The 57,671-nt window shown below is 49.4% G+C and carries 54 protein-coding genes and 1 pseudogene (1 of these 55 running past the window's edge); 37 read left to right on the top strand and 18 right to left on the bottom strand.

Annotated elements, in window-relative coordinates:
- The 5 genes from LVQ79_RS17095 to LVQ79_RS17075 all read left to right on the top strand — a co-directional run.
- Positions 1-70 carry the end of a glutamine amidotransferase gene (locus tag LVQ79_RS17095; RefSeq protein ID WP_232865846.1) on the top strand. 644 nt of this gene lie to the left of the window's left edge, so 70 of the gene's 714 nt are visible here — the last part of the coding sequence; its start codon lies beyond the left edge, outside the window; its stop codon occupies positions 68-70.
- Between the two features lie 172 nt (positions 71-242).
- Complete coding sequence (locus LVQ79_RS17090) at positions 243-1,841, top strand: ABC transporter substrate-binding protein (protein WP_232865845.1); 1,599 nt, start codon at positions 243-245, stop codon at positions 1,839-1,841.
- Positions 1,842-1,913: 72 nt separating this feature from the next.
- The gene (locus LVQ79_RS17085; RefSeq protein WP_232865844.1) at positions 1,914-2,414 is read left to right on the top strand and encodes a GNAT family N-acetyltransferase; all 501 of its coding nucleotides are present in this window, start codon (positions 1,914-1,916) and stop codon (positions 2,412-2,414) included.
- 4 nt (positions 2,415-2,418) lie between these two features.
- Complete coding sequence (locus LVQ79_RS17080) at positions 2,419-3,174, top strand: alpha/beta fold hydrolase (protein WP_232865843.1); 756 nt, start codon at positions 2,419-2,421, stop codon at positions 3,172-3,174.
- 123 nt (positions 3,175-3,297) lie between these two features.
- A complete protein-coding gene (locus tag LVQ79_RS17075; RefSeq protein WP_232865842.1) occupies positions 3,298-3,531 on the top strand; it encodes a DUF2526 family protein in 234 nt (77 codons plus the stop codon).
- A 68-nt stretch (positions 3,532-3,599) separates the two neighbouring features.
- Here the strand turns inward: LVQ79_RS17075 and dtpB are convergent, their stop codons facing one another.
- Positions 3,600-5,078: a dipeptide/tripeptide permease DtpB gene (dtpB, locus tag LVQ79_RS17070; RefSeq protein WP_232865841.1), complete on the bottom strand. Its 1,479-nt coding sequence runs from the start codon at positions 5,076-5,078 to the stop codon at positions 3,600-3,602.
- A gap of 449 nt (positions 5,079-5,527) precedes the next feature.
- On the opposite strand from dtpB, the gene atzF reads away from it, so the two are divergent.
- From atzF to LVQ79_RS17025, 9 genes are all read left to right on the top strand, one after another.
- On the top strand, positions 5,528-7,324 hold the full coding sequence (gene atzF / locus LVQ79_RS17065) for an allophanate hydrolase (RefSeq protein WP_232865840.1): 1,797 nt from the start codon (positions 5,528-5,530) through the stop codon (positions 7,322-7,324).
- A 10-nt stretch (positions 7,325-7,334) separates the two neighbouring features.
- Positions 7,335-10,955, top strand: coding sequence for an urea carboxylase (gene uca / locus LVQ79_RS17060; RefSeq protein WP_232865839.1), 3,621 nt, complete (start codon positions 7,335-7,337; stop codon positions 10,953-10,955).
- Positions 10,952-11,632: a GntR family transcriptional regulator gene (locus tag LVQ79_RS17055; RefSeq protein ID WP_232865838.1), complete on the top strand. Its 681-nt coding sequence runs from the start codon at positions 10,952-10,954 to the stop codon at positions 11,630-11,632. The genes uca and LVQ79_RS17055 overlap by 4 nt, the downstream gene beginning before the upstream one ends.
- Positions 11,633-11,653: 21 nt before the next feature.
- Positions 11,654-12,925 (top strand): urea ABC transporter substrate-binding protein, encoded by a 1,272-nt coding sequence (urtA, locus tag LVQ79_RS17050; RefSeq protein ID WP_232865837.1) that lies wholly within the window; start codon positions 11,654-11,656, stop codon positions 12,923-12,925.
- Between the two features lie 90 nt (positions 12,926-13,015).
- Positions 13,016-14,506: an urea ABC transporter permease subunit UrtB gene (gene urtB, locus LVQ79_RS17045; protein ID WP_232865836.1), complete on the top strand. Its 1,491-nt coding sequence runs from the start codon at positions 13,016-13,018 to the stop codon at positions 14,504-14,506.
- Positions 14,506-15,579 (top strand): urea ABC transporter permease subunit UrtC, encoded by a 1,074-nt coding sequence (gene urtC / locus LVQ79_RS17040; RefSeq protein WP_232865835.1) that lies wholly within the window; start codon positions 14,506-14,508, stop codon positions 15,577-15,579. The genes urtB and urtC overlap by 1 nt, the downstream gene beginning before the upstream one ends.
- The gene (urtD, locus tag LVQ79_RS17035; RefSeq protein WP_232865834.1) at positions 15,579-16,376 is read left to right on the top strand and encodes an urea ABC transporter ATP-binding protein UrtD; all 798 of its coding nucleotides are present in this window, start codon (positions 15,579-15,581) and stop codon (positions 16,374-16,376) included. The genes urtC and urtD overlap by 1 nt, the downstream gene beginning before the upstream one ends.
- A 1-nt stretch (position 16,377) precedes the next feature.
- On the top strand, positions 16,378-17,076 hold the full coding sequence (gene urtE, locus LVQ79_RS17030; protein WP_064518788.1) for an urea ABC transporter ATP-binding subunit UrtE: 699 nt from the start codon (positions 16,378-16,380) through the stop codon (positions 17,074-17,076).
- A gap of 103 nt (positions 17,077-17,179) precedes the next feature.
- On the top strand, positions 17,180-18,349 hold the full coding sequence (locus LVQ79_RS17025; protein ID WP_232865833.1) for a GNAT family N-acetyltransferase: 1,170 nt from the start codon (positions 17,180-17,182) through the stop codon (positions 18,347-18,349).
- A gap of 40 nt (positions 18,350-18,389) precedes the next feature.
- On the opposite strand, the gene ydeE is transcribed toward LVQ79_RS17025, so the two are convergent.
- Positions 18,390-19,592, bottom strand: coding sequence for an efflux MFS transporter YdeE (gene ydeE / locus LVQ79_RS17020; protein WP_232865900.1), 1,203 nt, complete (start codon positions 19,590-19,592; stop codon positions 18,390-18,392).
- A 188-nt stretch (positions 19,593-19,780) separates the two neighbouring features.
- Here ydeE and eamA point away from each other — a divergent pair, with 188 nt between their 5' ends.
- The gene (gene eamA / locus LVQ79_RS17015) at positions 19,781-20,674 is read left to right on the top strand and encodes an O-acetylserine/cysteine exporter (RefSeq protein WP_232865832.1); all 894 of its coding nucleotides are present in this window, start codon (positions 19,781-19,783) and stop codon (positions 20,672-20,674) included.
- Positions 20,675-20,719: 45 nt separating this feature from the next.
- Here the strand turns inward: eamA and marB are convergent, their stop codons facing one another.
- The 3 genes from marB to marR are packed head-to-tail and all read right to left on the bottom strand — an operon-like array spanning position 20,720 to position 21,818.
- Entirely contained in the window at positions 20,720-20,935 is a 216-nt protein-coding gene (marB, locus tag LVQ79_RS17010) for a multiple antibiotic resistance regulatory protein MarB (RefSeq protein WP_034455622.1), read from the bottom strand.
- 52 nt (positions 20,936-20,987) lie between these two features.
- Positions 20,988-21,362 (bottom strand): MDR efflux pump AcrAB transcriptional activator MarA, encoded by a 375-nt coding sequence (gene marA, locus LVQ79_RS17005; protein ID WP_064518792.1) that lies wholly within the window; start codon positions 21,360-21,362, stop codon positions 20,988-20,990.
- A 21-nt stretch (positions 21,363-21,383) separates the two neighbouring features.
- Complete coding sequence (gene marR / locus LVQ79_RS17000; protein WP_064518793.1) at positions 21,384-21,818, bottom strand: multiple antibiotic resistance transcriptional regulator MarR; 435 nt, start codon at positions 21,816-21,818, stop codon at positions 21,384-21,386.
- A gap of 200 nt (positions 21,819-22,018) precedes the next feature.
- Here marR and LVQ79_RS16995 point away from each other — a divergent pair, with 200 nt between their 5' ends.
- Positions 22,019-22,690, top strand: a complete 672-nt coding sequence (locus LVQ79_RS16995) for a MarC family NAAT transporter (protein ID WP_232865831.1) — start codon at positions 22,019-22,021, stop codon at positions 22,688-22,690.
- 43 nt (positions 22,691-22,733) lie between these two features.
- Here LVQ79_RS16995 and LVQ79_RS16990 read toward each other — a convergent pair whose 3' ends face one another.
- Positions 22,734-23,927, bottom strand: a complete 1,194-nt coding sequence (locus tag LVQ79_RS16990) for a sugar transporter (RefSeq protein ID WP_064518830.1) — start codon at positions 23,925-23,927, stop codon at positions 22,734-22,736.
- A 166-nt stretch (positions 23,928-24,093) separates the two neighbouring features.
- On the opposite strand from LVQ79_RS16990, the gene LVQ79_RS16985 reads away from it, so the two are divergent.
- From LVQ79_RS16985 to LVQ79_RS16965, 5 genes are all read left to right on the top strand, one after another.
- Positions 24,094-24,891 (top strand): PhzF family phenazine biosynthesis protein, encoded by a 798-nt coding sequence (locus LVQ79_RS16985; RefSeq protein ID WP_232865830.1) that lies wholly within the window; start codon positions 24,094-24,096, stop codon positions 24,889-24,891.
- A gap of 131 nt (positions 24,892-25,022) precedes the next feature.
- Entirely contained in the window at positions 25,023-25,949 is a 927-nt protein-coding gene (glsB, locus tag LVQ79_RS16980) for a glutaminase B (protein WP_232865829.1), read from the top strand.
- 171 nt (positions 25,950-26,120) lie between these two features.
- The gene (locus LVQ79_RS16975) at positions 26,121-27,560 is read left to right on the top strand and encodes a GGDEF domain-containing protein (RefSeq protein WP_232865828.1); all 1,440 of its coding nucleotides are present in this window, start codon (positions 26,121-26,123) and stop codon (positions 27,558-27,560) included.
- Positions 27,561-27,715: 155 nt separating this feature from the next.
- Positions 27,716-29,167: a tagaturonate reductase gene (locus LVQ79_RS16970; RefSeq protein ID WP_232865827.1), complete on the top strand. Its 1,452-nt coding sequence runs from the start codon at positions 27,716-27,718 to the stop codon at positions 29,165-29,167.
- Positions 29,168-29,230: 63 nt separating this feature from the next.
- On the top strand, positions 29,231-30,166 hold the full coding sequence (locus LVQ79_RS16965) for a zinc-dependent alcohol dehydrogenase family protein (protein WP_232865826.1): 936 nt from the start codon (positions 29,231-29,233) through the stop codon (positions 30,164-30,166).
- 24 nt (positions 30,167-30,190) lie between these two features.
- On the opposite strand, the gene dsbG is transcribed toward LVQ79_RS16965, so the two are convergent.
- A complete protein-coding gene (dsbG, locus tag LVQ79_RS16960) occupies positions 30,191-30,955 on the bottom strand; it encodes a thiol:disulfide interchange protein DsbG (protein WP_232865825.1) in 765 nt (254 codons plus the stop codon).
- Between the two features lie 145 nt (positions 30,956-31,100).
- Here dsbG and LVQ79_RS16955 point away from each other — a divergent pair, with 145 nt between their 5' ends.
- Together LVQ79_RS16955 and LVQ79_RS16950 are read left to right on the top strand one after the other, a co-directional pair.
- Complete coding sequence (locus LVQ79_RS16955) at positions 31,101-31,391, top strand: VF530 family protein (RefSeq protein ID WP_232865824.1); 291 nt, start codon at positions 31,101-31,103, stop codon at positions 31,389-31,391.
- 22 nt (positions 31,392-31,413) lie between these two features.
- The gene (locus LVQ79_RS16950; RefSeq protein ID WP_232865823.1) at positions 31,414-31,962 is read left to right on the top strand and encodes a phosphotransferase; all 549 of its coding nucleotides are present in this window, start codon (positions 31,414-31,416) and stop codon (positions 31,960-31,962) included.
- 265 nt (positions 31,963-32,227) lie between these two features.
- Here the strand turns inward: LVQ79_RS16950 and LVQ79_RS16945 are convergent, their stop codons facing one another.
- From LVQ79_RS16945 to LVQ79_RS16935, 3 genes are all read right to left on the bottom strand, one after another.
- Positions 32,228-33,232 (bottom strand): FecCD family ABC transporter permease, encoded by a 1,005-nt coding sequence (locus LVQ79_RS16945; protein WP_232865822.1) that lies wholly within the window; start codon positions 33,230-33,232, stop codon positions 32,228-32,230.
- Positions 33,232-34,188 (bottom strand): ABC transporter substrate-binding protein, encoded by a 957-nt coding sequence (locus LVQ79_RS16940; RefSeq protein WP_232865821.1) that lies wholly within the window; start codon positions 34,186-34,188, stop codon positions 33,232-33,234. Before LVQ79_RS16940 ends, LVQ79_RS16945 begins: the two co-directional genes overlap by 1 nt.
- A gap of 231 nt (positions 34,189-34,419) precedes the next feature.
- Positions 34,420-35,211, bottom strand: a complete 792-nt coding sequence (locus tag LVQ79_RS16935) for an ABC transporter ATP-binding protein (RefSeq protein WP_232865820.1) — start codon at positions 35,209-35,211, stop codon at positions 34,420-34,422.
- Positions 35,212-35,354: 143 nt separating this feature from the next.
- Between LVQ79_RS16935 and LVQ79_RS16930 the strand changes: the two genes are divergently transcribed.
- Genes LVQ79_RS16930 through LVQ79_RS16920 form a run of 3 tightly spaced genes read left to right on the top strand, consistent with a single transcriptional unit; the run spans position 35,355 to position 38,150 of the window.
- Positions 35,355-36,410, top strand: a complete 1,056-nt coding sequence (locus tag LVQ79_RS16930) for an ABC transporter substrate-binding protein (RefSeq protein ID WP_232865819.1) — start codon at positions 35,355-35,357, stop codon at positions 36,408-36,410.
- Positions 36,397-37,401 carry a FecCD family ABC transporter permease gene (locus tag LVQ79_RS16925; RefSeq protein ID WP_232865818.1) on the top strand — a complete coding sequence of 335 codons (1,005 nt, stop codon included), beginning with the start codon at positions 36,397-36,399 and terminating at the stop codon, positions 37,399-37,401. The genes LVQ79_RS16930 and LVQ79_RS16925 overlap by 14 nt, the downstream gene beginning before the upstream one ends.
- A complete protein-coding gene (locus LVQ79_RS16920) occupies positions 37,398-38,150 on the top strand; it encodes an ABC transporter ATP-binding protein (RefSeq protein WP_232865817.1) in 753 nt (250 codons plus the stop codon). The genes LVQ79_RS16925 and LVQ79_RS16920 overlap by 4 nt, the downstream gene beginning before the upstream one ends.
- On the opposite strand, the gene LVQ79_RS16915 is transcribed toward LVQ79_RS16920, so the two are convergent.
- The gene (locus tag LVQ79_RS16915; RefSeq protein WP_232865816.1) at positions 38,134-38,859 is read right to left on the bottom strand and encodes a substrate-binding domain-containing protein; all 726 of its coding nucleotides are present in this window, start codon (positions 38,857-38,859) and stop codon (positions 38,134-38,136) included. The two genes, LVQ79_RS16920 and LVQ79_RS16915, sit on opposite strands and share 17 nt — an antisense overlap.
- A gap of 620 nt (positions 38,860-39,479) precedes the next feature.
- On the opposite strand from LVQ79_RS16915, the gene LVQ79_RS16910 reads away from it, so the two are divergent.
- The 6 genes and pseudogenes from LVQ79_RS16910 (at position 39,480) to LVQ79_RS16885 (ending at position 43,451) form a co-directional block, all read left to right on the top strand.
- Positions 39,480-40,070 (top strand): lipid-binding SYLF domain-containing protein, encoded by a 591-nt coding sequence (locus LVQ79_RS16910; RefSeq protein WP_232865815.1) that lies wholly within the window; start codon positions 39,480-39,482, stop codon positions 40,068-40,070.
- Between the two features lie 198 nt (positions 40,071-40,268).
- Entirely contained in the window at positions 40,269-41,435 is a 1,167-nt protein-coding gene (locus LVQ79_RS16905; RefSeq protein WP_232865814.1) for a methyl-accepting chemotaxis protein, read from the top strand.
- A gap of 201 nt (positions 41,436-41,636) precedes the next feature.
- On the top strand, positions 41,637-41,801 hold the full coding sequence (locus LVQ79_RS16900; protein WP_226812007.1) for a YnfU family zinc-binding protein: 165 nt from the start codon (positions 41,637-41,639) through the stop codon (positions 41,799-41,801).
- A 232-nt stretch (positions 41,802-42,033) separates the two neighbouring features.
- The gene (locus LVQ79_RS16895) at positions 42,034-42,357 is read left to right on the top strand and encodes an antibiotic biosynthesis monooxygenase family protein (RefSeq protein ID WP_232865813.1); all 324 of its coding nucleotides are present in this window, start codon (positions 42,034-42,036) and stop codon (positions 42,355-42,357) included.
- The gene (locus LVQ79_RS16890) at positions 42,350-42,742 is read left to right on the top strand and encodes an amino acid-binding protein (protein ID WP_232865812.1); all 393 of its coding nucleotides are present in this window, start codon (positions 42,350-42,352) and stop codon (positions 42,740-42,742) included. The genes LVQ79_RS16895 and LVQ79_RS16890 overlap by 8 nt, the downstream gene beginning before the upstream one ends.
- Positions 42,739-43,451, top strand: a pseudogene (locus LVQ79_RS16885) (ArsR/SmtB family transcription factor). Before LVQ79_RS16890 ends, LVQ79_RS16885 begins: the two are co-directional and overlap by 4 nt.
- Before the next feature lie 58 nt (positions 43,452-43,509).
- On the opposite strand, the gene LVQ79_RS16880 reads toward LVQ79_RS16885, so the two are convergent.
- On the bottom strand, positions 43,510-44,352 hold the full coding sequence (locus tag LVQ79_RS16880) for an MBL fold metallo-hydrolase (protein ID WP_232865898.1): 843 nt from the start codon (positions 44,350-44,352) through the stop codon (positions 43,510-43,512).
- Positions 44,353-44,522: 170 nt separating this feature from the next.
- Here LVQ79_RS16880 and LVQ79_RS16875 point away from each other — a divergent pair, with 170 nt between their 5' ends.
- Entirely contained in the window at positions 44,523-45,416 is an 894-nt protein-coding gene (locus tag LVQ79_RS16875) for a LysR substrate-binding domain-containing protein (protein ID WP_232865811.1), read from the top strand.
- A 61-nt stretch (positions 45,417-45,477) separates the two neighbouring features.
- Here LVQ79_RS16875 and LVQ79_RS16870 read toward each other — a convergent pair whose 3' ends face one another.
- Together LVQ79_RS16870 and LVQ79_RS16865 are read right to left on the bottom strand one after the other, a co-directional pair.
- Positions 45,478-46,179: a GNAT family N-acetyltransferase gene (locus tag LVQ79_RS16870; protein WP_232865810.1), complete on the bottom strand. Its 702-nt coding sequence runs from the start codon at positions 46,177-46,179 to the stop codon at positions 45,478-45,480.
- A 138-nt stretch (positions 46,180-46,317) separates the two neighbouring features.
- On the bottom strand, positions 46,318-47,931 hold the full coding sequence (locus tag LVQ79_RS16865; RefSeq protein WP_232865809.1) for an ABC-F family ATP-binding cassette domain-containing protein: 1,614 nt from the start codon (positions 47,929-47,931) through the stop codon (positions 46,318-46,320).
- A 206-nt stretch (positions 47,932-48,137) separates the two neighbouring features.
- Between LVQ79_RS16865 and LVQ79_RS16860 the strand changes: the two genes are divergently transcribed.
- Together LVQ79_RS16860 and LVQ79_RS16855 are read left to right on the top strand one after the other, a co-directional pair.
- Positions 48,138-48,608: a GNAT family N-acetyltransferase gene (locus tag LVQ79_RS16860; RefSeq protein ID WP_232865808.1), complete on the top strand. Its 471-nt coding sequence runs from the start codon at positions 48,138-48,140 to the stop codon at positions 48,606-48,608.
- A gap of 118 nt (positions 48,609-48,726) precedes the next feature.
- On the top strand, positions 48,727-49,089 hold the full coding sequence (locus LVQ79_RS16855; RefSeq protein WP_232865807.1) for a VOC family protein: 363 nt from the start codon (positions 48,727-48,729) through the stop codon (positions 49,087-49,089).
- An 87-nt stretch (positions 49,090-49,176) separates the two neighbouring features.
- On the opposite strand, the gene arsC is transcribed toward LVQ79_RS16855, so the two are convergent.
- The 3 genes from arsC to LVQ79_RS16840 form a co-directional block, all read right to left on the bottom strand.
- Entirely contained in the window at positions 49,177-49,605 is a 429-nt protein-coding gene (gene arsC / locus LVQ79_RS16850; RefSeq protein ID WP_232865806.1) for a glutaredoxin-dependent arsenate reductase, read from the bottom strand.
- Positions 49,606-49,667: 62 nt separating this feature from the next.
- A complete protein-coding gene (locus tag LVQ79_RS16845) occupies positions 49,668-50,957 on the bottom strand; it encodes an arsenic transporter (RefSeq protein WP_232865805.1) in 1,290 nt (429 codons plus the stop codon).
- Positions 50,958-51,003: 46 nt separating this feature from the next.
- Positions 51,004-51,324 (bottom strand): metalloregulator ArsR/SmtB family transcription factor, encoded by a 321-nt coding sequence (locus tag LVQ79_RS16840; RefSeq protein ID WP_232865804.1) that lies wholly within the window; start codon positions 51,322-51,324, stop codon positions 51,004-51,006.
- Positions 51,325-51,410: 86 nt separating this feature from the next.
- Between LVQ79_RS16840 and arsH the strand changes: the two genes are divergently transcribed.
- Positions 51,411-52,115, top strand: coding sequence for an arsenical resistance protein ArsH (gene arsH / locus LVQ79_RS16835; RefSeq protein WP_232865803.1), 705 nt, complete (start codon positions 51,411-51,413; stop codon positions 52,113-52,115).
- 180 nt (positions 52,116-52,295) lie between these two features.
- Here the strand turns inward: arsH and brnQ are convergent, their stop codons facing one another.
- Complete coding sequence (brnQ, locus tag LVQ79_RS16830; protein WP_232865802.1) at positions 52,296-53,465, bottom strand: branched-chain amino acid transport system II carrier protein; 1,170 nt, start codon at positions 53,463-53,465, stop codon at positions 52,296-52,298.
- A 697-nt stretch (positions 53,466-54,162) separates the two neighbouring features.
- Between brnQ and LVQ79_RS16825 the strand changes: the two genes are divergently transcribed.
- Positions 54,163-57,671: retention module-containing protein (locus LVQ79_RS16825; protein WP_232865801.1), on the top strand; the 3,509-nt coding region annotated here is incomplete at its 3' end.

Here is a 57,671-nt window from a genome sequence, read left to right as displayed (position 1 = left end):
GTTATTAGCCGCAGTGAGCGATACGTCTTTTTCGCGTGCGATCTTACAGAGGTTTGTTGCGTCATTGTAAATGAATATAGTGGTGTATTGTGCTGCTGGTGGCGTAAAAATGCACGAATATCACTATTAATGAATAACCTGAGAGCCTTTTGTTATTTGTCAGAATTTAAGAGCTATGGTGTTATTGACGCTCAAAATTATAAGTTCACTTTTCATTTGGCAAGCATACAAAAGGCAAAACTATGTCGACAGGGAAAACACTTCTCGCACTGTTGCTCAGCAGTTTCTTACCCGCAACGGCTGCATTGGCTGCAGCGAATAACACGCTAGTTTATTGTTCAGAGGCTTCACCAGAATCCTTCAACCCACAAATTGCCAGCTCCGGCCCTACGTTTGTTGCCAGTTCGCAAACGCTCTATAACCGCCTGGTTGAATTTCGCCCAAGCGACAACTTACCGGTTCCGTCACTGGCGACCGAATGGAAAATCAGCCCGGATGGTAAAACGTATACTTTTACCCTGCGCAAAGGCGTGAAGTTCAATAGCAATAAAGAGTTTAAGCCGACCCGCGATTTCAATGCTGACGATGTCGTTTTCTCAGTCATGCGCCAGAAGGACCCGAAAAACCCGTACCACAATGTGTCGCAGGCGACTTACGAATACTTCAATGATGTCGGACTCGATAAGCTGATAACCGAAGTTAAAAAGCTTGATGATAATCACGTTCAGTTCACCCTGAGTGAACCTAATGCGGCATTCCTCGCAGACTGGGGGATGGATTTCGCTTCAATTCTTTCAGCAGAATATGCTGATGCGATGCTAAAAGCGGGCACGCCTGAAAAAGTGGATACTGCGCCAATCGGCACAGGGCCGTTTGCGTTGCAGGAATATAAAGTAGATTCGTTGATTCGCTATGTCGCGAACCCGAACTACTGGAATGGTGAAGTGCCGACTAAACATCTGATCTTCTCCATTACACCAAACGTCCAGACGCGTATGGCAAAATTGCAGAAGAACGAATGCCAGATTATTCCAGCCCCGGCTCCGGTGCAGTTTGACGCTATTAAAGCTGACAAAGATCTGACTTTACACACGGTAGATGGCCTGAACGTCGGTTATCTGGCGTTTAACACCACCAAAAAGCCATTTGATAACGTGCTGGTACGCCAGGCGTTGAACTACGCCGTGGATAAACAAGCTATTATCAATGCGGTATTTATGGGGTCAGGTACGATTGCGAAATCCCCAATCCCGCCAACAATGTTGGGTTTCAATAAAGATCTCTACGATCGCACCTACAATCCTGAAAAGGCCAAAGCACTGTTAAAACAAGCAGGGCTTGAGAAGGGCTTCGATACGGATTTATGGTCAATGCCGGTGCAGCGTCCATATAACCCGAACTCACGTCGTATCGCCGAGATGATTCAGCATGACTGGGCAAAAGTGGGTGTGAACGCGAAAATCGTCACCTTTGAGTGGGGCGAATACCTTTCAGGCATGCGTAAGGGCGAACACTCCTCCGCACTGTTTGGCTGGATGAGCGATAACGGCGATCCGGATAACTTCGCAGATACGCTGCTTGGTTGCGGCAGTATCAAGAGCGGCTCTAACGCAGCACGTTGGTGCGACAAAGATTACGATGCGTTAACCCAAAAAGCGAAACTGACCAGCGACCCAGCTGCGCGCGCTAAACTCTATGAGCAGGCGCAAGAAGTGTTCTACCAACAAGCCCCGTGGATACCACTGGCTAACGGTAAAACTTTCTACGCAACACGCAGTAATGTGACAGGTTATAGCGTTAGCCTGAATGGCAGTGATTTCTCGAAAGCGAAATTGAATTAATCTCAACTGACGCTTCCTGCTTTGGGAGGCGTCATATTTTGGACTCGGCAAAAACACAAACAAGGATGAAAAATGGTTACGTTCAAACCTATGTTAAGCCATGATTTTCTGGCATTTGTTGATTACTTCGTTGTGGATTATGCAAGTGAGATAGCCAGTAGTTATCGGCTGTCGGAAGCGGATGCTTTGTTACAGGCACGACGTGAGACAGAGGCAAGTTTCCCGGACGGTGAAAAGAGTGCCGGGCAGGTCGTGTTATGTATTACACAAACTCACTTGGGTGAAGAACAGCATATTGGCTATCTATGGTATAAGCCGGACTCAGAACTAAAATCTATTTACATCAACGACTTTTATCTCTTTCCTCAGTTTCGTGGCCTGGGGCTGGGTAGTGAGGCGATGAAATGTCTGGAAGAGCAGCTAATTCAGCAAGGTTATAACCAGATCAAACTTCGGGTGGCTGCTGATAACCGCAGAGCCAGACAGGTCTATGAAACTAACGGTTTTGCTGTCACCGGTATCAATATGAACAAAATATTGGGTGTTTCTTCCCATCCTGCTTCTGAAGATTAATGGTATGGAATCATTTTTCTCCTCTATCGCAAACTGCCGCGTTCGCTGGCTGGATCTGCCCGGAACAGGAACGCCATTGGTGTTTGTTCACGGTCTTGGATGTGCTGCCTCTTATGAATACCCTCGAGTGGTTGCCGATAAAAACTTTTCCGGCAGAAGAGCGATTCTTATCGACCTTCCGGGTTACGGCTACAGCGAGAAACCTAAAGATTTCAGTTATTCCATTGCCGAGCAAGCTGCAGTCGTTGCCGAACTGATTTCCCATCTCAATCTGAAAAAGTTCTTTCTCTATGGCCACAGTATGGGAGGCAGTATCTGTATTGAGGCTTCTCAACGATTAGCCGAGGGTCTGTGCGCGTTGATTGTTTCTGAACCCAACTTCCATCCAGGAGGCGGATTTTTCAGCAAACAAATATGCAGCTATACAGAAGATAATTATGTCGCTTGCATCCATGCGTCTTTGGTTGCAGAAGAAAAGGGCCCCTGGGCAGGAAGTTTATCAGTTGCCGCACCCTGGGCTGTTTGGCGAGGGGCCGATAGCCTGATAACCGGGAATAACTGGTTTGAAATGTTCGCTCATCTGAAGATACCCAAAAACCTAATATTCGGCGAAAGCTCCTTGCCCGATAGCGATTTCACTAAAGTTCAAACCCTGAAAATCACGACTACAGTACTACCAGACTGCGGGCATTCAATGTCGTGGGAAAATCCGGCTGCGTTGTCCCATGCTCTGGACGCGTTCTGCAAAATGTATGCGTGAGCGGGCAGGACGGTGATGCTTACCCTTGTAAAAATTGCTGCCAAGTCATAGCGATAGAGATAAATTTATTGATTCCTCACCTGAAAAGGTTAGGGTGTCGGTACAAAAATTAAGGAGATTGTTATGGCGCACCTTGAAGACGTAATTACCCGCGTAGACGCAGCGGTAACTGAAAATGTGATTGAGCATATGAATGAGTTGCTGATAGAACTGAGCGACGATGCTGAGTTAACCCGCGAAGATCGTTATGCGCAGCAACAGCGCTTGCGTATCGCCATTGCGCAGAAAGGTCATCATCACAAAGCGGAAGTGGAACAGCGCCGTGATGATTTAACTAAAGGCGGCACCATTATTTAAGTTTCAGAAAGTGTTATCACAAACCGCCTTCGTTGAAGGCGGCGTGATAAGAAACAAAGACGAAGAAGTTAAGCGGTTTTCACTTCCGGTTGCATATTCATCATACGGTTTAGCCACGGCACCATTGCGGCCATAATCAGCGCGATAACAAAGGTCGTGATGCCAATTTTGCTGAACACACCAGTATAAATCGGCAGCGTTTGCAGCGGATCGTTAAGGGATTCTGGCACTGCCGTGAAGGTGGCAACGTAGCCGCCAAGCAGGAAGGCCGCGGCCTGGGTCAGGAACCACATCCCGAGAATAAAGCCCATCATAGTTTGCGGCACCAGCGCTGCGACCATTGCTAAACCTAACGCGCTTATCATCAGTTCACCCAAACTCTGGAACAAATACACCAGCACGATAAACCATGGTGAGGTCAGCCCTTGCGCGTCAGCAAACCACATACCAGCGGCGGCGGCAGTTAAAAAGCCTAACGAACACAGGAACATGCCGAGAGTGAATTTGGCAGGCATCGTCAGATCTTTGCCTTTGGCACCAAAACGGGTATACAGCGAAGCCAGAATAGGGCTGGCGACCACCACCCAGAATGGGTTCAGAGCCTGAAAACTGACGGGGTTGATAGTAAAACCGAGAATATCATGGCGCACGTTATTGATAGCAAAGAAGTTCAGCGATGTCGGCATCTGGGCATACAGAATGTAAAACAGTACCGCTTCAATCATCAGCACAAAAGCGACGTACATGCGGTTGCGATCGCTTTTGTTTTGCTTCGCGGCCTCACGGAAGAAGAGGAAAATCACGATAATGGACAGCACAATTAACACAATATTGGCCACTTTTACGTTATGCATCAGCCAGGCACAAACGTAAATCATCAGCACAGTTCCCGCTAAAACCAGCAGTAAGTTTTTGTAGCTCATCGGCTTGCTATCTGGTTCCGAGCCGATGTCGCGCACCATGCCACGGCAGCAGAAATAAACCAGCAATGCGAAGACTAAGCCAATGCCGCACAGGTTGTAGGTAACGGCGTAGCCATATTTGTTGGCAATGACGGGAGCAAGAGACAAAGACAACAAAGAACCGATGTTGATAGACATGTAAAAGAGGGTGAATGCGCCGTCCAGACGGGGATCTTTTGGCGGATAACATTTCGAAAGCAGACTGGCCGGGTTGGCTTTAAATAGCCCGTTGCCCACCGCAATGGTGCCCAGGGCAATAAAGATCATATCAGGATTATGCAGCGACAAACCGGTCATAAAGTAGCCCAGCGCTAGTACCACGGCACCAAGAACCATCGTGCGTTTTGTTCCTAATAAATGATCGCCAACGTAACCACCGATTGAGATCAGCCCGTAAACCAGAGCGGCAAAGGCACCAAAGGTAACAAAGGCCTGTTCCTGTGAAAAACCGAGCTCTTTAACGAAGAAAACGGCCAGAATACCTTGCACGCCGTAGTATCCAAAACGCTCCCATAACTCAACAAAAAAAATCATAAAAAACGGTTTAGGTTGCTGCAATAAACCGGTAGAGGCGGGCTTATTCATGTTCGTTGGCCTTTAGACATTTTAAGGAAGTATAAGCAGCTATTGGCGCTATACCTAAGTTCGATCTGTGATGGAATCGTATTCTATTTTGCGCATCCGAATTCGGTGTTAATGCCGTATTTAAGACAATAATAAGGGTATTGTATGGTTAATTTGCTTTCCTGGTGGTTGATCACACTATCAAATCATGAGTATGGCATTTTTTATGTGAGCCGCGGTTATCCGCTCTACAAAACGACCGATTTATTAATAAACATAAGAAAATAATATGACATTGTTTATTTGCACCTTTCTGGATAAATAACTTAATCCTTCGCTCTATAAGAGTGCGAAAAATGAATGATGCGTTGTTAGGTATATTTAAATCTCTTGATTATCAGCGCCGTAAATACCTGGCACGCTAAATGCTTTATTGATCTCATCTTGTATACCAGATGGGATTCCAGTTTATGTCAGTAGCGACTTTGTCTGAATGGGTAGCCAGTTACCGCCAGCATCCGCAACAACTTGTAGCGGCATATCAGCAATTAGATGCAGATTTATCCCGTGATGATAACGCCTGGATATATATTGCGACGCATGACGAAATCTATGCGCAATTAACCACGGTTTTTCAGGCGATTAATTCTGGTGAAAAACAAGCGACCGATTTTCCTTTATTAGGCGTTCCTTTCGCGGCGAAAGATAATATTGATGTCGCCGGAATGCCCACCAGCGCCGCATGTCCCGCTTTTACCTACACACCAGAAAAAGATGCGACGGTAATCGCACACCTGAAAGCGGCTGGTGCAATTGTGGTAGGTAAAACTAACCTCGACCAGTTCGCGACCGGGTTAGTCGGCACACGTTCACCGTTTGGTGCGGTGAAAAATACCTTTAACCCGGAATATGTCAGCGGTGGTTCGAGTTCGGGCTCGGCGTCTGTGGTTGCACGCGGCCTGGTGTGTTTCTCGCTGGGAACCGACACCGCAGGTTCCGGGCGCGTCCCGGCTGGTTTTAACAATATCGTCGGCCTGAAACCGACCAAAGGTTGGATTTCTACCTCAGGCGTTGTCCCCGCGTGTCGCCTGAATGACTGTGTTTCGGTGTTCGCGTTAACCGTTGAAGATGCACAAACCGTTGCCGCCGTTGCTGGTGGCTACGATCCACAAGATCCGTACTCTCGAAACAACCCGCAAACTGCTCCGGCACGCTTTAGTGAAAAACTCCGTTTTGCCATTCCCGACCGTCTTGAATTTTTCGGCGACACCTTAAGCGAAAACGCATTCGCCAAAACCCTGGCGCGTCTGCAACAGCAAGGTGCGGAACTGGTGCCGATTGATTTCAGCGCCTTTAACCAGTTAGCCGAGCAACTGTATTACGGCGCGTGGGTGGCTGAGCGCACCGTGGCGGTTGGCGAAATTTTAAAAAACATGCCTGAAGCCATGGACCCAACCGTGCGCGGCATTGTGGCAAATGGTCTGAATTACACGGCCTGCGATGCCTGGCAGGCGGAATACACCCGTGCTGAGCTGGCGCAGAAAATTAACGCACAGCTCAGCGAGTTTGACGCGCTGGTGGTGCCAACGTCTCCGACCATTCATACCCTCGCTGAAATGGCGCAGGAACCGGTGCGCTACAACTCTCAGTTTGGGACTTATACCAACTTCACTAACCTGGCTGACCTTTGTGCTTTGGCACTGCCGGGTGATTTCCGCGCAGATGGAATCCCTGCCGGGATAACGCTTATCGCACCCGCATGGCATGACCAGGCGCTTAGCCACTTCGGGAAAAGCTGGCAGCAGGCGCTGAATTTGCCATTGGGCGCGACCGATAAAACGCTGCCTGCGAGTAATGCCGAAAAACCATCAGCCAATCACGTTCGCGTTGCTGTGGTGGGCGCACATCTGCGCGGAATGCCGCTTAACCACCAGCTCACCACGCGTAATGCGGTGTTTATCGAAGAATCGCACACCGCTGCCAATTACCGCCTCTACGCGCTTGCCAACACTCAGCCGCCGAAACCGGGCCTTGCACGTAGTTCCGAAGGGCAGCCGATTGCCGTGGAGCTTTGGGATATCCCGCTGGCGCGCTTTGGTGAGTTTGTGGCGGAAATCCCGGCCCCTCTGGGGATTGGCACATTGGCGCTTGAAGATGGTCGCAACGTGAAAGGGTTTATCTGCGAACCTGCAGCACTCTCTGATGCCACGGATATCACCGCGTGGGGCGGCTGGAAAGCCTGGCTTGCCCGCCACCATAGCGCTTAAGGAGACGACAATGTTTAGCTCTGTGTTGATAGCTAACCGCGGTGAAATTGCCGTTCGGGCAATTAAAACGCTTAAAAAAATGGGTATTGGCAGCGTTGCTGTTTACTCCGACCCTGATGCTAACGCGCAGCATGTAATTGATGCCGATGTGGCGATTGCGCTGGGTGGCGAAAAAGCAGCGGACAGTTACCTCGATATTGAGAAGATCGTTGCCGCTGCTAAAGCGAGCGGTGCGCAGGCGATATTCCCTGGCTACGGATTTTTGTCGGAACGCGCGGAGTTTGCCCAAGCCTGTGCTGATAACGGGCTGGTGTTCATCGGCCCAACCGCCGAACAAATTCGTGACTTTGGCCTGAAACACCGTGCGCGTGAACTGGCCTTTAAAGCTGACGTACCGATGACGCCCGGAACGGGCTTGTTGCTGACCCTGAAAGAGGCACAACTTGCGGCGGCTGAAATTGGCTACCCGGTGATGCTGAAAACCACCGCAGGCGGCGGGGGGATTGGGCTGACGCGCTGTGAAGATGACGCGAGCCTGGTTGAAGCCTGGTCGAGCGTAAAACGCATGGGTCAGCAGTTTTTCAGCGACGATGGCGTATTTATTGAGCGTTTTGTTGACCGCGCACGTCACCTGGAAGTACAGATTTTTGGCGATGGCAAAGGCAAAGTCGTGGCACTCGGTGAGCGTGATTGCTCATTGCAACGCCGTAACCAGAAAGTGGTGGAAGAAACTCCAGCACCCAATTTGCCGCAAGCCACCCGAGAAGCTATTCATGCAGCAGCCGTGGCTCTGGGGGAATCGGTGAATTACCGCAGCGCAGGCACCGTGGAATTTATCTATGACGCCGCCCGTGATGCGTTCTATTTCCTCGAAGTGAATACCCGCTTGCAGGTCGAGCATCCGGTCACCGAAATGGTCACCGGGCTGGATCTTATCGAGTGCATGATCAACGTGGCAGCAGGCGTCACGCTTGACTGGCAACGCATGGCGCAGCCGCCAAAAGGGGCCGCCATTGAAGTACGTATTTACGCCGAAGATGCGCTGAAAAACTTCCAGCCAAGTCCGGGCGTGCTGACTGATGTTTTCTTCCCGGAAGATGTGCGCGTTGATGGTTGGGTAAGTACCGGAAGCGAAGTCAGCGCGTTCTACGATCCAATGATCGCTAAAGTGATCGTTTATGGCGACGATCGTCAGCAGGCGTTAAGTAAACTGAACACGGCTTTAGCCGCTACACGTTTGCACGGTATTGCGACCAATCTCGATTACCTGCGTCAAATTGTCCAAATGGCGGAATTTAAAGCCGGGGTGATGTGGACGCGTCTGCTGGATGATGTGGTTTATCAGGCTCATGCCATTGAAGTGCTGGAGCCCGGCACCTGGAGCAGCGTGCAGGATAGCCCTGGGCGTCTTGGTTACTGGGATATCGGTGTGCCACCGTCTGGGCCAATGGACGATTTTGCGTTCCGTCTCGCAAACCGCATTGTGGGGAATCATCCGTCTGCCGCAGGGCTCGAATTTACGCTACAGGGGCCGACGCTCCGCTTTCATAGCGCGGCGACCATCGCATTAACCGGTGCTGATTGCCCGGCAACGCTGGATGATGAAGCGATCCCATACTGGCAACCGGTGATTGTCAAAGCGGGGCAGACGCTGAAACTCGGGCGGGCGACTTCCGGTTGCCGAACTTATCTGGCGGTACGCAATGGTTTCGACGTGCCTGTTTATCTCGGTAGCCGTTCGACCTTTGCCCTTGGGCAATTCGGCGGCCACGCCGGACGTACTTTGCGCGTGGCAGATGTGCTGGCGATTTCCCAACCGTGTTTACCTGCGTGCACCACACCGGCACCAATTTCACTGCCACAAACCCCGGAACCGGCAGTTATCCCGCAATACAGCGATGTGTGGGAAATCGGAGTGTTATACGGGCCGCATGGTGCACCTGATTTCTTCACCCCTGAATCCATGCAAACTTTCTTTGAAAGCGAGTGGCAGGTTCACTACAACTCGAACCGCCTTGGCGTGCGTTTAGTCGGCCCTAAACCTCAATGGACGCGGGCTGACGGTGGCGAAGCGGGGCTGCATCCTTCCAACGTTCATGATTGTGAATACGCGATTGGCGCGGTGAACTTTACCGGTGACTTCCCGGTGATCCTGACGCGTGACGGCCCAAGCCTGGGCGGGTTTGTATGCCCGGTTACCATCGCGAAAGCGGAACTGTGGAAAGTCGGGCAGGTGAAACCTGGTGACCGAATTCGCTTCCACGCGATTACCTTTGAACATGCGCAGTCGTTGGAAATAGCCCAGGACGTGGCGGTTACCAATTTGCTGCATGTGCTAAATCTGCCGGATTTGCATCCGTCGATTACACCGACTACTACCTCAAGTGCGGCGATTCTCGCAGAACTGGATGCGCAGAGTGATTTACCCGCCGTGGTTTATCGCCAGGCGGGTGACAACTACGTGCTTATCGAATACGGCGACAACGTGCTGGATCTGGCGCTGCGCCTGCGTATTTATCTGCTGATGAAAGCCATCAAGCAGGCCAGTGTTTCCGGTATTGAAGAGCTTTCGCCGGGCGTGCGTTCGCTGCAAGTGCGTTACGACAGCCAGCATATTTCCCAGTCGCAATTACTGACGCTGTTATTAAGCCTGGAAAAACAGCTGGGCGATGTCACGAAACTTAAGATCCCGTCGCGCATTGTGCACCTGCCGATGGCCTTTGAAGACAGCGCCACGCTCGCCGCTGTTGAGCGTTACAAAGAAACCGTGCGTGCCGATGCACCGTGGCTGCCCAATAACGTCGATTTTATTCAGCGCACCAATGGGCTGGCGCACCGCGACGAAGTGAAGCAGATCCTCGTTGATGCAAGCTACCTGATTCTCGGCCTTGGGGATGTGTACCTGGGTGCACCGTGCGCGGTGCCGCTCGACCCACGCCACCGCCTGCTTAGCTCGAAATATAACCCGGCCCGCACCTGGACTGCCGAAGGCACCGTGGGTATCGGTGGCATGTATATGTGCATCTACGGCATGGATTCACCGGGTGGATACCAGTTGGTAGGGCGCACGTTGCCTATCTGGAACAAATTCCTCAAGAACGAACAGTTTGGCGACGAACCATGGCTGCTGAAGTTCTTCGACCAGGTGCGTTTCTATCCGGTCAGCGAAGACGAACTGAGCGAATTTCGCACCACCTTCCGTGAAGGACGTGCCCAGGTGCGTGTTGAAGAGGTCGAGTTTGATTTTGCCGCTTACAACACCTTCCTTGCCGACAACGCCGACGACATTGCTGATTTCCGCTCACGCCAACAGCGAGCGTTTGTCAGTGAAGTCGCGCACTGGAAGGAGCAGGAAAGTGCCGCCGTCGAGAGCGCAATGTCAGTGGCACAAGAGGTGGTTGAAGACCAGCCAGGTCAGCTGGTGAGCGCGGATCTCAACGGTAATATCTGGAAGATCCTTGTGGAACCAGGACAAGTTGTTAAGCAGGGAGAGCCGCTGATCGTGGTGGAAGCCATGAAGATGGAGTTGATGGTGAGCGCACCTTGCGATGGCACCGTTATTCGTATCAGTTGCCAGCAGGGTCGCCAGGTAGGGCCCGGTGATGCGTTGCTGTGGCTGGATGCGGTGTGAATAAGAAACCCGAAGGCATCGCCGAGCGTATCTACCGCTTATTGAAACAGGAAATCTTCGATTTCCAGCTTCTGCCAGGGGATCGCTTTAGCGAAAACGACATTGCGGTGCGTATGGCGGCGAGCCGTACGCCGGTGCGACAGGCGCTGTATGCGCTGGAGCAAGAAGGATATGTCGAAGTGCAGCCGCGTAGTGGTTGGCAAATTAAAGCGGTGGATTTCGACCATCTGGAGTCGCTCTACGATCTGCGCATTGTGCTGGAGCTCGAAGCCGTAAAACGGCTGTGTATGTTGCCCGCCGAAGTGCGCCCGCTACCGTTACAGGCGTTAAAGCAGTTCTGGATTGATGCACCGCAACTGGCCGATGGCGCTGAAGTTGCCAGCCATGACGAGGTGTTCCATATGACGATGGTTGAGGCCACAGGAAACCCGGAAATGGCGCGGGTACATCGCGAAATCACCGAAAAAATTCGTATTGTGCGGCGGCTGGATTTCACCAAGCGACCGCGCGTAAGTGCCACATATCTCGAGCATGGACAGATTTTGCTCGCCATTTTGAACCGTCAACTTCAGGAGGCGCAGACCCGTTTACACGACCATATAGCCGCAAGTCAGAAAGAGGTCCGTCAAATTACTCTCCATATGCTTCATCAGGCGAAGCATGGGGTTATTCGTTAATACACTTTGGGAGTGAAGACTATGCACCGTCGTACATTTGTTAAAGCTTTTGCGCTTTCTGCGTCCGTTATCAGCATGGGTCTGGCGTTTAGCGCTCAGGCCGCCGACACCATCAAAGTGGGCATCATGCACTCGCTGTCCGGCACGATGGCGATTTCTGAAACGCCGCTCAAAGATGTGGCGCTGATGACCATTGCTGACATTAACGCCAAAGGCGGCGTGCTCGGTAAACAGCTCGAACCGGTGGTGGTTGACCCGGCCTCCAACTGGCCGCTGTTCGCTGAAAAAGCACGCCAGTTACTGAGCCAGGACAAAGCGGCGGTGGTGTTCGGCTGTTGGACATCGGTATCGCGCAAGTCTGTGTTGCCGGTATTTGAAGAGCTGAACGGGCTGCTGTTCTACCCTGTGCAGTACGAAGGTGAAGAGATGTCGCCAAACGTGTTCTACACGGGCGCTGCACCTAACCAGCAGGCAATTCCAGCGGTGGAATACCTTATGAGCGAGGATGGTGGGGCGGCGAAACGCTACTTCCTGTTGGGCACCGATTACGTTTATCCGCGCACCACCAACAAGATTCTGCGCGCGTTCCTGCATTCCAAAGGCGTGCAGGATAAAGACATCGAAGAAGTTTATACCCCGTTTGGCTATAGCGATTACCAGACCATTGTTTCCAACATTAAGAAATTCTCCGCAGGCGGCAAAACCGCGGTTATCTCCACCATTAACGGCGACTCCAACGTACCGTTCTACAAAGAACTCGCCAACCAGGGCCTGAAAGCCACCGATGTGCCGGTAGTGGCGTTCTCGGTCGGTGAGGAAGAGTTGCGCGGTATCGACACCAAACCGTTGGTCGGCAACCTGGCGGCGTGGAACTACTTCGAATCCGTGGATAACCCAACCAACAAGGCGTTTGTCGCCGAATGGAAGGCCTACGCCAAAGCCCATAAATTGCCGAACGCCGACACGGTAGTGACCAACGACCCGATGGAAGCGACATATGTCGGCATTCATATGTGGGCGCAGGCGGTGGAGAAAGCCGGAACCACGGATGTCGACAAAGTACGCGCGGCGATGGCGGGGCAAACCTACAAAGCGCCATCTGGTTTTACGCTCACTATGGACGCCACCAACCACCATCTGCATAAGCCGGTGATGATTGGTGAAATCGAAGGCAACGGGCAGTTCAACGTAGTGTGGCAGACCGATGCACCGGTACGCGCACAGCCGTGGAGTCCGTTCATTGCTGGCAACGACAAGAAGTCTGACGAGCCGGTGAAAATGGCGAGCAACTAAAGTAAAACCCGCGTCGGATGACGCTACGGCTTACCCGAGTTTGTAGGGGATAAGCGCAGCGTCATCCACCAAAAATTCCAGGAGACGCCCATGAAATATGTACGCTGGCTGTTAATCATGGCCTGGCTGCTGCCGTGTTTCGCCCAGGCCGGAGATGCCGAAGATTTTGCCGCGGCGAACCGCACGCAACAGGCGAAACTGCTGCAAACCTGGGCGGCGGCACCGGATGCAAAACGCTTACCGTTACTCAACGCTCTGGCGCAAGAAAATCTGGTGATTAATGATAAAAAAGTGCGCCTGACTAATCGGTTACGCGTTCTTGTAGGCAGTGCGCTTGCCAGCCATCAATTGTTGAGTGACAACGTCACTCAACGTTTGCAGTCAGCGATAGTTTTACAACGCGAGGCGCAACCAGACCAGCTTCCCTTGTTGGAACAGCGGCTCAAAATCGAGACTGACGACAATGTTCGCACCGCTCTTGAAGGCGCGATTGCCCAACTTCAGCTGGCCAGCACTGATGCCAAAGTGCGCTTAAATGCGGTCGAACTCCTGAGCCATTCTGCCGATCCCGATACGCAAGCATTGCTCAAACCGCTGACTGACGCACAGACCGAACCCGATGCGCAGGTTCGCAAAGCCGCCAGTGAAGGACTGCAAAAAATTCAGCATCGTTTAATGCTCGGCGACATTCTCGGTCAGGCGTTTATGGGGATTTCGTTAGGTTCTATTTTGCTGTTGGCTGCACTCGGGCTTGCGATTACCTACGGTTTGCTGGGCGTGATTAATATGGCGCACGGCGAAATGCTGATGTTGGGAGCTTACTCCGCATGGCTGGTGCAAAGCGTCTTTCAGCACTACGCCCCGGCATGGCTGACGTTTTACCCGATTGTCGCGTTGCCCGTCGCGTTTGCGATTACTGCCGGAATCGGTATGGCGCTGGAACGCACGGTGATTCGCCATTTGTACGGTCGCCCACTGGAAACACTGCTTGCGACATGGGGCATCAGCCTGATGCTGATTCAGATTGTGCGCATGGTGTTTGGTGCGCAAAACATGGAAGTCGCCAACCCTGCGTGGCTGTCTGGTGGCGTACAAGTGCTGCCGAACCTGATTTTGCCGTGGAACCGCCTGGTAGTAATTGGCTTTGTGATGCTGGTTTTGCTGTTTACCTGGCTGCTGCTGAACAAAACTCGTCTTGGCATGAATGTGCGAGCCGTGACCCAAAACCGTGCTATGGCGGCCTGTTGCGGCGTGCCAACCGGGCGCGTGGATATGCTAGCGTTTGGGCTGGGTTCAGGCATAGCGGGCCTTGGCGGCGTAGCGCTGTCGCAGCTTGGCAATGTAGGCCCTGAACTGGGACAAGGCTACATTATCGACTCCTTCCTGGTGGTGGTACTCGGCGGTGTAGGGCAACTGGCGGGAACCGTGGCTGCGGCATTCGGGCTGGGTATCTTCAATAAAATACTGGAACCGCAAATTGGCGCGGTGCTGGGTAAAATCCTCATCCTTGTGCTGATTATTCTGTTTATTCAAAAACGCCCGCAAGGCCTGTTCGCCCTGAAAGGGAGGGTTATTGACTGATGAGCCAACCGCTAACGTTAACACTCACCCGCAAAGCTCCGCGCATCTCAATGGTGCTGGGGGCGCTGATTGTGGTGCTGATGCTGACATTGCCGTTTCTGACGCTGTTGCCAGCCAGTCATCCACTGAGTCTTTCAACTTACACGCTGACCCTGGTCGGTAAAATCCTCTGTTATGCCACCGTTGCGGTTGCACTGGATTTGGTATGGGGCTATGCCGGACTGTTGTCTCTTGGGCACGGCATTTTCTTTGCCCTTGGCGGCTACGCGATGGGAATGTATCTGATGCGCCAGGCCGCAGGCGACGGGCTACCCGCGTTTATGTCGTTCCTTTCCTGGGAGCAACTGCCGTGGTTCTGGTGGGGCACTCAGCATTTTGCCTGGGCGTTGGCACTGATTGTGCTGGTGCCGGGGCTGCTCGCGTTGGTGTTTGGTTTTTTTGCCTTCCGCTCAAAAATCAAAGGCGTCTATTTCTCGATTATGACCCAGGCGCTGACCTACGCCGGAATGCTGCTGTTCTTTCGTAATGAAACCGGCTTTGGCGGCAATAACGGCTTCACCGGTTTCACCACTATTTTAGGCATGCCGATTACCGCCACGGGCACGCGCATCGGGTTGTTTATCGCCACGGTGTTATTGTTGCTGGCGAGCCTCGGAATCGGTTTTGCACTCGCACGCAGCAAGTTTGGGCGGGTATTAACGGCGGTGCGCGATGCGGAAAATCGCCTGGTGTTCTGCGGCTACGATCCGAAAGGTTTCAAACTGCTGGTATGGACGTTATCTGCGGTACTTTGCGGGCTGGCGGGGGCGTTGTATGTGCCACAGGTTGGCATCATCAACCCTGGTGAAATGTCGCCAACCAACTCTATCGAAGCGGCTATCTGGGTGGCACTCGGCGGGCGCGGGACGTTGATCGGCCCGATCCTCGGTGCGGGTCTAGTCAATGGTGCAAAAAGCTATTTCACCATGGCGGTGCCGGAATACTGGCAGCTGTTCCTTGGGCTGATTTTTATCGTCGTTACCCTGTTTTTACCGCGCGGTGTAATTGGCTTGCTGCGTAAGGGAGAAAAATAATGCAACCAGGTGAACCGCTGTTTACTCGACAGTACGAGGCTGACCGATTCCGCGATCAAACCGATCCGGTGCTGATGCTGGAAAACATTAATGTCAGTTTTGACGGCTTCAAAGCGCTGACGGATTTGTCGCTCAATATTGGCGTTGGCGAATTACGTTGTGTGATAGGCCCGAATGGTGCCGGTAAAACGACATTGATGGATGTGATTACCGGGAAAACCAAACCGCAAAGCGGGCGGGCTTTTTACGACCAATCGACCGATTTGCTGCATTTAGAACCGGCTGATATCGCTCAACGCGGCATCGGACGTAAATTCCAGAAGCCGACGGTGTTTGAAGCGCTGACGGTGTTTGAAAACCTGGAGATTGCGCAGAAAACCGATAAGTCGGTGTGGGCGAGCCTGCGGGCGAAACTCAACTCTGAACAGCGGGATCGCATTGACGAAATGCTGGCGACTTTGCGCCTTGGGGCGGAACGCCATCGCAAAGCCGGGCTGCTTTCCCACGGGCAAAAACAGTTTCTCGAAATCGGCATGCTACTGGTGCAGGAACCGCATTTGCTGCTGCTTGATGAACCCGCAGCAGGCATGACGGATGCCGAAACCGAGTATACCGCCGAGCTGTTTCGCGGGCTGGCGGGTAAGCATTCGTTGATGGTGGTGGAACATGACATGGGCTTTGTGGAAACCATTGCCGATCACGTTACGGTATTGCATCAGGGCCAGGTGCTGGCGGAAGGTTCGCTACGTGAAGTGCAGGCCAACGAGCAGGTGATTGAAGTGTATTTGGGGAGATGAAATGTTACAGGTCAACGATCTAAACCAATACTATGGCGGCAGCCATATTCTGCGTGGTGTCTCCTTTGAGGCCAAAATCGGCGAAGTCACCTGCCTGCTGGGGCGCAATGGCGTGGGAAAAAGTACGCTATTGAAATGCCTGATGGGGCTGATCCCGGCAAAATCCGGCAGCGTAAACTGGCAGCAGAACAACATCACCAGCCGCAAGCCGCACCAGCGTGTGCAGGCGGGAATTGCCTATGTGCCGCAAGGGCGCGAAATATTCCCGCGTCTGACGGTGGAGGAAAACCTGCTGATGGGGCTTTCACGCTTTGCAGGGCGAGATGCAAAGCAGGTACCTGAAGAAATTTACCAGCTTTTCCCTGTGCTTAAAGAGATGAAACAACGGCGCGGTGGCGATCTCTCTGGTGGACAACAGCAGCAGCTGGCAATAGGTCGTGCGCTGGCATGTAAACCACAATTATTGATTCTGGACGAACCAACAGAGGGGATTCAGCCATCGGTAATTAAGGAGATCGGTCAGGTTATTGGCAGCCTTGCCGCTAAAGGTGATATGGCTATTTTGCTGGTGGAACAGTTTTATGATTTTGCCGCACAGCTTGCCGATAACTATTTGGTGATGTCGCGCGGTTCGATTATCCAGCGTGGCAAGGGTACCGATATGGAAACCGATGGGGTCAGGGGGCTGGTGGCAATTTAGATATTATGGTCTGGTTTACCACAAAATTTATGGCTCTGTTTGTTATGCCATAACTTGTTTATATTCAGGTAACTTATCGTTATTGCGCCCGTGGAGGCCTGAATTGACTATAAATGAACATCAACAACCGGTTGGCCATGCACTTCCGGATTGGCAGCCTTGCCCGCGACCACAGCGTGTAGTGCTGGAAGGGCGTTATTGCCGCCTTGAACCGCTGGCACCTTCTCATACCGCTTCACTTTGGGCTGCGTGGAGTACTGCAAAAGACAACAGCGGCTGGACGTATTTGAGTGTTGGTCCCTTTGTGGGCCTTCAGCAATTTGCCGATTTCATAGAGAGCGCGACGCAAAGCCACGATCCCATACATTACGCAGTGGTTGATACCCAAAGCGGCGATGCGCTGGGCACTCTGTCTCTAATGCGCATTGACCCGGCAAATGGTGTGATAGAAGTCGGTTTCGTTATGTACTCCCCATTATTACAGCGCACTGTTCAGGCAACCGAAGCTCATTACCTGTTAATGAAGTACGCCTTTGAGCTGGGTTACCGTCGTTATGAGTGGAAGTGTGACAGCCTGAATGGCCCATCGCGCCATGCGGCTATTCGCCTTGGTTTCCGTTATGAAGGGCTGTTCCGCCAGGCGGTAGTGTACAAACAGCGCACTCGAGATACTGCGTGGTTTTCAATTCTCGATAGCGAATGGCCGCAAATTCAGCAGGCTTTTGAAGGGTGGCTGAGTTTTGAAAATATGGCTGGCGGCGTGCAGAAGCAGGGGCTGGCCCAGATCCGTGCAAGTCTGATGAGCAATCGTCCAATCCAGGCCAAACATGCGGTTCAGGTGCGCGCTCTGGTTCAAAGCGATTACACACAGTGGGTTGCGTTATGGCAGGGGTACCTGACATTTTACAACTCGCAAATAAGTGACGCTGTCACTAAATTGACATGGCAGCGAATGCTTGATGTCGCCGAGCCGATGTATGCGCTCGGCGCATTTGATGAGCAGGGTAAAATGGTTGGTATTGTGCATATGGTTTATCACCGTGGCACCTGGTCGGCCGAGGATCATTGCTATCTTGAAGATCTGTTTACCGCACCTGATTCGCGTGGCAAAGGGGTTGGCCGGGCACTGATTGAAGGTGTTTATCAGCATGCGCAATCAAAAGGTTGCGGGCGAGTGTATTGGCATACCCATGAAACCAATGCGGCAGGCCAGGCGTTATACGACAAGTTGGCGGATAAGCCTGGGTTTATTCAGTATCGCAAAAATTTATAGCCAGCTATTTCGGGTGGATTCGCGAAGCGACATCCACCATTTAATTGAGAACCAACTGCGGTTTCACCGCCATTCCTTTCACAATCATCAGATAGGCCAGTGCAATCGCCACCATCAATGCTACGAATAACATCGATGGTGGGAACCAGGTCAGCATCAAGCCGGTGAACAGCGGGGTACATGCACCGCCTAACCAACCCAACTGCTGCGCCGAGAAATAACTCGCTTTAAGTCCTTCAGGTGCAATGTTATCAACCAGCATGTATTCACCTGGCGCAAATATTAGCTCACCCAATGTAAACACTGCCGCAGAGACTCCCCATAACAGCAGGTTATCGCCTGAGATCATAAAACCTGCCAGACCCACCATGAAAAACAGCGTACCGTAGCCCATCAACTTTTTGATGTTGTCCGGGCGAATGCGTTTGCCGACCATATACTGGAAAACTACCACCACAAAAGCATTCACCGGCAGTACCACACCCACCACTTTTTGTGCCAAATCTGAATCAGAGATCGCAATCGCGTATTGAGATAAACATGCAGCAAAAGAGCCAAACACCAGCGAACCAAGAAATGCGGACAAGGTGAAATACATCAATGCCTTGTCTTTAAGCATCTGCCGCGGGGAAAGTACCGCCCCATCGGTAGAACGCGAAGGGGCAACCGGCACGCTATGCACATAGCGGCTAATCACGATAAACGGGATTATTGCGGTTAGACCTGAGAGCCAGAATGGCAGGTTGGTGCTGTAGAGCACCGCCAGGGTGCCGATTGGTGGGCCAACCGTCCAGCCGATATTGGCGCAGGTGTAATTAAGCGAGAAGATTTTCGGCTTTTGGTGAATTTCTAACGTGTCAGAAAAGTACCCTTTCAGCACCGTAGCAAATACTGAATACGCGCAGTTTATGAGTGAATAGAACACCACCACCAGAACGGCGCTATTCACCAGCGGAATAGCGATAAAGCCGCCGAGGAAAATCACTATCGACAACAGCATGTATATTTTCTTGTCGAATTTATCCGCGAGAATGCCAAACCATAGGCTAAACACCACACCCGCCGTAAGCGCGATGGTCAACGCCATACCAATTTCGCTTAACGGCATACCGTACTGCCGGGATAGATAAATGGTCATAAATGGCAGTGTCAGACCACGCCCTACGGTGAGTAGTAGCGAAGAGAGCAGTAAAACGCTGATGGAGAGTTGCTTACCAGAAAAACGAGCTGCTAAAGAAACCATTTTGTTGTGTGTTTTTAGTATGTTCACGAAGATGTATTTCAGATTTAGCATGAAGAATCGGCAAAGTATAGATGGCGTTTATCATGGAATGCTTTCTGTGCTTATGCTTAAAAGTGCGATCTGTATCTGTTTTCAGATTGGATATAGCCTTAGATTTTAACAAAATTGCAATAAACCGAGGGCAAGGTATGACGCGTAAAGATGGGCTACTGGCGATGCTGGTAGTTGTAGTGTGGGGACTTAATTTTGTAGTCATTAAAATGGGACTACATAATATGCCGCCGCTGTTACTGGCTGGTCTGCGCTTTCTGCTGGTTGCCTTCCCCGCATTGCTGTTTGTCGCGCGCCCTAAAATTCCCTTTCGTCTGCTTGCCGCTTACGGGCTGACTATCAGTTTTGGGCAGTTTGCATTTCTGTTTAGCGCAATCAAGTTTGGTATGCCCGCCGGACTGGCTTCACTGGTACTTCAGGCGCAGGCATTTTTCACCATTATCCTTGGTGCGTTTGTGTTTCAGGAACGCCTGCAAGGTAAACAGCTGGCGGGAATAACGCTTGCGGTGATCGGGGTGCTGGTGTTGATTGAGGGCAGTCTCGGTGGGCAGCATGTTGCCTTGCTCGGTTTTATGTTGACGTTGGCAGCGGCGCTTAGTTGGGCATGTGGGAATATCTTTAATAAAAAAATCATGCAACTTGAGTCTCGTCCACCGATTATGTCTTTGGTGGTGTGGAGCGCATTAATCCCGGTGCTGCCCTTCTTTGCCGCCAGTTACCTGCTGGATGGCCCAAACGTGATGTGGCAAAGCCTTATTGCCATTGATATGACGACGATTTTGTCGCTGGTATATCTGGCCTTCGTGGCGACGATTGTTGGTTACGGCATTTGGGGAAGTTTGTTGGGTCGCTATGAAACCTGGCGAGTTGCGCCATTGTCGTTGCTGGTGCCAGTGGTGGGGATGGCGAGTGCCGCGTGGTTACTGGATGAAACACTGTCGTTCACGCAGTTGGCAGGGGCGTTACTGATTATGGGGGGCTTGTATATTAACGTCTTTGGCTTGCGGATTAGACGGGCGATAGTCAGTTAATTTCATCTGGCGGGCTAACATAAGTGCGCCCGCCAGATGCGGAAATTAGCGCGTACTTTCGTGGTAGTAAGGCGTACCCAACAACTCTGATTTATCACCAATCGTATCGCGGGAACTGCAATTGGTATTGTTGTCAGAAGGAGGGAGAATCATCCCGCCGTGATTGCTTTGGGTGGCGTTAAAACTGCCGGGCTGCTCCGCCAGAGCGTTAGCGGAAGCCAGAATCAGTACCAGGCTTACAGCGCCGATAAAACGTTTCATAAATCCTCGGTGTCTGTTTTAACCAGACGGTTGCATAGCGTTTGTTAATTTTTTAATGATTTAGCGGGTGAATAAACTTTCCTTCGCCACCTGAACACGCAACGCGGTATCTGTGAGGTGGCACAGAGAAGTAATTCTTGAACGTGCGGGTGAGTGTCTGTTGTGACTCAAACCCATAACGCTCTGCTAAATAGAGAATCGGCTCGTTGCTCTCTTTAAGCATGAGGGCGATCTCGGTCAATTTGCGATTGCGGATGTATTGGCCTAATGAATGACCAGTCTCTTTTTTAAACATCCTTTGCAGGTGCCACTTCGAGTAGCCAGAACGCTGTGAAACCTTCTCAAGTGACAGAGGGTTTTCCAGATTCTCTTCTATCCAGTCCAAAATGCTTTGAATTGTTATGGCATCATTGTTCCGTCTGGACATCGTTTCACCTCTTTTCAGGTTTTACGGTAATACTTTTGTCAGCAGTTGATAAAGTGTGTTCACTTCGTCATCTGTCAGGTTTTTAGTTAGCTCTTGATGCAGGTTTTGCCCTACAAGCTGATGGCATTTTTCGCACAACGTTTTCCCTTCAGGAGTCAGTCGTACTAGCACACCGCGTTTGTCGTTTGGGTTGGGCAAGCGTTCAATCCATCCTTTGGATAGTAGGCGATCTAACATGCGCGTGAGCGCACCGAGGTCTACCGACAACGCTTTCTTCAATTCCACCGGTTGCAAACACCCTTCGCAATAAATGCTGCAAAGCACCTTAAATTGCGTAGCGGTGATATCGAGAGGGGAAAGGTGATCGTTTAGCAGGCGGTCCTTATGCTGGTTAACCATATGGATAAGGCGCCCCAAAGGAATGACTTCATTAAACAGATCGTTGGTGCTTTTCACTATGATTGCCCAGGCAAGTATATTTAATCACGGCAGATATTATTGCTCAGGCAACCATAAGTCAACGTGATGATTCTGCGATGACACGAATAGCTAAAACGGTACAGTTTTTAACATTGATACAAATCCGATAACGTAAACGCAGAAGGTTGGCTGCTATACTCAGCGGCGCAGTAAATCACCTTAATTAAGGACTAAAGATGATGGAATTGGTTAAGGCCATAGGGTTTGGGTTAGTGGTGCTACTGCCGCTGGCTAACCCATTGACCACAGTGGCATTGTTCCTCGGCCTTGCCGGAGATATGAACAAAAAAGCGCGTGATAAAACCGCGTTGATGGCGTCAGTCAACGTCTTCATCATCATGATGGTTGCGTATTACGCTGGGCAAGTTGTGATGAATACGTTCGGTATTTCGATACCGGGTCTGCGTATTGCGGGTGGCTTGATTGTTGCGTTTATTGGCTTCAGGATGCTATTCCCGCAACAAAAGGCACATGAGTCCCCCGAGGCGCACACCAAGGCTGAGGAACTGGAACAAGAGCCGGATACCAATATCGCGTTTGTGCCGCTTGCGATGCCAAGCACTGCGGGCCCTGGTACCATTGCGATGATTATCAGTTCATCGTCAACGATTGAACACGGCGTCAATTTCTCTAATTGGGTTGTGTTGGTGGCGCCACCGATAATCTTTGCGCTGGTGGGCGTGATCTTATGGGGTAGTTTGCGCAGCTCTGGCGCGATTATGCGTCTGGTCGGCAAAAGCGGTATTGAGGCAATTTCCCGTCTGATGGGCTTCTTGCTAGTTTGTATGGGTGTGCAATTTATTATTAACGGTGTGCTGGAAATTATTACCCACTTCCCAGCGAAGTAAGTTTGATAAGGGCCGCGGTATCAGACCGTAGCCCTTAACTCACTTAGTGGCTTTGTTGCTCTTCAAGCGATACGGGCCAGCGACGGAATATCAACACCGACCAGATAAGCGCTGCCAGGGCTGGAACCGCACCGACCAACCCGATACTCGACATATCAAAATGCAGGCTGACCTGGTTTCCAACCAACGCGCCCGCACCAATCCCAAGATTAAAAATCCCTGAGAAAAGCGCCATTGAGACGTCTGTTGCATCCGGGGCCAGCGCGAGTACTTTTACCTGCATACCCAGCGTAATAATCATAATAGCGATGCCCCAGAACAGGCTTAATATAGTCAGGTTCACTGTGCTTTGTGCCGCGGGCAAGAGCAATGCAAGGCAAAGAACTAACAAGCCGATTGAGCCGCTAACCAGCATAGATGAATGGCGGTTGCCCAACTTTCCAAACATCACGCTACCAATAATCCCGGCACCACCAAGAACCAGCAACAGGAAGGTGGCTACGTTGGCGCTAAGGCCTGCCACGGTTTGTACAAATGGCTCGATGTAGCTATAGGCGGTGTAATGCGCGGTTACGACTACTGCTACCAGAACATACAGACTCATTAACGCCGGACGTTTGAACAGCAGTGGCAAACTTTTCAGTGAGCCAGAATGTTCGCTTGGTAATTTAGGCAGCAGCTTGATAACACAAAATAGGGTCAGGGCGGCTATCACGCCGATGGCGAAGAAGGTGGTGCGCCAGCCGAAATACTGGCCGACTACGCGCCCAAGCGGCAAACCTAAAACCATCGCCAGCGCAGTGCCGGTTGCAATCAAGCTCAGCGCCTGAGCTTTTTTACCCGCAGGTGCCATACGAATGGCCAGAGATGCGGTTATCGACCAGAAAATAGCGTGAGCAAATGCGATACCAATGCGGCTTATTACCAGCACGGTGAAGTTCCAGGCCACGAAAGAGAGCACATGGCTTGCGATAAACAAGGTAAAGATGCCAATCAGCAGCCGTTTACGCTCAACCTGGCTGGTCAATAACATAAATGGCAGGGACATCAGCGCAACGACCCATGCGTAGATAGTCAGCATGATCCCGACTTCTGCAGTTTGCATACCAAAACTACTGGCGATATCGGAAAGCAAACCGACGGGAACAAATTCGGTGGTATTAAAAATGAAGGCCGCAACCGCCAGTGTTACGACGCGTAACCATGCCGTTTTGCGTGAGACATTACTTATTGTCATAGATTGGTTTCGCGCTGATAAATGAACTGTTAGGAGAGGCGGTGATCATAAAACCATCGATCCAGCCATACAACCAATTTTGTGATTTAAGTCTCATTTAATTGTGCTGTTAATCCTGCCTCTCATGGCATGGTATGTAACTGGGATAGGTGGTGGAGAAAACGCGATGCAGCAAATTGATTTTTATATGGTAGATGCCTTTACCGATACCACTTTTGGTGGAAACGCAGCGGCGGTGTGTCCACTTACGGATTGGCTGCCTGATGAAACCCTGCTGGCAATGGCTCGCCAGCATAACCAGTCAGAAACAGCTTTTTTTATTACTACAGATGATGGCTTTGAATTGCGCTGGTTCACCACGCAGGGGGAAATTAATCTCTGTGGCCACGCAACGCTTGCAACGGCGCATGTGATTTTTGAATATCTCAATTACCCTGAGGCCACAATCCACTTTACTACCCGTTTCGTTGGCCCACTGACGGTTACCCGTAATGGTGACTGGTTAACGTTGGATTTCCCGGCAACCAGCAGCGAGCCTGTTGAGCCGCCACAATTACTGCTCGATTGTCTGGGGATTAGTGATTACCAGGAAGTCAGGCTTGGGCGCACTTATACCGTTCTGCTCGAGAATCAACGGCAGGTTGAAGCGGTAAATCCTGATATTCAATTGATGCTCAAGCTCAACCAAAAGGTCTGCATCACGGCACCTGCCGAAATTGAAGGTTACGATTTTGTCAGCCGTTTCTTCTCACCTGCTGCGGCAATTACCGAAGATCCGGTTACCGGGTCAACTCACACCATGTTGATTCCTTACTGGGCGCAACGGTTAGGCAAAACACAGATGTTGGCTCGTCAGGTTTCCAGCCGTGGTGGTGATTTGCGCTGTCAACTCGTTGGCGACAGAGTGCTTATAGCGGGTAAAGCTGCAACTTATTTGATTGGGAAAGTATTTCTGCGCAGTTGAGTTGTTTTCACTTGAAACAACGGGATGAATTACATCGGCTGGAAAGCGCTGCTGCGCGTTTTCATCTGCCTGCCGTGGCGGTGGTCTGATATAATGGCGGGCGTAAAATACCCGCCAATCAGGAGTTTGCAGTGCCAGGTCTGTTAGATAATCAATTGCTGGAAGATATTCTCACGCAGGTTCGGCCATTAATTGGTCGCGGTAAAGTGGCGGATTACATTCCTGCACTGGCGGAAATTCCAGGAGATAAGCTAGGTATTGCAGTTTGCACCGTAGAAGGTGAGGTATTTAGCGCAGGGGATGCAACTGAGCGCTTCTCCATTCAGTCGATCTCTAAAGTACTGAGTCTGGCGTTGGCAATGGCGCGCTATGACGAGCACGAAATCTGGCAACGCGTGGGTAAAGAGCCATCAGGGCAACCATTCAATTCCTTACTCCAGTTGGAGCTTGAACAAGGTAAACCCCGTAATCCGTTTATTAATGCCGGCGCGTTAGTGGTATGCGATATGTTGCAAACTCGTTTGAGTGCGCCGAGGCAACGTATGCTGGAAGTGGTGCGTGTGCTTGCGGAGCAACCTGACCTGGCTTATGACTCACGCGTAGCGAAATCTGAGTTTGAACATTCGGCCCGTAATGCGGCGATTGCCTGGCTTATGAAATCATTCGGCAATTTCGATAACGACGTGATTACCGTTCTGCAAAATTACTTCCACTACTGCGCGTTGAAAATGAGCTGTACTGAATTGGCGAAAACCTTCCTGTTTTTGGCAAACCAGGGGCGCGCATTGCATCTTGATGATCCTGTTATTACGGCTCAACAAGCGCGGCAGATTAATGCATTGATGGTCACCAGCGGAATGTATGATGGTGCCGGTGAGTTTGCCTATCGTGTCGGGATGCCAGGTAAGTCGGGTGTCGGCGGGGGAATCATTGCCGTTGTGCCCCACGAGATGTCGATTGCTGTCTGGTGCCCGGAATTGGATGCTTCGGGGAACTCGCTTGCGGGAACGGCAGCGCTTGAGATTCTGGCGCAGCGAATTGGCCGCTCAATTTTCTAAGACTTTCGTAAGGCAGGCATATTAGAGCCTGATGAATCAGGCTTATAAGTTTTATCTCGTTGGTCGCAGGTCGTACCAGATAAAATATGCTAAGCTAAAATTCATTTTTTGCACTCATCTCGTTGTATTATTTTATTAAGCAGTGCATGCATAAATATGAGTTAATACAGCATGTCTAATCAAAATAAATTTATGATCTTTTCGCCTGAAAAACGGCTGGCTAACGCCATCAATATATTTGTTATTACTACATTGTTTTACTTCTTTGGGGCTTCACTTCGCCTGATTGATGAGCTTTCTCTGTTCTGGCCGCTGAATGCCGTGCTGGCTGCCGTGTTTGTGCGCAACCCGTTCCTGAATCGCCCTGTATATTATTTCCTCTGTTATAGCGCGATGGTGGTTTACGACGCCTTTACCACGCATTGGGGTTGGCAATCAGCGATAATAAATCTCTCCAATATGGTGTTTATTATCATTGTAGCCCTGCTATTACTCCGTTATTCCCGGGATGAAGATGAAAATAATTGGGCAATTAATGCCTTTAAACTTTTCTATTTTTGCCTTATTGGTTCGGTGCTCAGTTCTTTATTAGGATCTTTGGGCTCCCTTGGTCCTTCATCAGACTATCGTCAGTTTGTCCCACTGTATGCTGATTGGTTTAGTGAGCAATTCTCTACCGGCGTCCTGATGATGCCATTTTTGCTTATGGCTAAATGGCCGCAGTGGGGCAAGATGCCCGCTTTTCATTTTTCGAAACTGTACCCATTGCTGGGCGTTATCATTTCGGTGATTGCCTCAGTGGTAATTGGTGGTTCAGGGAGTCTGGCGTTCCCGTTGCCAGCCCTTATCTGGTGTGCAATCCGCTACCCATTGCCGATGACTGCGTTGGTTACGTTTTTAACCGGCGCTATCGAGATTGTTCTGGTCGCCAACTCAATAGTGGTGATTCACGATAGCCATCCGCTGGTGGTAAATGAAATGTTCTCTGCACGTCTGGGGATTGCCACTATGGCGGTTTGCCCGCTGATCGTGTCGGTCAGCGTAGATGCCATTAACCGCCTGATTAAACAGACCTCGCTGCGTGCCGATTATGACTATCTTACCGGTGTGCATTCTCGTTCAGGCCTTTATGAAGCACTGAAAATTACCGCGCCGTTAATGCATACACCCGGGCAAAAATTGTCTGTGATGCTGTTGGATATCGATTATTTCAAACGTATCAATGACAACTATGGTCATGAATGTGGTGATGTCGTGTTAAGCGCTTTTGCCGGGCAATTAAGAAAGGCGGTGGGTGATAAAGGGCTGGTGGCACGTCTTGGCGGCGAGGAGTTTGTGGTGGCTTGTAGCACCGATTCCGAAGATGAGGGGTATAAGATTGCGGAGAAAATTCGCCAGAGCATAGAACTCACAGCGTTTCGTTATCAGCAACAAACATTATTTATTACCGTCAGTATTGGCCTTGCTGTTGCAACACCTAAAAATGAGCCGCTGCTTGATGTGTTTAACTCGCTGTTGGCGGAGGCAGATAAATACCTCTATTTATCCAAGCGCAATGGCCGCAATCAAACAAGCACCGCCACCTTTAAAGAACTGGCTATCAATAGTTAGTCGCAGATAGAGAGTTGTTCTACCAAAAATGGGTGTAAAAATAATTGGTATAACAACTCTAACTTGATCAAAACGGGGTTTCACTTCGTTGAGTTCTGGTAATTTGGACAGGATTTTTATGGTCGCTCATCCTGTACACACCAAGGAACAACATAGTGAAAACACTTAATCGTCAAGACTTCCCTGGCGCCCAATACCCTGAACGTATTATCCAGTTTGGTGAAGGCAACTTCCTGCGTGCTTTCATCGACTGGCAAGTCGATCTTCTTAATGAACACACGGACTTAGACGCGGGCGTTGTTATCGTACGTCCTATCGACAGCGCATTCCCGCCGTCGTTATCTACCCAGGATGGGCTATATACTACGGTTATCCGTGGTCTGAACGAGCAGGGCGAAGCGGTAAGTGACTCGCGTCTGATTCGCTCCGTTACCCGTGAAATCAACGTCTATCAAGAATATGAAACGTACCTGAAACTGGCACATAACCCAGACATGCGTTTCGTGTTCTCTAACACCACCGAAGCGGGTATTAGCTACCATGCAGGCGATAAGTTTGAAGATGCGCCAGCGGTAAGCTACCCGGCTAAGCTGACCCGTTTGCTGTTCGAACGCTTTACTCACTTCAACGGTGCTGCGGATAAAGGTTGGGTTATCATTCCTTGCGAATTGATCGATTACAACGGTGACGCACTGCAAGAACTGGTTCTGCGTTATGCACAAGAGTGGGAGCTGCCTGCAGCATTCATCCAATGGTTGAACGACGCTAACACATTCTGTTCTACGCTGGTGGACCGTATCGTTACGGGTTATCCGCGTGACGAAGCTGCCGATATTGAAAAATCTTTGGGCTACAAAGATAGCTTCCTGGCTGCTGCTGAGCACTTCTACCTGTTTGTTATTCAGGGGCCTGCGTCACTCGCGCAAGAGCTGCGTCTGGATAAATATCCGCTGAACGTGCTGATCGTTGATGACATCAAACCTTATAAAGAACGTAAGGTTGCGATCCTGAATGGTGCTCACACTGCGTTAGTTCCGGTTGCTTATCTGGCTGGTTTGAACACCGTTGGTGAGTCTATGAACGATGCCGAAGTTTGTGGCTTCGTAGAAAAGACCATCGCTGAAGAAATCATCCCGGTACTGGATCTGCCACGTGATGAATTACAGTCATTCGCACAAGCGGTAACCAGCCGTTTCCAGAACCCATATATTCAGCACCAACTGCTGTCTATCGCGCTGAACGGCATGACCAAGTTCCGTACCCGTATTCTGCCGCAATTGCTGGCAGGCCAGCAGGCGAACGGTACTTTACCTGCGCGTCTGACTTTCGCACTGGCAGCACTGATTGCCTTCTATAAAGGCGAGCGTAACAACGAAAGCTATCCGTTACAGGATGACGAGCATTGGTTGGTGCGTTATCAGCAACTGTGGACTTCACTTGGCGACAAACAGATCACCGAGCAGCAGTTGGTTGAAGCGGTACTGTGCGATAGCGATCATTGGGGCCAGGATTTGACTCAGGTTCCAGGTCTGGTTGCTAAAGTTAGCGAAGATTTGCAGGTTATTCTGACTCAGGGTATGCGTACCGCAGTAGCTCGTTACTGCTAAGTGCCAAACCGGTAGAAAACCTTGATATAGTGCCTCCAGGCTTAGCTTAGAGGCACTTTTTTTATGCACAATTCTGCACTCTGGTTCCGGCAATTTGGCCAACCAGAACACGTCATTACTCTTGAGCAGGCAGAACTTACTCCGCGTCCTTGCGCAATGCTGCGCGTACAAATGCGTTATGCCCCCGTCAATCCTTCAGACCTTATCCCGATAACTGGTGCTTATCGTCATCGTGTGATGCCGCCGCGAATAGTGGGCTACGAAGGTGTTGGTGTAGTTATCGATGCGGATAATCCCGAGTGGATTGGTAAACGCGTTTTACCGTTACGCGGTGACGGTACCTGGCAACAATGGGTTGATTGCCCACAGCAATGGGCTGTACCTGTCCCTGATAACATTCCCGATCTATTGGCTGCCCGAGGATATATCAACCCGCTTGCGGCATTCATGATGCTTAAACAATGGCCGGTGCGAGGGAGGCGCGTGTTACTAACCGCGGCAAACTCCTCCTGCGCGGTATTGCTTGCTCAGTGGGCCACTATTCAGGGCGCGACAGAAGTTGTTGGTGTGTGCCGTAAAGAAGATCAAAAAGCTATGTTGCTTCAGGACGGCATTAGGCCGCTTATCATGGATGATCATGAAGCGCTGCGGATTATTGCACAGCAGGCCGATGTGGTTTTCGATGCGGTGGGCGGGAGCCTTGCGACTTTGCTGCTATCTCATCTTCAGGCCGAAGCAGATTTTGTTTCCTACGGCCTGTTGAGTGGTGAACCCTATCAAGCCAAAAGTTACGCAACAAGACCTCAGAGATTTCATCTGCGCGATACCCTGGCTGTGACTGACTCAAGAGAATGGCAGCAGTGGTTCGTCGAGCTTTGGCCGCTACTTGCGAACAGCCAGTTACCCGATGTTAAGCTATTTCCATTGGCGAAGTGGCGCGATGCATTACGGGAATTTGCTGTTTCAGGGCGACGTTGCAAGCCAGTTTTGGCGATGTAACGTGACAACGTCACCCTTGGGTGGTTACTTATCGCCGCCCATGATCGTTTTCATGGTTTCTTCATCAGGCAGGCCCTGATGTTGTTGCAGACGCCCATCTTTATTGAGGTAATAAATAGAAGGAGTGGCCGTGCCGCCGAGTTCATCCATTAACGCCAGGTTATCTTCCAGCGCTTTCGTGATTTCAGGTTTGATGGTTGTCGGGATTTTTAGTGCCAATTTCCCTTTGCTACTCTCATATTCCGCCAGTGTTTTAGCCGGATCGTCAGCCATCATGATTGCTGCGGCTTTTTGCCCACTGTCCGGTCGTAACATCCCAACCATTAAGACACGCAACTGTACCTTTCCTGAATTCAGCCAGGGTTGCGCATTTTGCCAAAATTGAGTGCAGTACGGGCAGTAAGGATCGGCAAACGCATAGACAATTTGCGGGGCATCTGCTTTTCCTGCTGCTATCCAGTGGTTTTTCTCAAGTTTCTGCCACATCTCTTTGGCCATGGGCGCATAAACCCATTTCTCGACTTGCGCATCGCTGAGGTTTTTCCCGCTGGCATCAACCAGATTGCCCATAATTGCATGCTGTTTATCCGGGGTCAGAAACACGGTTGTGCCTTGCCCCTGGAATTGCATCACGTAGCCTGCCAGGTCGCCAGGGCCTTTAAATTCACCTTTTAGTTCAAATCCTTGCTGCTGTAAGGCGGTAATTGGGGCAGGGAGTTTAGCCTCAGTTGCCAGCGCAGAAGTGCTGGTGAGCAGGGCAAGCGACAGGGTCCATACTGCATGTTTCATTACGTATTCCTTATCATTCTCTTGATGAATGTATGCCCGGGTAGGCTACATGTCGTACGCTTGTAAGGAAAGTTCTCGTTTAGAAAGATGAGGCCGCGTTATTTTGTTATCTTATGCGCAATTATTTAGATCTACTGGACGCATTATGACCCACTCATCAAAAGACCCTCTGCACGGCGTGACGCTTGAAGCTATTGTGAATGCGTTAGTTGCACATTTCGGCTGGGAAAAACTGGCAAAACTTATCAATATCAATTGTTTCAAGAGCGACCCAAGCGTGAAGTCCAGCCTCAAATTTTTGCGCCGCACGCCATGGGCGCGTAAAGAAGTCGAAGATCTGTATATCGATATGGTAGAGACAACAAACGAGGCGCCGCAAGGCCTTCCAGCTGATAGCCCGTGGGCCAACTGGCAAAGCAAGAAAGACCAGGAGTAGCAACCAATAGCGGGGTGAAGTGATGAGTGATTGTCTGGCAAAAATGGGGGCTGCCCGTGTTCGTCGAACGTCATTCCATGGTATCGAATGCATTGAAAAAAGCCCGAGCAGTACAGTCGAGTTTCAATTCTATCAATATGTTGCTCCGTCATTTCGCTCCGCAGGTATCGCTATACCCGAGTTGTTAGCTTGCGATGCCGAAACCCAGACATTAACCCTGGAATATATTCCCCACGCTATGAGTCAACATGCGTTAGCGGAACGCCGCGACGTGTTGACGACTATTACGCGTATTCATCAATACCCCGTCGATAAGCATTGGGCCTTTAAACACCACCATTGGCTGCAGAACAAAACTGCAAGCGCGCTTGAGCTGCTGAAGCTACCGAATGAGTCTGTTGCGATTGTTCTCGATATTGAAAAATATGGCGCATGCCTGTTTAGCCCGCAATCGCTTATCTCTGGTGATACCAATGCAGGGAATTGGGGAATAAGAGATCAGGGAGAAGTGGTGTTATATGACTGGGAGCGATTCAGTACCGGCAGCCCGGCAATTGACCTCGCCCCTTAATTAAAGGGATGGGAAACATCTCTGATTACATTCATATCGCAAAACGATATCAAGAAGTTTTACCATCCACTGATGCCGCAGCGCTGGCTCAGGAGATTGCTATCTGCAAACTATGGATAGTCACCGAAGTCCTCTATATTCTTTCTCGCAACCATAAGGCTGATCTCAGCAAATATATCGATTGGTATCGCAGACATTTGCCAACATGGCTAACTCAGCTACGGCAATTCTTAGGATAGGCCGTCGCCGTAGTGATGCTTAGTATTTAGCTGACGCGGCGTAGCAGAATCACCAGGACAAACACTCCGCCGACACCGGCGGTGATAATCCCAATTGGCAGTTCCTGAGGGGCTGCGAGTGTTCTACTAAGAATGTCACCGGCAGAGAGCAGGATTGCGCCCATTATACCCACCAGTGGTAATAATCTTCGGTGACGCACTCCGGCAAAGGGACGCGCCAGATGCGGTACCATCAACCCAACAAAACCAATCACACCGGTTAGCGAAACCAGGATTGCAGTGGCCATAGAACAGCAGAGGAAAACCTCGGTTCGTAAGCGATTGACGTTAATACCCAGTGACCAGGCGGTTTGCTCTCCAGCCAACAGGGCATCGAGGGCTCGCCAGCGTCGTGAGATAAGCACAATGAGAATGACCAGTGCGGTAGCGGCAAATCCGAGATTTTCCCAGCGTGCATAACCTAAACCGCCAAGCGCCCAAAACAGTGCATTGCTGGCAGCCCGCTGATCGCCGGAAAAAATCAAGAAGTTGGTCAACGCCCCAAATAAAAATGACACCGCCAGCCCGCATATAATCAGCTTTTCAGTTCCTTTATGTGATTGCGACATAAAGATAATCATCACGGCCGCGGCAGACAGCATCCCTCCGACAAATGCGGCTATGGGTAATGTCCACGAACCCAGACTGTCGCCAAGACGGGTTATCACCAGCACCACGCCTGCAGAAGCACCAGAAGAGAGGCCGAATAAAAAGGGATCGGCTAAATCGTTGCGCGTGGTGGTTTGTAGCAAGGAACCGACCAGAGCCAACCCGGCACCGGCAATCATGCCCAGTATCGTGCGTGGTAGCCGTAATTCGAGCACGATGCTTTTTATCATCGGATCGACCTCACCATGCACCAGGCCGAGGGAGGTCAACACTTGTGAAAATGAGAGTGGCACGCTGCCATTCGCAACACTTGCCAGAACGAGCCCCGCAAGCAAAAGCGGGGCGACTATCCATACCAGCAAAAAACGCTTGTTTACGAACATTAGTTAAATGCTGCCGGATAAAATGCGCGGGCAAGTTTAGTAATCGCGGTGATATTGGCAGGGCCTGGTGTCAGTTCCTGATACTTCAGTTTCAGATAGCGATGATGAAGCACCGCTGGCGTATTCTTCATCAGCGGATGTTGTTCCAGGAAACGCCGTAATCCATCAGCGCCACCGTTATAGTCAGACTGATAGTCCATAAGAATAATAAACTCAGGCTCCGCGGCAGCAACACTTTCCCAGTTGGTCGCGGCCCAGCTTTTATCCATCGTGTCCATGACGTTTTTACCGCCAGCAGCTTCGATAATTGCCGTTGGCATGGCATACGCACCGCTGGTGAAAGGCTTATCTTCGCCTGAGTCGTAGAGGAAAACGCGCACTGGTTTATGCCCGGCAGTCTTTTGGGTTAAGTTCGCAACCTCCCTTTTCCAACTATCGACCAATTTCACGGCATCTTCTTCTTTGCCAAAGACTTTCCCCAGGCGCAGCATATCGCCATATAGCAGCTCCATACTGGCGCGTGGGCGATGGCTATTAACGTGGATACAACTTTCACTCAGGATCAGCGTCTTGATGTTAAATTTTGCCAGTGCCTGAGGCGTGACATCACCACGTAAACCGTAATTCCAGCCTGCGAAGAACAGGTCGGGCTTTGCCGCCAGTAACGTTTCCATCGAAGGGTATTTGGGTGCAATCTCCGGGATAGAACCCTGCAAACGAGTAAATGCCGGGATATTTTTGTACCAACCAGAAATGCCACTGACGCCTACGATTTTTGGTTGTAGATGTAGAGCGAAGGCCATTTCAGACATATTGATGTCATGAACGACCATGCGCTTAGGTGCCTCGGTAAACGTCATTGGTTTACCACAGTTATCGACGGTGACCGGGAAGCCAGAGGCACCCGCGCCGCCAGAAATCACGGTCAGTAACGCCGCCAGAATTGATTTTTTCACACATACTCCTGATTCACTATTGCCGCAAGTGACTGACCTTGCAGACATGAATAGCGGGGACAGGGTGTCCAGAATGGAACCTCACCTGAGCACACTTCCCGGATAGCGACGTGCGCTAAAACGGTAGAACCGAAAGCGAAACTCTCGCTTCCTGATAAACCGCCGCACCATACAGGAATTGATGGGGTGAATAGGTCTGGTCAGATCAAACAATGCTTAGTTATTTGTATTTCAATCAAATTGTGATGGCAGGGCTTCGAAGATGCGCAGTGTTTTGCCATTGTTGGGATGTGTAACATGCAGGCTCTGCATACCGAATATCTTTGCAAGCCAGGGGGAGTCCAGAACCTGCGCCGGCGTACCTCGGCAAATCAGTTGCCCCTGGTTCATCATCAGAACCTGGTCAGAGAAAGGTTGAATCAATTCAAGATCATGCAACACCGCAATGGTGGTGATGTTTTTGTGTCTGACGAGGCTGAGCAACTGATGACGGGCGAGTGGGTCGAGATGATTGGTCGGTTCGTCCAACAACAGCAAAGCCGGTTGTTGTGCCAGAACACGGGCTAAACCTGCTCGTTGGCGCTCACCACCGGATAATTTCCCCAAAGAAACCTGTTGTAAATGCGTGATACCAACATCATCAATCGCTTCAGTAATGGCCTTTTCATGTTCGACATTTGGATATTCGGCCTGCCAGGGAATGCGCCCCAATGCCACATATTCCCGGACTGTTAGACGTAAATCTGCATTATCATGTTGGGTCAGTAGCGCGACGGAGCGCGCGCGTTCAATGGGTTTCATGCTGCTTAACGCTTTACCCCGAATCACAATCTCGCCGCGGGCGGGTAGCAGTTCGCTGATGATAAGCCGTAACACAGTCGATTTCCCGCTACCATTTGGCCCTATTATCGAAACAAACTCACCGGGATAAATATCAAATGACACCGCATTCACCTGGGGTGTTTTACCGGCAAAGAAGTGGGTTAGGTCACGAACAGATAGCAGGCTTTCAGGCGCGTTCATTGGCAATGTCATTAGCTGAAAATGGCGCTTAGGATAGCAGCCATGTTTAGCCTGGCAAGCAGTAAGGATCGATAATCAGTTGCCAATGTCTTCGCTATATAATTTAATATATATCGAATTTACTCCTTTCCCAGATGGCAATTATGTTAATCCTTCGTAATATCGTACTGGTTCTTGCCAGTATGTTTTTCGCATTGAACGCCCAGGCAGACAGAATCATCACTGACCAACTTGGTCGCCAGGTTACTATTCCTGATCATGTTGAAAAAGTGGTGGTGTTACAGCATCAGACCCTGAATCTATTGGTTCAGCTCAATGCACAAAATGAAATAGCAGGAGTGATGACCAGCTGGAAAAAACAGCTTGGCCCTGAGTTTTCACGTTTTATGCCTGAGATTACCTCGCTGCCGACGCCGGGTGATCTCACCTCGGTAAATATCGAAAGCTTGCTGGCTATTCATCCGCAAGTAGTATTCGTCGCCAACTATGCACCCGCTGAGATGATTCAGCAGATTCAAAGTGCTGGAATACCTGTCGTGGCAGTCTCTTTGAGAAAAGATGCTGACGGGCAGCAGGATAAAATGAATCCGACGATGGCGGATGAAGAGCAGGCCTACAACGAAGGGCTAAAACAAGGTATCCGCCTGATTGCAGATGTGGTGGGGCGCAAACCTGAGGGTGAAGCACTCATCAAGTATACCTTTGCGGCGCGCGAGAAATTTAACGCACCGGTTGCAAATATCCCGGATACGCAGAAAGTGCGTGTCTACATGGCGAACCCTGATTTGATGACTTATGGCTCAGGAAAATACACTGGGCTTATGATGAAACACGCAGGTGCGCTGAACGTCGCCGCAGCCAGCGTAAAAGGGGCGCGCCAGATTTCTCTGGAACAGGTATTACAGTGGAATCCACAAGTTATCTTCGTGCAAGATCGCTATCCGCAGGTGGTAACTGAAATCCTGAATGACCCGAACTGGCAGGGTATTGATGCCGTGAAAAACCATCGAGTCTGGTTAATGCCGGAATACGCGAAAGCCTGGGGTTACCCGATGCCGGAAGCCCTGGCGATTGGCGAGTTGTGGATGGCAAAAAAACTCTATCCGGATGCCTACAAAAACGTCGATGTTGATGCCCAGGCGCAAGATTATTACCAGAACTTTTATCGTGTGAACTGGCAGACCGATGCTAAGCAGTGAGTCATTTATTCCCCAGCAACTGGTACTGATTATCTCAGTGCTGTTGCTTGGAGTTGCTTCACTTTGCGTAGGTCAATATTCACTTACGCTCAGTGAAGTTCTCCATCAGCTAACGCATTACTCCGATACGCAAGGTATTGCCAACCAGGTCATCTGGACGGTAAGACTGCCGCGTATTCTGATGGCGTTGCTTGCCGGTGGTGCGCTGGGGTTATGTGGAGCAACCCTGCAAGGTGTTTTCCATAATCCGCTGGTTGATCCACATATCATCGGCGTGACGTCAGGCGCAGCCTTTGGCGGCACACTGGCGATTCTGCTAGGTCTTGAACCATTATTGATGATGGGGTCGACATTTTTCTTCGGACTGAGTGCATTGATTCTGGTCTATGCGATTGCCGCTTTGCAGGGGCGAGAAAACGCGTTGGTGCTTATTCTCTCCGGCATCATTCTCAGTGGTTTTTTTGCAGCCCTGGTAAGCCTTATTCAATATCAGGCCGATACAGAAGAAGTTTTACCTAACATCGTCTTCTGGTTGTTGGGGAGTTTCGCGACCGCCAACTGGCATAAAGTTATAATGCTGGCTGTTCCGGTCATGATTTCTACCGCGATTTTATTCCAGTTACGTTGGCGCATTAATTTATTGTCACTTAATGATAAAGACGCGCAGGCATTGGGTGTTTCCGTGGTACCACTTCGACGCAGCGTACTGGTTTGCTGTGCATTTTTGGTCGCAGCACAGGTGGCTGTCAGCGGCAGTATTGCGTGGGTGGGATTAGTCATTCCTCATCTGGCGCGTCTTCTGGTGGGAGTCGACCATCGCCGTTTGCTCCCCACAGCATTCTGGATGGGGGGGGGTTTTATGATTGTCGTCGATGATATTGCCCGCACGTTAATGCAAGCCGAAATCCCACTGGGAATCATCACCGCTTTATTGGGGGCACCGCTGTTTACCTTTTTGCTAATACACTCAAGCCGCAGAGGCCGTCGATGAAAACGGGTGAACTACGTGTTCAGCGACTGTTATATGGACACAAAGAGCCGTTGTTTGAACCGCTCAGCTTTCACTGCCAGCAAGGGGATGTTTGGGCAGTTCTCGGACGTAACGGTTTGGGGAAAAGTACTTTACTTGACACACTGACAGGTACATTAAAACCCCTTGCTGGGAATATAGAGAATGAGGGCGGAATTGGTATTGTTGCGCAACAGTCGCACTTGCCCTTTCCGTACACAGTAAGCGATGTGGTGCTGATGGGAAGGGCGCAGCATGTGAAGCTATTTTCACAGCCGGGTAGTGAGGACAAGCATAAAGTTATCGAGGCGCTGGAACAGTTAAATATTGCACAGTTGGTTTCAACGCCTTTTACTTCCCTCTCTGGCGGGCAGCAGCAATTAGTAATGATTGCCCGCGCACTTGTGACTGCCAGCCAAATCTTATTGTTGGATGAACCTTGCTCAGCACTAGATTTAGCTAACCAACAGGTAGTGTTACAACTGATTAGCGATCTGGCTCACCGCCAGCAACGCGGCATCGTTTTTACCACCCATGACCCAGTTCATGCATTACAGGTCGCAACTCATACGCTGCTACTTTTGCCTGGAGGGAAATGGTTGGCCGGCACGACCGATACCATCGTTAATGAAGCGAATCTGTATCAAGCGTATGGTTTAACGTTGCGTAAAATAAGGATGGACAACTACGCCACCCCATTTGTTGCGCCACTCTTTACGATTGAGAAGTGAGTGGTAAAAAACCCGCGCTAGTCAGAAACGCTTGTCCTTTATGGCTAAGAATAAATTCAACCAGCGCTATTACCGCTGCGGAGTTTTCGAGCACAGCCAACTGATATTCGCACCGAATATTGTGCTCAGGCGCAATCGCGACGCAACGGACATCCGGTTGCTCGGCCAACACTTTGCCATAATGCGCATAGCCGATAAAAACATCAGCGAAGCCCTGGCGCAAAATCCAGGCGCTAGCCAGTTCACCTGGCGGAACGCTGAGTGTGTCACGGCCACCGACCAGTGGAATTGCCCGCAGGCGCAGTTGCTGCCCGAGACCTTGGTGAAACTGTTCGAGTTTATCAAACAGTGCCCATGTGTAATCACCAGACGGGTCACACCCAGGCGTGGATGTACCAACCCTTAATGCTGGGTCAGTGAGCAAGTCCAGCCAGTCGCCGTTTTTTTGCGTAGTTAATACCAGTTGATTCCAGGTGAAGGTTTCGGTTTTGATCGCTTTACCTGTCGCAAGTAAGTGTTGAGGATGCTCCCGGTTGGCAGAAGCGAAAAGTGCACAGGGTTCTCCCGCTTCAATGCGCTCTCTCAATAACCCTGCCGGGCCGTATTGCGCTGCAACCTCAATCCCGGTGAGATGGGTAAAATGGTTAAGTAGCGGGTTTAAAGCCAGTCGTAAACTGCCTGCGGCAAGCAAAGGTAAAACGCAAGTCATTATTTTTAGTTCTCTCGCTGAAGGTTTGGTTCAGCAGATATAAACCATCATGCTTAACTTTTACTAATGGTTTTTGTTAATTTCAAAATCGCACTGCGTTATTATTCAGGCAGTACGCCAGGGGATTAATCTGTAAATGCCCAAATGATAAGTTTATATAACTTGTAGGTTAGAAAACCAAAACTTAGTGCGAAGAAAATCGATACTATAGATAGCCTGGGATATAGATATTTTGGCATGTAATAGTAAAGATCAGAAAAAATCCACTTTGTCACCAAGTAGCTTAAGAACGAAAAGAAATATGCTTCAGCTATATTTTTACTTTTACGTTTCATGAGTAAAGACTCCGTCAATAATCAAGTAAAGAAATAACCTTATATAACATTCATCGTAATATCCACTTAATTAGGTGGTTGGCTGCTTTTTGCGCACGCCACGTTGATCTTTAACATCAAATTATTTCCAGTTAAATTTTGTATAAAATTAAACAAAGAAAATAAAATTCAGCACAAATTAAATAACACGCAACACTGTTGAAACATAAAATCCGCATTCTTATTTTTGGTATTTGGCAACAGAATTTGTTCGTTTTGCCGCCTATTTTTTGAATCAGGATATAGATGAAGTACAAAAAGCTCATTCTAATTGCCGCTTTGGCTATTGCGGGTTGTAGCGCAAAGGGCGATACGGCTAGCCAGCAACGAAGTGCCATTCAGCAGATGCGAATTGATACGCTGATAAAACTGTATAAGGTCCACCCTGAAGCCCGCAGTGAGATTCTGAAGTCAAAAGGGTATGCGGTGTTCTCCAATAATAGCAGTAAGATTTTATTATTTGGATTTGGCAGTGGATATGGTGTTGTGAAAGACCTCAGGTCAGGGAAAGACACCTATATGAAGATGGCACAGGCTGGGGCAGGACTGGGGATGGGGGTGAAGCAACAGCGAACCGTACTGGTGTTTAAGGACAGCAAAGCGCTGAGCAATTTCATTAAGAATGGCTATATTGTCGGCGCTGATGCGAATGCCGCGGCTAAATATGACGATAAAGGGTTGCCTGCGCTGGGGGCTTCGGCAAGTGCTGTCGCTCCGGACAATGTAGCTGTGCCTAAACCCGTGGGTGTATACGAACTCACCGAAAAAGGCCTTGCCGCACAAGCCATGGTTAATGGTTACAAATACTGGCCAGATGAAGCTCTGAACAGTAAGTGATGTAGAGAAGCTAACGGCACGATGGTGCCGTTTTTTTATAGGTAATTTTCCAGCCTCGAAAGCAGAAGGGTAAAGAAGTGTAAAAAACTATTTCATTTGCTTATGGCAATACATAGCTTCAATTTCAATTATGCACTGGCTTTTTCATCAATACCGACAATAAATAAAGAACCAGCAAAACATGTTATAGGGTTAGGTATGCTTAACAACTACAGCGTAAGAACCGTTATCCTTGTTTTTATATCTGCCTCTTTTGTCTTCATTGATCTAATGGCATTCCTTCTGGTAGCAAATGTGAGTGTCATCCTCATGTTGAACATCGTCGGAGTTATCTTGATCTCAAGTTTATGGTTTTACATGACTAAATATCTTGTGAGGCCGATTAACGAGGTTAAAAGAAATATTGATGAAATAAACTCAGGGAATTTATCAATTTCTATCCGCGAGTTTGGCAATAACTGTGCGGGGAAATTGATTCCAGGGATAAATAGCCTTGCAAAAGAAATATCCAGTCTGGTCATGGATATAAGAAAATCATCCAATTCGGCCAGCATTTTATCCGGCACGCTGGCTAACCAAAGTGCCGAACTCTCAGTCAAAACTGAACAGCAATCGGCCATGCTGATGCAAACAGCATCAAGCATGGAAGAGATTTCAGCGGGGACAAAGAGCAATGCAGAAAACACGCGTCAGTTAAACGATATAACCAATGAAGCCCATAAATCTGCAGGTCATGGGAGTCAGTTGATGCATAAACTCACGGAGAATATGGTATCCATTACTGATTGTTCGAAGAAAATGACCGAAATTATTAGCATTATTGATGGGATAGCATTTCAGACGAATATCCTGGCGCTTAATGCAGCAGTTGAAGCTGCGAGAGCGGGTGAACACGGCAAAGGATTTGCAGTGGTAGCGGGTGAAGTTCGGGTGTTAGCTCAAAAAAGCTCTGAGTCTGCCAAAAACATAAAAGCACTGATTGAAAAAACAAATACCAATGTAATGCAGGGTGCAAAACTTGTATCTGAAGCAGAAAAAAACATGCACGACATCGTTTCAGGGTCAGATGATCTTAACATGCTGATGGAGCATATTTTCATATCGACGAATGAGCAGGAAAAAGGTATTCAACAAATAACCATTGCTTTGTCCGAACTGGAAAAAGTCACTCTGAGTAATGCTGCAGTCGTTGTGGAGCTCGCGGAATCCTCAGACGTTTTAAAAAACCAGGTCGTAGAACTTCAAAAAAGAACCAATAATTTACGCTTGAATGGTGAAGATAAAAACACGATGCCTGTGGCTCCGCTCTTAGTCCCAACGAAGCAGGAAAAACATACATCAGAAGGTCACTGGCAGACATTTTAAATTACCATAATTAACGACCTGAACTGTACCCCAACTGTTGGATATTCAACGCATTAAGGTACAGTTTTTAATGTTAAATTTTTAATTTTCTGGCTGCAGATATTTTTATTAATTTAAGGTTCAATTGCCTGCTGGATAATTTGTGCGCTATTTGATCAGGGCGTGATACGATGAACCTCATTCATTGAAAGGCTAATCATCATGTCTATATTCGATTATGCAATGAAGCGCTTTAGTAACGCCACAAATGGCACTGTGACATGTCCAATCTGTGGAAATAAAGCCTCTTTTCCCGCTAACAAAATTCGCCAGGGGCAAACATTGCTCTGCCCAAAATGCAAATCACTGTTTGTTGTGCCGCGCTAATACTGTTGCCCACAGCACGTAGCGACTAACGCCAGCAATCCTCTTCTTTTATGAAGATTCTCTCTGGCGAATTGAGCCAAAGAACCTGCGCTGAGCATACAAATCAGCGCACGTAATGGCGATTGAAACCGCTTTAAATTCTTCTGAACATTCATACTTCGCTTACCAACGAAGCATCATCTTATTGAATCCCTATAGTAGGCCTCACAAGCGTACATTCAGGAGCAGTATTATGATTGCAGTAATTTTTGAAGCGAATGCCATACCTGCGCAACAAGAGCGGTATCTCCAACTGGCTGCAGAATTAAAGCCAGAGCTGGAGCAAATTGCAGGATTTATTTCTATTGAGCGTTTTCAAAGTCTGAATACCGTAGGAAAAATCCTGTCGCTGTCATGGTGGGAAAGTGAAGAGTCTGTCATAGCGTGGAAACAAAACCTAAAACACCAGGCTGCTCAATTTGAAGGGCGGGAATCTATATTTTCTTTTTACAGAATCAGAGTTGCACATGTCCTGCGCGATTATTCATCTGAAAATAGAGATTCTGGCCATGTATGATATTAACGTTATTCTTACCAATACTCCGTGGGCACTGTCATCGCTGGGATCTTTGCTCGGCCAAAGTGGGATAGGACTTGAAGGCGGCGGTGTTTTTACCATCGGTGATGAAAGCCATGCTCATTTTCTGGTTGAAGATGGTGAGCTTGCGCGGCAAGTGCTTAGCGAGGCTGGTTTGAATGTTAAAAATATCACATTGCCATTAATCAGAAAGTTAAAACAAGAAAAGCCTGGAGAGCTTGGTGAAATTGCCAAGGTCATTGCTCTGAATGGAATTAATATCAATGTACAATATAGCGATCATAATAATCGTTTGATTCTTCTGACCGACAATAACGACCTCGCCGCTAAAGTAACCAAACAATGGGAAGTGCCTGCGGAATGAATTTAAATGTTTCAAAAACTGCTGTTGATGAAACTGACTATCTCGAAACATCCATGTCAGTTGTTGCATCGGCTATTGCTGACCCATCGCGGGTCAGCATTCTTTGTGCGCTAATGGATGGTCGGGCATGGACGGCAACAGAATTAAGTACGGTTGCCAATATCGCCGCATCAACAACACAAGCGCGCATCTCGCAAAACTGCTTAATAGCCGCTTAGTTACATGCCTGTCTCAAGGGCGGCATCGTTATTACCGCCTGGCTGGAAGCGATATTGCAGCTCTTCTTGAAACTTTGATGGTGGTATCAGTGCACAGTGGAAAGACGCTTGAGACCAAAACACCCACACATTTACGTGTTGCCCGGACATGCTACGACCATATGGCCGGAGAAGTTGCTGTTGGAATCTATAACTTCATGTTCAAAGAAGGCTGGTTTTCTCCTGATGGTAATCTGCTTTCGCCGATGGGAAAGCTCCAGTTTCAGAATATGGGCGTGCTCATCGACCCTAATAGCAGGCGCAAAAGTTCCTGTGCTTGCCTTGACTGGAGCGAGAGAAGATTTCACCTTGGAGGCAGTGCTGGTGCTGCACTGATGCTGTTCTTTGAACAAAAGGGGTGGATAACTAAAATCGCTGGTTACAGAGAAGTGGCAATTACAGAAAAGGGCAAAGTCGATTTTTTACGGTTATTCCAGCTCACTGTGAATTGAATAGAACGAGATCTTCAAAGCATTGATTCCGAGCAATCCTTTGCTCTTTAGCAGCCTGTTAGGCTTCAAAATATGCGATACGATACCCATCATTTTCAGGAATAACGTGAGCAAATCCTGGTCTGGCAAAGTGCATGCCTGCGATGAGCCATTTTTCTCGGGCTGCTTGTTCCAGAATTTTTTTCCTGGTCGCTTCCGCTTGTACCGGGTCGCAGTCAAACGCAATAGAAACAGCCGGTTGCGCTGATTGAATATGCGGGAAATGGACAATATCTCCCCATATCACCAGGTTTTTATTATCCGACTCAATGCGAAACCCGGTGTGACCTGGCGTGTGCCCCGGAAGCCAGACCGGATGAATACCTTTAGCAATCTCATTCCCATCCAAAAATCTGACACTCTTTTCATAGACATCCAGCGTTCGGCGCACCAGCGCAAAATTGCGTTGACCACGCTCACTTGCTTGTTTTTGCCAGGTATCATTGCGCCAGTATTTTGCTTCCAGAGCATTAAGATGGAGTGTCGCATTCTTAAAAACGGGGCGCCCCTCAATGTCGAGCAGGCCGCCAATGTGATCAGGATGACCGTGCGTTAAAAGAAGGGTATCGATTTCTTCTGGGCTACTGCCGGCAGCATAAAGGTTTTCCTTGAGCTTCCCTCCAGCATTATTCAGACCACCTGTACCCGCATCAACCAAAATGGTTCGCCCAGCGCCACGGATAAGATAACAGTTGATGTGAATATTGCCTGGTTCAGAAATCCCGGCATTACGCTGTATTTCACCAGCCTCAGCAATATCAATACCGCACAATAATTCAAGGCTTGCAGACATATTGCCGTCACTCAGGACGGTAACCCGGTAATCACCGATTTGATGAGATGCAAAGGACGGGTAGCTCATGAACAGTTCCTCTTGAGAGCATGACAAATTGTGGAGAAGGAATAATCCTTCAACTGACATTTCGTCATGCTACACGCTGTATTATCGCTTCTGAATCGATATTATTTCATGATTCAGTGACATTTTGTCACTGACGATAAAACCCACCCTCAACTAAAAAGGCAGCGGTTATGCGTAGAAATATCCCCAGTAGCGCTTCGTTGCTGGCTTTTGAAGCCGCAGCAAGACACGGTAATTTTGCCCGTGCGGCAGAAGAACTCTCGCTGACGGAAGGTGCCATCAGCCGTCAAATTGCACGCCTCGAATCGCTACTGAAATGTAAGCTATTTGACCGAACGGGAAGTCGCGTGAAGCTCAATCCTGTCGGGGCGCGCTATGCGCGTCACGTGGGTGAAACGCTTGAGCGCCTGGACCGAGATACTCAATACATAACGGGAATGCCGGAAGGAAACAGAAGTCTGGAGTTAGCTGCGCTGCCGACCTTTGCCAGCCGCTGGCTCATTCCTCGCTTGAGCGGTTTCAGAAAGCAGCATCCAGACATCACACTGAATATAGCGGCCAGAATCGATCCATTTATTCTTACCGGTAGTGGCTTTGATGCGGCAGTGCATTTCGATCACCCCGCGTGGGCGGGTATGCGCATGGATTTCCTGTTTAAGGAGAATCTGGTTCCGGTATGTCATCCAGAGCTGCTTACAGATACAGATCTTTCCAGCCTGTTAAACGAGCTACCGCGAATTCATCGCAGACAAAATCCAGAGGCTTGGTATAGCTACGCTTGTGAAAGTGGAATTGTCCTCGATAATCCGGCACAAGGGGTCAGATATGACCTTCACGAAATGGCAATCGCAGCGGCGCTGGCAGGAGATGGCGTGGCATTAGTACCGTGGATGTATGTTGAAAAAGATCTCAGCAGTGGGGCACTTGCAGCGCCCTGGCCCAAATCTGAAGTGCTGAGTAAAAACTTTTGCCTGGTGAAACCAGTAGAGACTGGAATAAATGACACTGCACTACAGGCTTTCGAGCAATGGTTTAGGGCTGAAATCACTGATAGCGGGCAATAACGTAATACGTGGGAGCAAATATGGCCGCACCAGCGACCATATTGCATCAGTATTGAAAACGTTATGGGTTACTTCGAAAACTCGCAAGTTTTCGCTTTTGCTCTCCGCGAGCACTGAAATTGCCCGGTGAAAGCCAGCCTGAAAGTGCGCTTTCTACTGTTGGCCATTCAATATCGATAATAGATAACCAGTCCGTGTCACGGTTGCGTTGTTTGCGTGTCATGGCCTGACGGAAGCGTCCTTCAAATGTGAATCCCAGTCTGTCTGCCGCATTTCTGGAAGCCAGGTTGAGCGAGTCACAACGCCATGCCACGCGCCGATAGCCCAGAGAAAATGCATTTTTCAGCAACAAAAATATGGCTTCTGTGCCCATGGCGGTTCGTTGCATCCTGGGTGACCAAGTGACATGTCCTATTTCGATCGCACCGTTAACAACATCAATATTGCTAAAGCAGACGACACCAACCGGAAGACTACTGTTTATTTCCGCCACGGCCCATGCAACCAGCCCGGAATCGTTAATTTTATTCTCAACCCAAAGCTGCATTTGCTGTAAGCAGGTAGGCTGCTCAGCACCAAGCCAGGTCCAGTCTCTATCATCAGGCGCCTGTGAGAACGCTTCAAGAAGATCACCGCAATGGCTGGTTTCAAGAGGTAAAAGATAACAGTAATGGCCACAGAGCTGGGCTCGGGCCGGAAAGGGTGCAGGTTGCCAGTCGGAAAGCGGGAAACCAACAGGCTGACCATATTTATTCGTATTCAACGATCATTCACCTTCTGCTTTGCAAAATTGCGCGATAGCCATTGTGGTAACGACAAAGAGCCTATTAAAAACATGATGATCAACTCAAGCATCACAAGCTGGATATCATGCTGATAACCGTTTACTTCCCCTAAAGCGTTAACACGCCTCAAGTTGCCAGCTACCCTCGGTGATAGATAAGCGTTCAGTTAAATTCAGGTTTTTCAAGAACGTCTCATCGTGCGAAACCACCACCAATGCCCCCTGATAAGTCCGCAGCATTGTCTCCAGTGCCTGAATAGAAGGCAAATCCAGATGGTTGCTGGGTTCATCGAGCAGCAATAGTTGTGGCACGGGATCAGCGTACAACACACACGCCAGCGCAGCTTTCAGGCGCTCACCACCACTCAGGCATCCGCTGGCAATTTGGATTTTGTGAGCATCCAGGCCCAACTGCGCAAGCCGCATGCGCAAATCAGCTTCACTGGCATTGCGGTTGGCTTCACGTATCTGCTCCAGAACTGAACGTTGCGGATCAAGGTTGTCGAGATGTTGATTAAGTAAGGTATGCCCATGTGGGATACGGAAAGCACCGCTTAATGGCTGAAGTTTGCCAGATAGTACGTTTAAAAGTGTCGATTTTCCGCAGCCGTTACATCCAACGATACCGATGCGTTGCTGAGCGTATATCGACAGGTTCAATGGTGAAGAAAAAGCTGTCACGAAAGGCAGTTGTATCTGATTTAGCTCTGCAACCAGACGCCGTGAAGGAGAGTTCACAGCAAGCGAATGCACAACGATTTCAGCATTATCTTCAACGCGCGTTGCCGCTTCATGCACGCGTTGATCAAGTAATTCCTGAGCGGCGAGATGGAGTTGGTTTAATTTACCGGCCGACGATTCACTGCGTTGCTTTTGTCCACCCAGCAAAATTTTAGCCTGATTAGCTTCTCGCCCCTGGCGATGACCACGCGATTGCCGTTTCTCTAAACGTTCTTTCTGATCCTGAAGGTTCTTCTGTTCGCGCTGGCGTTCACGTTTTCTCTGTTCCAGCAGCTGAAGTGCGCTTTGTGTTTCTTGCGTTTTTTGCTGGGCGTAAAACGAGTAATTGCCGCCATAATTGTTCAAGCCGATGGATGAAAGCTCAACAATCCGCTGCATCGATTCCAACAATTCTCGGTCATGGCTTACCACCAATAGCCCGGCAGGCCAGCGTTGTAACTGAGCAATCAATGCAAGACGGTTTGCTCTATCAAGGTGGTTACTGGGTTCATCGAGAATCAAAAAATCGGCCTGTGAAAGCAAGGCCCCTATGAGTGACACGCGCATGGCTTCGCCGCCACTCAACTGGCTGACAGGTGTTGATGGCGCAAGATGCCCCAGTTCACACCGCTCTAACTCAATGTCCAAACGCTGGCGTATATCCCACTGCTGGCCGACCAATTCAAAATCTGCCATTGAGACACTACCCATTTCGATGCGCTCAAGTGCGCCAATAATGGATTGAATCCCTGCGAGTTCTGCAACGGTCATTTCTGCCTGATAGTGGGTTTGCTGAGCCAGATAATACGCAACGCCGGAACAGTTACATCTGCCCGATGAAGGAGGGATTATCCCGGCCAGAATTTGCGAGAGAACGCTTTTACCCACACCGTTTCGCCCAACGAGGCCGGTATGACGTGAGTCGAAAGATTCATTGAGTTGTGAGAACAGCGTTGTGCCGTCAGGTAAGACAAAAGATACGCTTTCAAGCGTAATGAATGAATTCGTCATGTAACTACTCCATAGATGCCAGAAACTGGCCCGATAAGTCGGGACTAGTAAATTGGCCGTCAGACAGACGGCAGCATCAATGGCGCATTGGACGAATACCTATAAAGAAGAAATGATTATAGACATTTTAAATAGGGTATGAAAAAAGTAAAGGTTCGGGTGAAGAACGTGATTCAGGTAAATTCGCGCAAATGGGGAGTGAAGTGATGAAAGTTAGATTGGCAACGCCTGCAGAGGCAGAAGAGTGCTGGAACATCAGAAATCAAGCTATACGCCATGGATGCCAGAATAGCTACAGTGCTGCGGTAATTGCAGCATGGACACCTGAAGCAATGCCTGAAAATTACAGAGTGGTTATCGCGGCCAATCCATTTTTCGTCGTTGATGGGCAAGACAAACGACCTGTTGCCACAGGTTATCTCGATCTTTCTGAGGGGAGTGTTGAGGCTATTTTTACCTCGCCCGATTATATCGGCAAAGGGTTTGCCGGGCTTATTCTGCAAGCGATTAAAGATGAAGGGCGTAAACGTGGCTTTAAACAATTAACATTGTCCTCGACGCCTAACGCGCAATCTTTCTATGAAAAACATGGCTTTATTCTACTACGTGAAAACCTCCATTCTTCTGCTCTTGCCCAGGCAGACCTGCGCTGCATGGACATGTCCATTGAGCTGTAGCCCATCCAATTTTCTCCCTCTCGACTATCCTGACAGATGAGCGCAATGGCTCGTCTTTTCCTCAAAATCTGTCTTGTACTGTTCTGCTTTTTGCAACGTTAAGTCAGGAGAAAATTTTATGAATGCAGACATTAAGGGCGGTATTGATATCGCGATTAAAGTGCCATCACACCAATACCAACAGACGCTTGATTTTTATCGTAATGCCATCGGGCTCAAGGAAATCACAGATAAATCACCCGCTACCGGGTTTGTATTTGGCCCGAACCGTTTGTGGATTGATGAAGCCCCAGGTCTGAGCCAGGCTGAGGTCTGGCTTGAAATGTTCACACCCGATTTTAAGTCAGCTGAAACACATATCGAAAAGTGTGGAGTTGTCAGATGTGATGCTGTCGAGCCTTTGCCAGAGGGATTTAAAGGAGGATGGGTAATGAGCCCCTGTAATATTGTACATATGCTTCGCGAACCAGAAGCATGGTGAATCGAGGATTCTATTCCTGCATAAATACAGCAAATAGCCGCTGCAATAATTAAAACCTGCAGCGGCTAATAGTTCGTTGATTGTCCTCTATTTATCGATCTTCTTACCTTTTACATCAACAACCTGCTCACCATCTTCTTTGGTGAATGCGCCACGTTGCCCATCAGTCAATATATCCAGAACTATTTCTGAAGGCCGACATAGCCGGGTACCCAGAGGGGTGACAACAATTGGCCGGTTAATCAGGATTGGGTGCTGCAACATGAAATCAATCAACTGGTCGTCACTGAAGGAGTCGCTTGCCAACCCTAATTGTTCGTAAGGTTCGACATTCTTACGTAATAACGCACGGACCGTGATCCCCATATCGGCGATTAACTTTTTCAGTTCATCAAGGGCTGGCGGCGTTTCCAGATACAGAATAACTGTGGGTTCAGTGCCACTGTTGCGAATTAATTCCAATGTGTTACGGGACGTTCCACAAACGGGATTATGATAAATAGTTACATTGCTCATCGTGTTGATCTCTCGTTGAGGCCCATAAAATATCTCTTCCAGGCCTGTAATTTAAACAATAGTTATAGGGCTACTGACAACCGCAGGGCTAATGCCGCAAGCGTGACGAGCAACACAGGAATAGTCATGACTATGCCTAATCGGAAGTAATATCCCCAGGTAATCGTTATATTTTTCTGCGACAAAACATGCAGCCATAACAATGTCGCCAGACTGCCAATAGGGGTGATTTTTGGCCCCAAATCGCTACCTATAACATTGGCGTAAATCATTGCTTCTTTGATAACACCCGAAGCAACGCTGCCATCAATTGATAGGGCTCCGATCAGAACAGTCGGCATATTGTTCATAACTGATGACAAGAAGGCTGCCAGGAACCCTGTTCCTAATGTCGACACCCACAATCCTTGCTCTGCAAGTTGATTGAGTAGGGCGGAAAGGTAGTGAGTCAGTCCCGCATTGCGCAAACCATAGACCACCAGGTACATACCCAGCGAGAAAATCACAATCTGCCAGGGCGCACCGCGCAGCACTTTTCCGGTATTAATGGTATGACCGATCTTTGCCACAGCAAGCAGAATCAGTGCCCCAACGGCGGCCACCAGACTGACTGGTACGCCGAGTGGTTCCAGGCCAAAGAACCCCACTAATAGCAAAAGAAGGACCAGCCAACCGGCTTTAAAAGTACTGGGATCACGGATTGCTTCTTTTGGCTCTTTTAACAGAGCAACGTCGTAAACGGCGGGGATGTCCTTACGGAAAAACAGGTGCAACATAACCAGCGTTGTCGCAATGGCGACAAGGTTAACCGGCACCATCACGGCTGCGTATTGCGTGAAACCAAGGTTAAAGAAATCGGCCGAAACGATATTCACCAGGTTCGAGACAATCAGCGGCAGACTGGCCGTATCAGCGATAAACCCTGCAGCCATGACAAAAGCTAACGTAGCCCCCCGGCTGAAACCCAGCGCCAGCAGCATCGCAATGACAATCGGAGTCAGAATAAGTGCGGCACCATCATTGGCAAACAGTGCCGCCACCATTGCACCCAGCAAAACAATCCAGGTAAAAAGCAGTCGGCCACGGCCATTGCCCCAGCGTGCAACATGTAATGCGGCCCATTCAAAGAAGCCAGACTCATCCAGCAGTAGGCTGATGATTATCACCGCGATAAAGGTGGCAGTCGCATTCCAGACTATTTGCCAGACTATCGGGATATCCCCAGGGTGAACGACACCTGTTAGTAATGCCAGACCAGCGCCTAGTATGGCGCTCCAGCCAATCCCAAGACCTCTGGGTTGCCAGATGACCAAAACAAGAGTGAGCAAAAAAATCGCACTAGCCACTAACATTACAAACTCCAAACATATTTGAATAAGTAAATGTGTTTCATCGTTATCAACATGAGGATAATGAAGCTGCACTGAGCTTTTTCTGGATGTTCTCTCGCTCACTATTCCAGGCGGATTCAATAATGGTCGCAGCCCAGGCCGGCATATGTGGTGACAGGCGATAATGCACCCATTTTCCTTCCCGGCGATCGGTGACCAGCTCTGCTTCTCGTAATAGCGCCATATGACGCGATATTTTTGGTTGGGATTCTGCTGTCACTGCACAGATGTCGCAGACACATAACTCACCGGACTCCCGGAGTAGCATCACGATGGTTGAACGGGTTTCATCGGCAAGCAGTTTAAAAAGCTGAACAGGCTGTAGCATGTTGAACCTCGCTATGAATTTATGATACATATGATAAATCATATATGTTTTCTTTTAAAGCTTAGTGTTTAAGATGGAGAAATTTCATGACGCATTTATCAGCAATCGAACGGGAATGTTTTGATGATGAGATTGCCAGCAAACTGCAAAACGATACCCAATTGATGCCGCGTATTTTGATCCTCTACGGCTCAGTTCGGCAGCGATCGTACAGCCGGTTTGCAGCCGAAGAAGCAGGGCGTTTACTTAGCGAAATGGGGGCCGAGGTGAAAATCTTTAACCCTTCCGGCCTGCCTTTACCTGATGACGCACCGGAAACCCATCCGAAAGTGCTCGAATTGCGAGAACTGGTCAGGTGGTGTGATGGAATGGTTTGGAGTTCTCCGGAAAGACACGGAGCCATGAGTTCAGTGATGAAGGCTCAGATTGACTGGATACCACTGAGCGAAGGCGCTGTTCGTCCGTCACAAGGGAAAACACTGGCCGTAATGCAGGTTAGCGGTGGCTCGCAGTCATTCAATACGGTAAATCAGATGCGAATACTTGGACGTTGGATGCGAATGTTCACCATTCCAAATCAGTCATCAGTACCGAAGGCGTGGCAAGAATTTGATGATGAAGGACGTATGAAACCCTCAGCCTGGTATGACCGGATTGTGGATGTCGCGGAAGAACTGTTCAAAATAACGTTAATCCTGAAAGGGCATACTGAGTATCTGGCCGACCGCTATAGCGAAAGGAAAGAAAGCCATCAGGAGCTGTCCAATCGGGTTAATCAGGAAAAAATATGAGCATCTTCAAACACCTAAACCTCTCAGTAGGCAATTAAATTCGGAAGGAAGTTTGATGAACACCGGAATGAATATAGTGAAAAGGATCTGTAGTCTTGTTGAGACTGCAGATCCTTAAATCTCATTATAACGGACTCTGTTTATCGGCCAGCGTCCAAAATATTAATAGTTGGATATTACTTAGCTGTGGACAAACAGACTCATAATCCCTATCAAGAGTGAGCTGTAAAAAATGATTCCATATAAATTACTCGGAATATCAATCCATTTGCGAATGATCCCGAGGGCCACAACGGTTAATGCTGCTGGATAAATGGCGCAAAGTACTGGCACAGCAAAAGCAGTCAGCGAATTTAGGCCAAGCACGGAAATACCAGCAGAAGCAATCAGCGAAATGACGACCAGCAATCCATAAGATACTCCAGTATTTTGGTTGAAATATTGGGCAGTACCGGTTATCAGGCCGATTGCCGTGACCAGACAGGCAAGGGTAATTATCGCCGCCAGAAGGATACGTCCATAAGCACCAAATAGGGTTTCCACAAATATACTGATGATCTGCAGCCCATTAGTGGCATGTAATACTGGGCTGTGAGCACCCATTGAAAGGTAGCAGACATAAATCAGAATCAGCCCCACTGCGGCAATAACGGCGGCAGTTGTGGAGTATTTAAAAATTCCGGCTTTATGGGCAATGCCGCGTTGTTGCAAGGTATGCGTAATAATCGCGCCAAAGCAGAGGGCACTAATAACGTCCAGGGTCTGATAGCCGTTTATAAAACCCATGTTGAATGGATGTACCTCATAGGCATTTTCTGCAACAGTAATGGCACCAATTGGATGAATCCATGCGCAAATTCCAATGAAAATTAATGCGCTGATCTTCAAAGGCGAAAGAACAAATCCTACTATCTCTAGTAGTTTCCCCGGCTTGGCCAGTGTTGCGCCGGCAAGGCCAAAGAATGCCACTGAAAATAGAAGTTTCTGACCCCAGGACTCCTTTGCTCCGTGAGCAATAAGTTCGTAGCTGATTGTTGCTGTTCTTGGAGTCCCAAACAGAACACCAAGAGTTAGAAAGCAGACACTCATAAAAATGAAACTTACTCGTTTACCTAATGGCCGAGTTAACTCATTAATATCACCACCATTGATGGCCAGCGATATGATGGCCAGCGCGGGGAATAATACTGCGGTGATGATAAAACCAAATCCAGCTGTAAACGTATTACTCCCAGCTTGCATACCAACCAGTGGTGGGAAAATAATATTCCCGGCTCCAAGAAAGAGTGCGAGAGTCATCCCACCAAGCGCCAGAGTTTTAGAAAAAGATAATGTTATTTTTTGCGTCATGTTGTTAATACCAATATTAAATTGTGTTTAATGCGTCATTTTGAGTATTAAATAAATTCTATTGCTCATTTGGTAAAATTAAATATTTAAATTAACCATTATTTTTTTTCTTATTCTGCTGGTTGATTAAAAACCAACCCTTTCAGGAATCTTTTTGGAATTTTTAACTGATTATGTTTTTGGCGACTAGCATTGGGAAAATGGCGGGTTATCTTTTTAATTAATACAATTTGGTAACAACGGGATCTACGGGGAAGTTATTGAAGAAAGAGAGGGTTCATCTGGGGTGTTTCAGTTGCAGGGCTCATTCCAACTATTACTCACTTTAACAAAAACTAACTTACACCTTGTTAAAACCCACTCCGTAACAAGATTTTTCATATTAATTTACACATAACTACATGTTTATATTACTAGCATAAGCGTAGATTTAATTTGAAATGAAATTTAATACTCTGCAATGCGCCGTTTCACTTCCCATCATCTTTCAATTATGTCTACGACTCCTTCAAAGCTACAATAGTGAAATTCAACAAATTGTATTTTTTCTACATCTTTAGAAGCTCATACTTATAAATATCCATTAATGGGCATTTTGTATTCTGTTGGCACATTCAAATGAAAGAATTGTGTTGTAGGGTTTTTAATTAATTGTAGCTTTTATAAAAATAACAACAATATTCAAGAGGAGTAGCTCGTGAGCAATTTACTTGGTGTGATTAAAGCGGTAATTGGCCTGGTTTATGTAGTTGAAGCAGACGGCTCACAGCGCCTCTTGATAGAAGGTGACAGAATATTTAGTGGTGAGGAGATTGTTACTGGTGACAGTGGCGCGGTTAGTGTCTCCCTGCCGAATGGTAAGACGATGGATCTGGGGCGTAATAGCCACTGGACAGAACATGGCGTGAATGCAGTTAATACCGCCGAACATGACACTCAGGATGTCGCGTCTTTGCAAAAAGCCATTACCGATGGCGTTGACCCGACAAAAGCATTAGAAGCGACCGCTGCGGGTAATGAAACACCGGTACATCTTGAAGGTGGTGGTGGCGGACATACCCTCGTTCAATTAGATTTAACGGGAAAAGTGGTTGATCCTTCTGCTGGTTTCAACACCTTGGGGTTAGGCGTTCCAACACCAGAAATTAACCTCCCTCAAAGTGGGCTGACGACTGGCAACGATTCAAGTTCCTCTCCTGTTCTTCCTCCCCTTGTTCACATCGACGATTTTGCTGGTAACGATGGTTATGTTAACAAAAATGAAATCGACCACGCTCACGTCAGTGGGACAAGCAATGAAGATCACGTCATTCTGACTTTTACAGATAGCCAAAATAATACAATTACGATTGATGTTCCGGTCATTGATGGCCACTGGACCACACAACCTGACTTAAGTGGACTGGCAGATGGCAACATTTCTGTTTTAGCCACGGCAACTGATGTTGCAGGCCGCACCGCAACAAGCACGGCCGACGCTGTCATTGATACCGTTGGCCCGCAAGACCATATCACCATTGATAACGTAACATCTGACAACACCATCAATATCAATGAGTCCCATCAGAATTTGACTTCTGTTCACGGCACAGTCTCCGGCGATGCTGCGGTGGGTGATAAAGTGGTCTTAATGGTCGATGGCCAGGAATATGACGGCGTGGTTGTTGATCTTGGTAATGGTAAGTTGGGTTATCAGATTGATGTCTCAACACAAGGGTTGCTGGCAGACCCCAATATCCATGCCACAGTGACGTCGACAGATGCGGCGGGCAATACTACCCAGGCATCAAGCGATCATCATGTCGATATTGATCTCGATATTCATAACTCAGTAACCATTGGCACGGTAGCTGGCGACAACACCATTAACGCCAACGAATCTCATCTGCCGACTTTCATCAACGGTGATGTGGGCGGCGATGCGAAAGCGGGCGACCATGTGGTGGTCAGCGTCAACGGTCATGACTACGACGGTGTGGTGGTGAAAGGGCCTCACGGCAAGCTGCATTACGAAGTGCCGGTGCCGACCAATGTCTTTAACGAAGGTGCCAATGATGTGAAGGTAACGGTCACCAGTTTTGATGCGGCCGGCAACGAAGCGATCGCCACCGAAGACAAAACCGTTACTCTCGATACTCTCGCACACAATACCATCACCATAGACACCGTAGCCGGTGATAACACGGTAAATACCAATGAATCCCATATGCCGACCTTTATCAGTGGAGAGGTTTCCGGTGATGCGCAGGCGGGGGACCATGTGGTGGTCAGCGTCAACGGTCATGACTACGACGGTGTGGTGGTGAAAGGGGCTGACGGCAAACTGCATTACGAAGTCCCACTGCCGGACGGCGCGCTGCACGAAGGCAACAACGATGTGAAAGTGACGGTTACTGGTGTCGATGATGCCGGTAACATCGCGATTGCCACCGCTAATCAGAATGTCATCGTCGATACTCAGGCAAATAATAATGTGACCATTCATACCGTCGCGGGCGATAACACGGTGAACGCGCACGAGTCCCATATGCCGACCTTTATCAGTGGTGATGTCACAGGTGATGCGCAGGCGGGGGACCATGTGGTGGTCAGCGTCAACGGTCATGACTACGACGGTGTGGTGGTGAAAGGGCCTGACGGCAAACTGCATTACGAAGTCCCACTGCCGGACGGTGCGCTGCACGAAGGTAGCAATGATGTGAAAGTGACGGTTACTGGTGTCGATGATGCCGGTAACATCGCGATTGCCACCGCTAATCAGAATGTCATCGTCGATACCCAGGCAAATAATAATGTGACCATTCATACCGTCGCGGGCGATAACACGGTGAACGCGCATGAATCCCATATGCCGACCTTTATCAGCGGCGATGTGGGTGGCGATGCGAAAGCGGGCGACCATGTGGTGGTCAGCGTCAACGGGCAGAACTACGACGGCGTGGTGGTGAAGGGTTCTGACGGCAAGCTGCATTACGAAGTGCCGCTGCCGGATGGCGCGCTGCACGAAGGCAGCAACGATGTGAAGGTGACCGTCACCAGCTTTGATGCAGCCGGCAACGAAGCGATTGCCACCGCGACCCAGAACGTGGTGGTGGACACCGAAGCCAGTGACACCCTGACCATTGCCCCGGTGGCGGGCGATAACACAGTGAACGCGCATGAGTCCCATATGCCGACCTTTATCAGCGGCGATGTGGGTGGCGATGCGAAAGCGGGCGACCATGTGGTGGTCAGCGTCAACGGGCAGAACTACGACGGCGTGGTGGTGAAGGGTTCTGACGGCAAGCTGCATTACGAAGTGCCGCTGCCGGACGGCGCGCTGCACGAAGGCAGCAACGATGTGAAGGTGACCGTCACCAGTTTTGATGCGGCGGGCAACGAAGCGATTGCCACCGCGACCCAGAACGTGGTGGTGGACACCGAAGCCAGTGACACCCTGACCATTGCCCCGGTGGCGGGCGATAACACAGTGAACGCCCATGAGTCCCATATGCCGACCTTTATCAGCGGCGATGTGGGTGGCGATGCGAAAGCGGGCGATCATGTGGTGGTCAGCGTCAACGGTCATGACTACGACGGTATTGTGGTGGTGGGCTCAGACGGCAAGCTGCATTACGAAGTGCCGCTGCCGGATGGCGCGCTGCACGAAGGCAGCAACGATGTCAAAGTGACCGTCACCAGTTTTGATGCGGCGGGCAACGAAGCGATTGCCACCGCCACCCAGAACGTGGTGGTGGACACCGAAGCCAGTGACACCCTGACCATTGCCCCGGTGGCGGGCGATAACACAGTGAACGCGCATGAATCCCATATGCCGACCTTTATCAGCGGCGATGTGGGTGGCGATGCGAAAGCGGGCGACCATGTGGTGGTCAGCGTCAACGGGCAGAACTACGACGGTATTGTGGCGGTGGGATCAGACGGCAAACTGCATTACGAAGTGCCGCTGCCGGACGGCGCGCTGCACGAAGGCAGCAATGATGTGAAGGTGACCGTCACCAGCTTTGATGCAGCCGGCAACGAAGCGATTGCCACCGCCACCCAGAACGTGGTGGTGGACACCGAAGCCAGTGACACCCTGACCATTGCGCCGGTGGCGGGCGATAACACAGTGAACGCCCATGAATCCCATATGCCGACCTTTATCAGCGGCGATGTGGGTGGCGATGCGAAAGCGGGCGACCATGTGGTGGTCAGCGTCAACGG

This window comes from Buttiauxella cochleicola, from assembly GCF_021282405.1.
GTDB classification, from domain to species: domain Bacteria; phylum Pseudomonadota; class Gammaproteobacteria; order Enterobacterales; family Enterobacteriaceae; genus Buttiauxella; species Buttiauxella massiliensis.
This window is presented reverse-complemented; position numbering and strand designations above follow the sequence as displayed.

What these genes read in the sequence shown, in the direction of transcription:
- LVQ79_RS17090 (WP_232865845.1), top strand. Translation starts at nt 243, where the DNA reads ATGTCGACAGGGAAAACACTTCTCGCACTGTTGCTCAGCAGTTTCTTA.
- LVQ79_RS17085 (WP_232865844.1), top strand. Translation starts at nt 1,914, where the DNA reads ATGGTTACGTTCAAACCTATGTTAAGCCATGATTTTCTGGCATTTGTT.
- LVQ79_RS17080 (WP_232865843.1), top strand. Translation starts at nt 2,419, where the DNA reads ATGGAATCATTTTTCTCCTCTATCGCAAACTGCCGCGTTCGCTGGCTG.
- LVQ79_RS17075 (WP_232865842.1), top strand. Translation starts at nt 3,298, where the DNA reads ATGGCGCACCTTGAAGACGTAATTACCCGCGTAGACGCAGCGGTAACT.
- dtpB (WP_232865841.1), bottom strand. Translation starts at nt 5,078, where the DNA reads ATGAATAAGCCCGCCTCTACCGGTTTATTGCAGCAACCTAAACCGTTT.
- atzF (WP_232865840.1), top strand. Translation starts at nt 5,528, where the DNA reads ATGTCAGTAGCGACTTTGTCTGAATGGGTAGCCAGTTACCGCCAGCAT.
- uca (WP_232865839.1), top strand. Translation starts at nt 7,335, where the DNA reads ATGTTTAGCTCTGTGTTGATAGCTAACCGCGGTGAAATTGCCGTTCGG.
- urtA (WP_232865837.1), top strand. Translation starts at nt 11,654, where the DNA reads ATGCACCGTCGTACATTTGTTAAAGCTTTTGCGCTTTCTGCGTCCGTT.
- urtB (WP_232865836.1), top strand. Translation starts at nt 13,016, where the DNA reads ATGAAATATGTACGCTGGCTGTTAATCATGGCCTGGCTGCTGCCGTGT.
- urtC (WP_232865835.1), top strand. Translation starts at nt 14,506, where the DNA reads ATGAGCCAACCGCTAACGTTAACACTCACCCGCAAAGCTCCGCGCATC.
- urtD (WP_232865834.1), top strand. Translation starts at nt 15,579, where the DNA reads ATGCAACCAGGTGAACCGCTGTTTACTCGACAGTACGAGGCTGACCGA.
- urtE (WP_064518788.1), top strand. Translation starts at nt 16,378, where the DNA reads ATGTTACAGGTCAACGATCTAAACCAATACTATGGCGGCAGCCATATT.
- ydeE (WP_232865900.1), bottom strand. Translation starts at nt 19,592, where the DNA reads ATGGTTTCTTTAGCAGCTCGTTTTTCTGGTAAGCAACTCTCCATCAGC.
- eamA (WP_232865832.1), top strand. Translation starts at nt 19,781, where the DNA reads ATGACGCGTAAAGATGGGCTACTGGCGATGCTGGTAGTTGTAGTGTGG.
- marB (WP_034455622.1), bottom strand. Translation starts at nt 20,935, where the DNA reads ATGAAACGTTTTATCGGCGCTGTAAGCCTGGTACTGATTCTGGCTTCC.
- marA (WP_064518792.1), bottom strand. Translation starts at nt 21,362, where the DNA reads ATGTCCAGACGGAACAATGATGCCATAACAATTCAAAGCATTTTGGAC.
- LVQ79_RS16995 (WP_232865831.1), top strand. Translation starts at nt 22,019, where the DNA reads ATGATGGAATTGGTTAAGGCCATAGGGTTTGGGTTAGTGGTGCTACTG.
- LVQ79_RS16990 (WP_064518830.1), bottom strand. Translation starts at nt 23,927, where the DNA reads ATGACAATAAGTAATGTCTCACGCAAAACGGCATGGTTACGCGTCGTA.
- LVQ79_RS16985 (WP_232865830.1), top strand. Translation starts at nt 24,094, where the DNA reads ATGCAGCAAATTGATTTTTATATGGTAGATGCCTTTACCGATACCACT.
- LVQ79_RS16975 (WP_232865828.1), top strand. Translation starts at nt 26,121, where the DNA reads ATGTCTAATCAAAATAAATTTATGATCTTTTCGCCTGAAAAACGGCTG.
- LVQ79_RS16965 (WP_232865826.1), top strand. Translation starts at nt 29,231, where the DNA reads ATGCACAATTCTGCACTCTGGTTCCGGCAATTTGGCCAACCAGAACAC.
- dsbG (WP_232865825.1), bottom strand. Translation starts at nt 30,955, where the DNA reads ATGAAACATGCAGTATGGACCCTGTCGCTTGCCCTGCTCACCAGCACT.
- LVQ79_RS16955 (WP_232865824.1), top strand. Translation starts at nt 31,101, where the DNA reads ATGACCCACTCATCAAAAGACCCTCTGCACGGCGTGACGCTTGAAGCT.
- LVQ79_RS16950 (WP_232865823.1), top strand. Translation starts at nt 31,414, where the DNA reads ATGAGTGATTGTCTGGCAAAAATGGGGGCTGCCCGTGTTCGTCGAACG.
- LVQ79_RS16945 (WP_232865822.1), bottom strand. Translation starts at nt 33,232, where the DNA reads ATGTTCGTAAACAAGCGTTTTTTGCTGGTATGGATAGTCGCCCCGCTT.
- LVQ79_RS16935 (WP_232865820.1), bottom strand. Translation starts at nt 35,211, where the DNA reads ATGAACGCGCCTGAAAGCCTGCTATCTGTTCGTGACCTAACCCACTTC.
- LVQ79_RS16930 (WP_232865819.1), top strand. Translation starts at nt 35,355, where the DNA reads ATGTTAATCCTTCGTAATATCGTACTGGTTCTTGCCAGTATGTTTTTC.
- LVQ79_RS16925 (WP_232865818.1), top strand. Translation starts at nt 36,397, where the DNA reads ATGCTAAGCAGTGAGTCATTTATTCCCCAGCAACTGGTACTGATTATC.
- LVQ79_RS16920 (WP_232865817.1), top strand. Translation starts at nt 37,398, where the DNA reads ATGAAAACGGGTGAACTACGTGTTCAGCGACTGTTATATGGACACAAA.
- LVQ79_RS16915 (WP_232865816.1), bottom strand. Translation starts at nt 38,859, where the DNA reads ATGACTTGCGTTTTACCTTTGCTTGCCGCAGGCAGTTTACGACTGGCT.
- LVQ79_RS16910 (WP_232865815.1), top strand. Translation starts at nt 39,480, where the DNA reads ATGAAGTACAAAAAGCTCATTCTAATTGCCGCTTTGGCTATTGCGGGT.
- LVQ79_RS16905 (WP_232865814.1), top strand. Translation starts at nt 40,269, where the DNA reads ATGCTTAACAACTACAGCGTAAGAACCGTTATCCTTGTTTTTATATCT.
- LVQ79_RS16900 (WP_226812007.1), top strand. Translation starts at nt 41,637, where the DNA reads ATGTCTATATTCGATTATGCAATGAAGCGCTTTAGTAACGCCACAAAT.
- LVQ79_RS16895 (WP_232865813.1), top strand. Translation starts at nt 42,034, where the DNA reads ATGATTGCAGTAATTTTTGAAGCGAATGCCATACCTGCGCAACAAGAG.
- LVQ79_RS16890 (WP_232865812.1), top strand. Translation starts at nt 42,350, where the DNA reads ATGTATGATATTAACGTTATTCTTACCAATACTCCGTGGGCACTGTCA.
- LVQ79_RS16880 (WP_232865898.1), bottom strand. Translation starts at nt 44,352, where the DNA reads ATGAGCTACCCGTCCTTTGCATCTCATCAAATCGGTGATTACCGGGTT.
- LVQ79_RS16875 (WP_232865811.1), top strand. Translation starts at nt 44,523, where the DNA reads ATGCGTAGAAATATCCCCAGTAGCGCTTCGTTGCTGGCTTTTGAAGCC.
- LVQ79_RS16865 (WP_232865809.1), bottom strand. Translation starts at nt 47,931, where the DNA reads ATGACGAATTCATTCATTACGCTTGAAAGCGTATCTTTTGTCTTACCT.
- LVQ79_RS16860 (WP_232865808.1), top strand. Translation starts at nt 48,138, where the DNA reads ATGAAAGTTAGATTGGCAACGCCTGCAGAGGCAGAAGAGTGCTGGAAC.
- LVQ79_RS16855 (WP_232865807.1), top strand. Translation starts at nt 48,727, where the DNA reads ATGAATGCAGACATTAAGGGCGGTATTGATATCGCGATTAAAGTGCCA.
- arsC (WP_232865806.1), bottom strand. Translation starts at nt 49,605, where the DNA reads ATGAGCAATGTAACTATTTATCATAATCCCGTTTGTGGAACGTCCCGT.
- LVQ79_RS16845 (WP_232865805.1), bottom strand. Translation starts at nt 50,957, where the DNA reads ATGTTAGTGGCTAGTGCGATTTTTTTGCTCACTCTTGTTTTGGTCATC.
- LVQ79_RS16840 (WP_232865804.1), bottom strand. Translation starts at nt 51,324, where the DNA reads ATGCTACAGCCTGTTCAGCTTTTTAAACTGCTTGCCGATGAAACCCGT.
- arsH (WP_232865803.1), top strand. Translation starts at nt 51,411, where the DNA reads ATGACGCATTTATCAGCAATCGAACGGGAATGTTTTGATGATGAGATT.
- brnQ (WP_232865802.1), bottom strand. Translation starts at nt 53,465, where the DNA reads ATGACGCAAAAAATAACATTATCTTTTTCTAAAACTCTGGCGCTTGGT.